The following is a 57,671-nucleotide window of genomic DNA, read 5'->3' on the forward strand; positions in this document are numbered from 1 at the left end:
GACCGTTTGAGGCGGTGTGCCGTGTCAGTGGTGGTGCATTATAGGGACCCCATTTTTTTGCGCAACCTTTTTTTCCCTTTTTTTTGAATTTGGTAAATCAAGCGCCTATTTATTGTTCATTAACTGTGAATTTGCTTCAATATTGTACAATACAGAGGCCGATTCCGGTATTTTGCCCTCCTGCTTAAGTTCACTATGAGAAGACTCTATACAGAACGGCTATTGGGTTCTAATTTTTAACGGGATATCGGATGACTCATGGTGAGGCTTCAGTTACCATAGCCGCCCTTTTCTTGACAAGTCACAATCATTCCCAGGAGTATTGCGTAAATGGTGTTTTCCCTCGGTCAGCGTTGGATCAGTGATTCAGAATCAGAACTTGGTTTAGGTACTGTTGTTGCTATAGAAAGTCGAATGGTAACGATATTATTCCCGGCTACCGGGGAGAATCGCCTGTATGCAATTGAGGAAGCCCCCGTCACGCGTGTCATATTCAATATAGGGGATGATATTATTCATGTTGACGACTGGCATATGACGGTCACCGACGTGAATGAGTCCGATGGACTGATTAATTATGTTGGCATCCGCCATGACACCCAAGAAAAAGCGACTATAAAGGAAGTTTTTCTAAGTCATTTTTTAAAATTCAACAAACCACAGGATCGACTATTTGCCGGTCAGATTGATCGCTTTGATCGGTTTGTCGTTCGCCATCAAGCTTTATGGCAACGCTATAATGCCCAATGCTCAAAGCTGCGCGGATTAATCGGTGGTAAAGTCAGCCTAATCGCTCACCAACTTTATATTGCTAAAGAAGTGGGACGTCGCTATGCCCCCCGAGTCATGCTGGCCGATGAGGTTGGTTTGGGGAAAACCATTGAAGCCGGTTTAATCATTCATCAGCAACTCATTGCTGGACTTGCTCAGCGCGTTTTAATTGTGGTTCCTGAGACACTGCAACATCAGTGGCTGGTTGAAATGCTACGACGTTTTAACTTTCCTTTTAGTTTATTTGATGAAGAACGCTGTGTTGAAGCATATGCTGATTCAGATAATCCATTTGATACCGCTCAACTCGTACTGTGCAGTCTCGATTTTTTACGCAGTAAACGACGCCGCTTTGAACAAGTTTGCGAAGCACAATGGGATCTATTGGTCGTCGATGAAGCCCACCATCTACAATGGGAAGACGGTAAACCCAGTCGCGCATTTCAGGTCGTTGAAGCACTCAGTGATGAAATCCCTGGCGTATTACTTCTGACCGCTACCCCAGATCAATTAGGTCATCACAGTCATTTTGCCCGACTGCGGTTACTCGATAAAGAACGTTTTCATGACTACGATACATTCTTGCAAGAAGAGCAACACTACCACCAGCTAGCAGAACTCGCGGCACCATTAATCGAGCAACAGCCACTAACATCAGAACAATTGCAACAGTTAACCTCTTTGAGTGGCATTCATCTACAGGCAGAGCTATCAGCAATTAACAGCGATAATTCAGACATCCGGCAACCGGCTCGCCAACAATTGTTTAATGAGTTGCTTGATTGTCACGGGACTGGCCGTGTCATGTTCCGGAATACACGAAATGCGGTTCCCGGGTTTAAAGCGCGCCGTCTGCACAGTTATCCACTTTCGCTCCCGGAACAATATAAAACGGCACTCAGAGTCCATCAGATGATGGGGGAAAGTCAAAATCTGGCACAACGCGCCCAGCAAGCGCTTTACCCCGAAGAACTGTATCAGTCACTCGAAGGGGGCGATAATATTCAATGGACCAAATACGATCCCCGCATTCAATGGTTAATCGATTTTCTATTAGCCAATAAGCAAGAAAAAGTTTTAGTCATCTGCGCTAATGCCACCACCGCACTTGCGATTGAAGAAGCCGCTCGTCTAGACGAAGGGATTCGAGGCACTGTTTTTCACGAAGGGATGAGCATTCTGGAACGCGATAAAGCGGGTGCCTATTTCGCACAAGAAGAAGCTGGAGCACAACTGATGGTTTGTTCTGAAATAGGCTCGGAAGGCCGGAACTTTCAGTTTTCCCATCATCTGGTTTTATTTGATCTGCCGATGAACCCCGATTTATTAGAGCAGCGAATTGGTCGTTTGGATCGAATTGGTCAACGCCATGAGGTTTCTATCCATATTCCTTATATTGAACATACGGCTCAGCAGCGCCTCATGAGCTGGTACCATCAGGGTTTGAATGCATTTGAATCACCCTGTGCAACCGGCAATGCCATCTATCAACAATTTGGCGATACACTGTTACAAGTCTTAGCTTCGGATGATGACGCACTACTGGAACAATTAATTACACAAACACAGGCCGTTCATCAACAATTAACAGCCGATATGGAAGCCGGTCGAGATCGTTTATTGGAAATGAACTCCAGCGGAGGACAACAGGCACTCGATTTGGTGACAGAAATAGCCGATCAAGAAAGCGATCCTTTATTCGTCAATCAAACTCTGCGGTTATTTGATGTTTTAGGAGTGCAACAAGATGATATTGGTGAACAAGTGATACTGCTCAAAGCCACCGAGCAAATGCTGGTTCCTTCGTTACCCGGACTGTCTAGTGAAGGCCAACTCATCACCTTTGACCGAGAACGAGCACTGCATCGTGATGAAGTCGCATTATTAACAGCGGATCATCCGCTATTTAACTCGGCATTAGATGCTATTTTAAGCTCAGAAACAGGGACGACGTCTGTAGCCCTGCTGAAAAATAATGCCCTGCCCGCTGGGAGCTTTTTCCTTGAAGGAATCTTCGTTATTGAAACATCTGCACCGCCACAATATCAGATAGGCCAATACCTCCCCGCAACCCCGGTTCGGGTCTTACTCGATAAAAATGGAAATAATCTTTCGGACAAAGTGAGTTTTGATACTTTTAATCAACAACTCAGTGCCATCAATCGACATATTGGCAGTAAGTTGGTGAATGCATCGCAAAATGCTATTCATCACCTACTCAGCCAAGCCACAACGATGGCTAAAACATCCATCGAAGCCATCGTGGAGCATGCCAAGCAACGCGCATCTCAACATCTAGGTCAAGAATTAAGTCGCCTTGAAGCACTTAAACAACGCAATCCAGCCATTCGTGAAGATGAACTCACCTTTTGGCACACTCAGGCGGTTGAAGTACAAAGCTATCTAGAAAAAGCGCAAATAAAATTAGATGCGCTGCGCTTTATCGTCGTTGCCCCTGCCCAATAACAGGATCCTGAGCCGGCCTTAAACCGGCTCACCACTAAACTATGACCGACTTTATTTATCAGCCACCTCAGCATCCTTATTTACCAATCATCTATCAAGATGATGATATTGCCGTTTTTAATAAACCCTCGGGACTACTCTCGGTTCCGGGACGAGAAAAAATCAACCGGGATAGCCTGGCCATCCGAGCCATGCGAGTATGGCCCGATATTCGGGTTGTCCACCGGCTAGACATGGCGACGTCCGGCTTAATCGTGATGGCGATGAATCGTGCAGCCCAAAGTCATCTCTCTCGACAGTTCCAGCAACGACAAACCCAAAAACGATATCTGGCGGAGGTCTGGGGTCTACTGTATCAAAAACAGGGTTCGGTTGATCTGCCGCTCCGATGTGACTGGCCCAACCGCCCACGACAGATGGTCGATCACCAATTGGGTAAAAAGGCGTTAACCCACTGGCAAGTCAAACAGTATCGAGAGTTAACCACAATTGTTGAGCTCAAACCCGTCACGGGGCGCTCCCATCAATTGCGCGTACATATGCAACAGTTAGGGCACCCCATTGTCGGTGATCAAATCTATGCCCCTAAAGATGTACTGGCATACACAAATCGATTACATTTACATGCGACTGAATTGGGCTTCTATCATCCACACACCAATGAATGGCTTGCATTCAAATGTGATGCGGCATTTGCCGAAGGTGTTTAATAAATTATAAAAATAGCCGACTATATAAATAAACATCTAGGGATCCTCTATGCACCGTATTTATCTGTCGGCTATTCTATTCATATTTTGCCTGAACCATCAGGCCGTAATGGCAGCCACATCCGAAGCCCATCCGTCATGGCCAGAATATACAGGTTATCGAGCGCTGGATGTAAATGGCAAAGTTCAGGATAGTCTGTGGCAAGAAGAACGTACTCCCCAAAAAACCGGAACGATCATATTACTTCCTAACTGGGGAGAGCGCCCAACCAATGCTGATTCAATGCAGCCATTACGTCAGACGTTACCCAACTGGGGCTGGCAAACCATCGCCATTGTCCCACCGGAGCCCCAACAACGTGCCTCCATACTCTCTGGACAAGATACTCAAGCGATCAGCACCTATCAACAACAGTTGTTGACCACACTTCAAGCGATTACTCAGGCTCAGGGTGAACCTTTCGGTTATCAGGTCGTCGTGGCGCAGGGAGTTATGGCCGCCTGGGTATTGCGGATCTACAATCAACAACAACTCCCCTTACCCAATGCTTTGGTTCTGATCAGCAGCTATTTTCCCAATCCATCCCTCAATGATCAGATTGCCCAACAGATTTCAGAATTAACCATACCGGTCTACGATATTTACTATCAACAAAGTAATCGCTGGAGTATTCAGGGCGCCCATGCTCGACTGATCGAAACCCAGCGTCGTCAAAAAAGTGATTACCGCCAAAGTGAGATTCTAAGTGCCCCCTATCTAGAAGATTCAGGACAATTGCTAGCCAAACAACTATATGGCTGGTTTAATGCGTTAGGTTGGTATTAATACAGGAGTGACATCATGGCCACAGTGGTCTGTTTAGAAAGAGACAGTTTAGGAGCACAATTTCAATTGCCTCCGCTATCGGCTCCTCATGAATGGCGGAATTATCCCACGACTCTTCCTGAACAAATCGTCGTTCGCTTACGCGATGCAGATATCGCCGTCGTCAATAAAATTATCTTAAATGAAAAAATATTAGCACAACTTCCAAAGTTAAAACTGATTGCAGTCTCCGCCACGGGTTTTAACAATATTGATGTTAGCGCAGCCAACCGCATGGGCATTCAAGTCTGTAATATTCAGAATTATGCGGGAATTGGCGTTGCAGAGCATATTTTTATGCTCATTTTAGCCTTAAGAAGGAACCTAATAAAATATCGCCAGAAAGTTCAAACTAATTACTGGCAACAATGTGGTCAGTTTTGCTTCACCGATTTTCCGATCGATAATTTACATGGGCAAACATTAGGCATCATCGGGGCAGGCGATCTGGGACAGCATGTGGCCAAACTAGCCCAAGCCTTCGGGATGAAGATCCAGTTTGCAGCCCGAGAAGGACAACCGGCTGACGGACATAAAGTGGAGTTTCAAAACGTTCTGCAAACTAGTGATATTCTTGTTGTCAGTTGCCCTCTGAACGAACAAACCCGTAATTTGATCGCCCGAGAACAATTTGCCCAAATGAAATCGAATGCATTACTCATTAATGCAGCCCGCGGAGGTATCGTCAATGAACAAGCCTTATTGGATGCCTTAACCGAACAGCAAATTGCTGGAGCCGGATTCGATGTCAGTGACAACGAGCCACCTAAAGAAGACTCGCCTCTGATGCAAGCGGCCCAACTAGATAATTGTATCCTGACGCCTCACATTGCCTGGGCGGCGACTGAAAGCCGTGAAACATTAATCGCCCAGCTTATCGAAAATATACAAGGATTTTTGGACGGACATCCTCGACACATCATTACGATCTAGGGGCTATGACTCGTTCATCATTAGATTTTGTTCAAATTAAACACATGTTGAACAAGATGCGCTCTGTGTCACTTCATGAGTGAAACGATAAGACACAATCAAGTTCAGCATGTTCTATATGAAAAGAATCATGGGGCACTTATCGCATCCCTCGTGCCTGCTTAATCATTTCATAGGCATGCTGAATTTCCTGTGCCTTCTGTTTAGCCACTTCTAACATTTCGGGAGGTAATCCTTTAGACATTAACTTATCTGGATGATGCTGATTCATCTGTCGGCGATATGCCTTTTTAACATCCTGATTGGATGCCGAAGCATTTATCTCCAACAGCTTATACGCATCATCTAAAGACTGATGCGCCGAACTTGAAGATGAGTTCTGGCGTTCGCCACCTGACCAATGACTTTGTGATTGACGCTGTTGCTGAAAACGATATTCGGCCTCCCAACGCGCAATCACCCGGTTCAGTTCTGACTGACTAAACCCAATAACAATCGCAATACGTTCCAGCATCTGCTGTTCTGCGACATCAATACGACCATCGGCAAAGACGCCATACATCTGCAACTCTAGGAACATTTGCAGTAAATCTTTACGTCCATGAACTAATGCAACCAAACGCCGTAACTCATCTTCTAAGGGATAATCCGCACGTTTTCCGTCTCGAAACGCATTCTGGGCCTGCTGTCGCGACTCCCCCTGTAACCCCATTCGATTCATCAGCTCAGAAGCGACCTGAATTTCAGATGAAGTCACCACACCTTTGGATTTTGCGATATGCCCCATCACGGCAAAGGTCGTTAAAAAGAATTGGTGATTCCCGCCAGCAGCAGTCGAACCAAATGAACCGAAACCGGTATTTTGTCCCAGAGCCTCGTCAATTTTATAACCAATTAATAACCCAATAATCGCGCCAAACCAGCCACCGAACATCAAACCGAGCAGGAAACCAATGACTTTTCCCCAAATACGCATTCAATTACCTTTAATTCTGTGTTTCTTGAGAGATGGGAACAGTGACCAATGGGTTATAGTGAACACCAAATGCACTTGACTATCCCACTTAGAGTGCAACAAATTGATTTAATTCACAACTCAAGGGACCAATTTATAGAATTATTGCTATAACCCCTGATCAGAAGATAGCCGCAGGCCTGAAATTCCAGTAAGATGAGAGTTAAAGTCCACGGTGATCCTGCCTAAGCGACCCAAACCTATAGACGGCAGTATGCCCATATTGAAGAGTATGATTCAAAGGATATGATTGATCACAAGTCCCTTTTCTTATGCTGTAGCACAGTTGCACTGTCATCGTTCAGCTTTACTGTACTAGCCGCTGATTCAGCCTCAGTCCCTTTATCGGTATTAGATGCTCGATGCTATGTCAAACCCCCAGCCCCGTTGGACACCCCTCCAACGGACAATAACAAACAGATTGCAGTCCGTTCTCAGCGAGCATCCGCGAAGCGAGGAGAGTCCGCTGAATTTGAACAGCAGGTGGCTGCCGCTCAGGGGAATCGACGCTTACATTCCGATAAGGCCGTTTTCAACCAGAAAGATCAGGTTTTCACCGCTGAAGGCCATGTCAAATACCAAGACCAGATCATGAATGTGCAAAGCCATCGCATTCAAGCCAATCTGAAATCAGATGCCACAACCATTGACGGGGCCAATTATCAATTTAACGGCCAAGCTGGGCGTGGGCAGGCTTCCAATCTGCATATGAATGCCGATCATTCAATGTCGATGAAGCATGCTTCATATACCGCATGTCCCCCTGGGGATGAAAGCTGGCGTATATCGGCCAGTAAAATTGATATAGATAAAAATCATGACTGGGCTGTGGCACACAATGCCATCTTCCGGGTTCATGAAGTCCCAGTATTGTATTTACCTTATTTTAGTTACCCTATTAGTGACAAACGTCAGACGGGGTTCTTATATCCCAGCGTGGGCTCTTCGTCCAATAAAGGGCTAGATATCAGTACTCCTTTTTATTGGAATATTGCCCCTAATTATGATCTGACTTTAACGCCGCGTTATATGGCCAAACGGGGACAAAAACTAAGTGGTAGTTTTCGGTATCTGGTTTTTGGACAGGAAGGCGAATTGGATTACGAAGATTTAGAAAATGATCAGCTCACCAACGAACGTCGCTATCTGTTTCACTGGCAAGACACCGGAGCCATCGGTGATCACTGGCGCATGAAAGGTGACTACACCCAAGTCAGTGATCCCAATTACTTTTCAGACGTCGGCAGTTTATATGGTCATGATGCTGACCAGTTGATCCAGCACGGTGAAGTCAACTATGAAGATCAGCACTGGAATGCCGGAATTATGGCCAATGATTATCAGATTTTAGGCAATACCGAAGATCCGCATAAAGTTTTGCCGGAACTGCATTTCGATGGTCGCTGGGATACCGGCCTAAGCACACTACAGTTTGCGATGAAAAGCCAACTAGTTCGCTTTACTCATAAAGATCCCAGTGAATATGTCGGTCAACGCTATCACTTTGAACCCAGTCTGATCCTACCTTTACGGGTCCCTGGTGGTTTTATCACCAGTCAGGTTTCGCTGATGCAAACCTATTATAATCAGGATACCAAAGGCTACACGCAGCTGAGCGACCATATCAACCGAACCCTCCCCAAATATCGAGTATTAGCCGGTCTTAATTTTGATCGAGAGCTGACGCTATTTGGAGATGACTACCTACAAACGGTTGAGCCTCGAGTCCAATATCTCTATATCCCGTATAAAAAACAAGATGATATTGGTATCTATGATACCACCGCATTAGAACAAGATTATTTTGGCATGTTCCGGGATAACCGTTATGGGGGACTGGATCGGATTGCCAATACTAGTCAGATCACGGCTGGGGCGACGACTCGTTTCTTAAATGCTCAAAATGAAGAAAAATTACGACTTTCCGTCGCTCAGATTTTTTACTTTAAGAAAAACCAAGTCAGCCTGAATAACAGCTACGATGACAATGAATTTGTGGATCAAAGTCGCTCTGCTTTAGCCGTTGAAGGTGATGTAAATATTTCTCATGACTGGTTCTTCCATTCCGGATTACAAGTCAGTAGTAGCGACAACCAGCTCAACAAAGCCAATGCCGCTTTAGAATGGAAGCCCGAAGAAAATAAACTGGCCCAGTTAAATTATCGTTATGGTGAACCCAATGGAACCTTACACGATAAAATCAATCAAATAGGTATGAAAATGAGCTGGCCATTGTTGCCTGCCGTTCATGTTGTCGGTAGTTATTATCGGGATCTATATCTAAGCCGCAGTATTGAATCGCTCTTAGGGTTTCAGTACGACTCATGCTGTTGGGCATTTCAGTTATCATTCCAACGGTCAATTTCAAGACATTATGATCGTTCAGGTGATATTGAAAGCGATGGACAAGTGGATAACTCCATTAACTTCCAGTTCCTGTTAAAAGGTATTGGTGCCACTGATAACACGGCTAATTATCGTAAAATGATGGATGCTGGACGCTTCCCCTATGGGCACCCATTTTATTTAAATGATTAATCGTAAGCTTTGCACCCCAGTGCAGGTAAAAACATTTAGGGATACAATGAAATTAATTTATCGGTTACGACTACTTCTGATTATATTGCTTTTCAGCCCATTAAGTTGGGCTAAACCGGTCTTGGTCGACCAAGCGATTGCGATTGTAAACAACGATATTATTACCCAAACCGATTATAATCGGCTTCTAGCCACTGTTAAAAAAAACGCAGCCGATAGCCACAACGCCCTTCCTGATGAAGCCACTATTCATCATCAACTCATGCAAAAATTGATTAATGATCAATTGGTGGTGCAGCAAGCCGAACGTTCGGGGGTTGAAATCAGTGATACTCAGTTAGAACAGACCATCGACAGTATTGTTCAAAGCTCAGGCAAATCTCGTGATGATTTTCTTCTGGGATTAAGGGGCGATAACTTAAGTTATGAGCAGTTCCGTCAGCAGGTCAAACGCCAACTCATCATTACTCAAACCATGCAAAGTGCAGTTCGACGTCGAGTCCATATTGATAAACCGACCATTGATGCTCTCGTCAAACGCATGGATAGCGAAACAGCCAAACGGATCCGCTATCACATCGGCCATATCATGATTAAGTTTGATGATCAGGAACCAGCCACTCAAACCCAGCAGAAAGTTGAACATATTTTTACTCAACTTCAGCAGGGGGCTGATTTTCAGAATTTAGCAATGGCTCAATCTCAAGGCCCTAAAGCGCTAACCGGTGGAGACTGGGGATGGATGACGCTTGATCAGATGCCGACTATTTTTGCCAAACAAATCCATGAACAAAACAAAGGCGTACTCATTGGACCATTCCGTTCTGATGCAGGTTACCATATTCTAAAAATCCTAGATGTTCAGGGATTACAAAAGGTTGAAACTCAGGAAGTCAAAGCTCGACATATTCTGATCAAAACTTCAATTATCACCAGTGATGCAAAAGCCAAGTCACTACTTGATAAAATCCGTCAAGATATTATCTCAGGTAAAGGGACCTTTGCTGATTATGCCCACCAATATTCACAAGATCCTGGTTCTGCGGTACAAGGTGGAGAGTTAGGATGGGCGGATCCAAGCACTTATGTTCCAGCCTTCAAAAAAGAAGTGTCTGAATTACCACTCCATCAGGTCAGTCAGCCTTTTCACAGCCAATATGGTTGGCACATTCTCGAAGTTGAGGATCGACGGACCACTAATATTACATCGCAGGCTAAACAACAGAAGGCATTTGAAGTTCTCTATCAACGGCAGTTTCAGGAACAATCCCAAAACTGGTTAGAGCAATTGAAACAACAGTCTTATATCCATATTGTTGCACCCAAATCTTAAGCAAAGATTATCTATAATGGTTTTCGGCTCGAACAGAGCCGAAAACCATATCCATCGAACCAACGCATTTGATTTCTAAATAAATTGATACGTTATCTCTTCTCTTAATCTATGAAATATTCTTGATGGCACAGAGAATAGATAGGTGATGGAATGTACATGGTATGGATGACTTAAATCAGTACAAAAGATAGATCAAAAATCGTAAACATGGAAAACAATGTATTTAAACCTACAATAAAGATCACCTTAAGATAACGGCTTCATGTACTATACCGTTCAGAATACAGACCTTGAAAGAATCACGCCATGCATGGTTTCCTAATAGGCCATGTATGAAATTATTTAAACACGTTAAGCATAGTGTCGAAAAACTATATGAGTCATAACTTTCATCAAGGGCACCAAGCCCGTAAACGTTTCGGTCAAAACTTCTTAAGTGATGATTATATTATCAGTCAAATCGTTTCAGCTATCTATCCTCAACCGGGAGAAACATTGGTTGAGATCGGTCCGGGGTTGGCTGCCCTCACTAAACCGGTGGCAGAACAATCTAGTCACCTAAACGTCATAGAATTAGATAGAGACCTAGCTGAACGCCTTCGTCAACGAACCGATCTGGCAGGAAAACTGACAATTTACGAAGCGGATGCGATGAAATTCGACTTCACTCAACTCCTTTCTGACAATGGCAAAAAATTGCGGGTATTTGGGAACCTTCCCTATAACATATCGACGCCCTTGATCTTTCATCTGCTGAGTTTTGCTGGACAAATTAGTGACATGCACTTTATGCTACAAAAAGAGGTTGTTCAACGCATGGCCGCCGGACCAGGAAGTAAAAGCTATGGGCGACTCAGTGTCATGACGCAATATCATTGTCAGGTCATCCCGGTTTTAGAAGTTCCCCCCGAATCATTTGAGCCCGCGCCCAAAGTCGATTCAGCCGTTGTTCGTCTGGAACCTTATGAACATGTACCTTATCCGGCTCACAATATTCAGGCTCTGGATAGAGTCTGCAAAGAGGCTTTTAACCGTCGTCGAAAAACAATTCGAAATGCGTTGGGTCAGTTATTTACGGCCGATCAATTAGAGCAGCTTGGTGTCGATGTGACCTTACGCCCCGAACAATTGTCTGTTGCCGATTATGTCAAATTAGCGAATGCATTTGAGCAACAAACGCTTCAGGGAGATCAGGAATGAGTTCTGCATCCACAACGATACAGATTGGTGTCGATACGGAATATTTAGAAGAACACTCATCCGATATGGATGACCAATATACCTTTGTATACACGATTACCATTACCAATCAGGGTGATACACCTCTCAAATTACTACGCCGACATTGGCTAATTACCGATGGCAATGGGCATCACAGTGAAGTTGAAGGCGAAGGCGTTGTGGGCAAGCAGCCAACCCTAAAACCTTACCAACCCTTTACCTATACCAGCAGCACGGTATTAAAAACGCCGGTTGGTATTATGGAAGGTCGCTATACGCTGGAAACTGAAGCCGGTGACCTTTTAAGCGCCCCTATCCCAGCCTTTCGGCTCGCTAAACCTAATAGTCTGCATTAATGATGAAACATTGTATTATTGGTGATGTACACGGTTGTTATGATGAACTCATGCAACTGATTGATATGGCTCAAGTAGATCTTTCTCATGAACAGCTCTGGTTTACGGGGGATCTCATTGGCCGAGGCAAACAACCTCTGGAAACGCTCCGCTTTATTCAGCATTTAGGCCATCGAGCCCAAGTCGTCCTCGGCAATCATGACCTTCACTTTCTAGCCGTTGCCAATGGTATCGCGCCAGTTAAAGCCAGAGACCATCTTGAGGCACTACTCAAAGCACCTGACCGAGAGGAATTATTTGAGTGGCTATGGCAACAACCGCTCCTCGCCCAGCTAGATACCGATACCGTGATGGTACATGCAGGTATTACCCCCCAATGGAGCCAAACCGAAGCCATTCTGCGAGCGCAGGAAATCAGTAACATTTTTGCTGATCGCCAAAATCGACACGAGTTATTAGCTCAAATGTATGGGGATACCCCTAATCGCTGGGATGAAACCCTAAGTGGCATGGATCGATATCGGTTTATTATTAATAGCTTTACCCGCATGCGTTGCTGTTATGCTGATCTAAGCCTAGATTTTCAATATAAAGAAGCGCCGGAACAGGCCCCCGATGGCTTAAAACCTTGGTTTGAGCTACGAAAAGACCGCGACAATATTATATTTGGCCACTGGGCTGCACTCATGGGGGCCGCTCCCCATGCCAACATCTATGCACTAGATACAGGCTGTATATGGGGAAATCAGCTGAGTTTGTTACGCTGGGAAACTAAAGAATTATGCCAAACGAGTTGTCCGGCTTATCGACGGTCTAACTGAACAAACTGATAGCGATAAGGATTTTGCTCATCTGGGAAACACTCCGTTTGTTGTGAGCAAATCCATAAATCCTCCTGATAGTCAGGAAAATAAGTATCGCCTGACACCTCCAGATCAATCAAAGTCAGATACAATCGCTGGGCTTTTAGCAAATAATGATGATAGAGTTGCCCGCCACCAATAATCATCAGCTCTGATGCCCCTTTCGCTTGCTCAAGTGCCAACACCTGATCGATATCACTCACAGCAACCGTTCCTGGAGCATTCCAAGTTAAATCGCGCGTCAGCACATAATTTCGCCGCTGGGGTAGCGGTCGGCCTATCGATTCGAAGGTTTTTCGGCCCATGAAAACCGGCTTATTCAAAGTAACCGATTTAAAATGTTTAAGATCAGCAGGAAGATGCCAAGGCATCTGATTTCCCTGGCCTATCACTCGGTGTTGTGCCATTGCGGCAATCATTGAAATCAACATGATTATTGGTTCCTTTTGAACGACAACGGCATAACAACTGCCCATGAGGTAAGTCACCACGACGATGACGCGAATGGACATGACCGATCACATCCGATTCCAAATCGAAAAATAAAATTAATTGACCCGGGATGCCGCCATATGCGCCAGTGCGATTAAGGCATCCTTATAAGGTCCAGCAGCTAAAGGCGTGAGTGCGGCAATGGCTTTATTCGCTTCTTCATCAGCGCGTTTACGACTATAAATTAAAGCTCCGGTCTGATGCATGAGCGATAACACCGCCGACAAATCACCTTGTCCATTGCCCTGTTCAATCGCATCACGAATTAACTGAGCATCATCACCAGAACTATGTCGCATGGCATACAATAATGGCAATGTGGCTTTACCCTCAGCGAGATCATCCCCAACATTTTTACCTGTTTGCGAACTATCTGCATCATAATCGAGGACATCATCCATAATTTGAAATGCAGTCCCCAAATATTTTCCATATTCAGCTAATGCAGATTCAATCACAGGCCCTTGCTCAGCCACTACGGCAGCCAAACGGGTTGTTGCTTCAAAAAGCTTCGCTGTTTTACTATAAATAACCGAAAAATAATCATCCTCAGTAATATCAGGATCATTACAATTCATCAGTTGTTGAACTTCACCTTCAGCAATCACATTCGTCGCTTCAGCCAGAATGCTCATGATCCTTAAACTTTCCAATTCGGTCATTAACTGAAAAGCCCGCGTATATAGGAAATCGCCAACCAATACACTAGCTGCATTTCCAAATCGCTCATTCGCGGTATCCTGACCGCGACGCTGTGCCGATTCATCCACAACATCATCATGCAAAAGGGTCGAGGTATGAATAAACTCAATAATCGCAGCAAGTTTAATATGTCGATCACCCTCATATCCTAACGCCCGACTCGCCAGAACAGCGAGCAACGGCCGCATCCGCTTACCACCGCTATTGACGATATACACAGCAATTTGGTTAATCAGTGCAACATCCGAACTCAACTGTTGATAAATCAATTGATTAACTGCGCTCATATCCTTCTTGGATAAAGCAAGAATAGCTTCTAGATCCATAAAATTCAGTCGTCATTAGTTATACGGCCAAACGGCCCATTTATAGTGCGAATCTTACACGAAAACCACTATTGACACAGCTTCCATAACATCTTTTTATTAGGGCTGAATATTTTTTAAACTTTTTAGAAGATTGGACTTGCCTGACGAGCGCAATTTGCGTAGAATTCGCGGCCATTGTTAAGATTTTAATGCACCTGTCGATTCAAATAAAAAATCAAGGTGCTAGCGGAGTTTGAATTATGTACGCGGTTATCCAAAGTGGTGGTAAACAGCACCGTGTTGCCGAAGGTCAAACCATTCGCCTGGAAAAGTTAGACGTAGAAACTGGCGCGACTGTCGAGTTTGATAACGTTTTAATGATTGCCAATGGCGATGATGTCAAAATCGGCGCGCCTTTCGTTGACGGCAGTAAAGTAACAGCTGAAGTTGTTTCTCATGGTCGTGGCGACAAAGTCAATATTGTGAAGTTTCGCCGTCGTAAACACTTTCGTAAACAAGCGGGTCACCGTCAATGGTTTACAGAAGTTCGTATTACCGGTATTAACGCTTAATCGAGGAGTTTAACTCATGGCACATAAAAAAGCTGGTGGTAGTACCCGTAACGGTCGCGACTCAGAAAGTAAACGCCTTGGCGTTAAACGTTTCGGTGGTGAATCTGTATTAGCGGGTAACATTATCGTTCGCCAACGTGGAACTCGTTTCCATGCGGGAAGCAACGTAGGTATCGGCAAAGATCACACTCTTTTCGCAACTGCGGAAGGTACAGTGAAATTTGAAGTGAAAGGTCCGCGTAACCGTAAATTCGTAAGCGTTGTGACTGAATAATCACTTAAATTGATTATCTAAAAAAGCCCCGCTCATTTAGCGGGGTTTTTTGTTTGTATACTATATATACAATATATAGATATCATTTCACAATAAAGCTAACCGTACTGGTGAATGAGAGAAACAGATGAAATTCGTAGATGAAGCAACAATTCGGGTTGAAGCTGGCGATGGTGGAAACGGCTGTATCAGTTTTCGCCGAGAAAAATATATCCCTAAGGGGGGACCAGACGGCGGTGACGGTGGCGATGGTGGCAGTGTATTTTTAGTCGCGGATGAAAACTTAAATACACTGATCGACTTTCGTTTTGAGCGCTTTCATCGGGCGACTCGAGGCGAAAATGGCCGTGGAGGTAACTGTACTGGTAAGCGAGGCACGGATCTGGAACTCAAAGTTCCGGTAGGAACCCGTGCAACCGACTCAGATACAGCAGAGGTCATTGGCGACCTCACTTCGCATGGGCAAAGGATTAAAGTCGCTCAGGGAGGGTTTCATGGCCTTGGGAACACTCGCTTTAAAAGTAGTGTCAACCGAGCACCTCGGAAAAAAACGGATGGAACTCCTGGAGAAATCCGTAGCCTCAATCTGGAGTTAATGCTATTAGCGGATGTAGGTTTACTAGGATTACCCAATGCCGGTAAATCAACGTTTATCCGAAGTGTCTCCGCTGCCAAACCCAAAGTAGCAGACTATCCATTTACGACACTCGTCCCTAATTTAGGTGTTGTTCGCCAATCCAGTCAACGAAGTTTTGTGATTGCTGATATTCCCGGGCTCATTGAAGGGGCTGCGGATGGTGCTGGACTGGGTATCCGTTTCTTGAAGCACTTAGAACGATGCCGGGTATTACTGCACTTTATCGACGTACTTCCAGCAGATGGTAGTGATCCTGCGGAAAACGCACAAACGATTATTGAAGAGCTCAGTGAATACAGCGAAAAATTAGCGAATAAACCTCGCTGGTTAATCTTCAACAAAACTGACCTGTTACTTGAAGATGAGCTAGAAGAAGTGATTCAAAAAGTAACGGCGGCTCTTGAACAAAGCGACCATGTTTTCTGTATTTCAGCAGTAAACCGAGAGGGGACTGCCGAGTTATGTCATCAATTGATGGACTTTATCGAATCACTCCCGGCAGACAAAACACAAGCTAAAGATAATCAACAAGTTGATTTTCAATGGGATGAGTACCATCAAGCAAAACTTGATGAAGCCAGATCCTATGAGGGTGAAGACGATGATGACTGGGATGACGATGATGATGATGGAACCGAAGTGATCTATGTCCGAGATTAGTCCAGCCATTAAATAAGTTATTTGTCACTGAGGAGCTTTAGCTCTTCAGTGCCTATCCTTCCCAGCTTTTCCATCAATGCTCAAAACTTTTATATCAAAGTCAATTTGATGAAAAATTATTTATCTTTTTATAAAGATTTAATTTTTCTTATTTCATAAAAGCTAAAAATAACTGTCATTATATTGAAACTTAATTCATAAAAATATATTTCATAAATAATAAATCTAAAATTTCCCTATCCCAATTATTCTAATTAAACACTCTAGCCAAATAAAATCACCTTTTTATATATTTAATTTAACTATTGCATGACACACATGATTTCATTAAAAAATAAAGCTAGTGTCATACTAAATTAATAAACCATTTCACTTCAATATTTCATATGAAATATTATTTAATCTTTTGTTTTTTATATTTTTTCTGTCACATAAATGACACAAGTAAATTTGATAATGCTTCCGTCTCCAGCCATGGTTACCCAACGACCATATTGGAGATTCATACAATAAATAAAGATGTATCAGAACGATATTAGGTCAAATTAATTGAATAGAAAATTCCAATAAAATTCTTATTGGATATTCATATCTAATAATGAGCCTAATACATCTTAAATCGGACTTTATGATGTGGCTAGAACAAGTGAAAAAGGAAAAATGATGGCCTTCAATAAACATGCTCTATCAGTACTCGTTGGTACCGTCTTAGGTATTTCAGCAATTCCATCTTATGCGGTTCAAATTAATACGCCTGAAGATATGCCAACAATTAATATTTACGGAAAAGTATTCGGAAATGTTCAAAGTGCTGATGACTCAGGTACCGATGGTGCTGAATCACAGATCAGTTCCGTTTCCAGCCGTTTTGGAGTCAAAGGAGATTACGGTTTAAACGATGATCTGAAACTGACCTATAAAATGGAATGGGGAGTTAACTTGGCTTCTCAGGACTCAGGCAGCAATAACAACATCACCGGCCGTAATCAGTATATTGGCGTCGCCGGTAATTTTGGTGAAGTCCGTATAGGTCGCCACGATACAGCCCTAAAAATGTCTCAAGGGAACGTCGATCAGTTTAATGATTTAGAAGGGGACATGAAATTTATGATGCGAGGTGAAAACCGCCTCGGAAACAACATCATGTACTTATCACCCAATGTCGCCGGTTTCCATTTAAATTTAAACATCGTCTCTGAGGATAACTCGGCACAGCAAGGCTATGATGGTACAGCCAGTGACCATAAAACAGGACTTAGCTCGGCAATCACCTGGGGCGACGAAGGGCTTAAAAAAACACCAGTTTATTTAGCTGCAGCTTATGACAACAAAGTTAACGGTTACGATGTATACCGTTTTACCGCTCAAACCAAACTCGGACCCGTTGTATTAGGCGGCGTTGTGAACAACCAAAAACATGTTGTTAAAACGGCCTCTAACTACGATGATAACTTTACATCCTATATGGTCAGCGCAGCCTACAATATTACTTCCGAATACGTTCTGAAAGCTCAGTATGAAGGTGGTAAGTATTCTAGCGATGATGTAAAACCCAAAATGTATAGCGTAGGTTTCGATTACAAATTCTCAAAACCCGCTAAATTATATCTGTATTATACGCATGCAGATTTAGACCAAACAACGACCAATATTGCCGGTAAAAATATTGATAATGCCAACTATTTCGGTGGTGGTTTGCAGGTTACTTTCTAATAGGCACATCTGTTATCGATACACCATTTTTCAACGCAGCCTCAGGGCTGCGTTTCTGCATGACACAACGACAAAAATAGCCTAAGAAGGCCTATCAAAACAGCAAAAGAAGAGGTGGAGTTGGCCGATAAGCCGGGTTTTGTCATGGACAATCATTCATCTAGGCTATCAGTCGCCCAATAGCTCAAGCAGCCTACCCGCCCCCAACGCGGGCCGCGCCGTACGGGGGCCTATTTGGCCTTGCTCCGGGTGGAGTTTACCGTGCCGTGAACAGTTACCTGCCACGCGGTGCGCTCTTACCGCACCCTTTCACCCTTACCTGTGCCTAACGGCCATCGGCGGTTTACTCTCTGTTGCACTAGTCGTGAACTCGCGCTCCCCAGGCGTTACCTGGCACCCTGCCCTATAGAGCCCGGACTTTCCTCCCCCTCGCCCGTCTGCCCGAAAGCACAACGACAAGGCAGCGATTGTCTGGCCAACTCCGCGGCGCAGCATAGGGGAAGCCAACCCCAGAGTCAAGTCTTCTTCAACTATAACCCCAATTCCAGCCCTAGTTTATACAAGATGTTTTTCTTTAGATGATAAATTTGAGCCGTCATCGCAGCTGCTTTTTTTAACGGCAATTCACTGCTGAGTAATTTCAGTGTTTCCATGGCTTCTGACGAAACCGCTTGTGGATCAGCTTGGTAACCTTGGATCATCAGCACCATTTCGCCTTTTTGCTGATTGGGATCGGCCAACATCCATTCTCGCATCTCTTGAGCTGGCAGAGCCGCAAACGTTTCAAAAGTTTTGGTCAGCTCCCGGGCCAACACCAAGTTTCGCTGAGCCCCCAATACTTCGATAATGTCATCCAAGGTATCCAGAATACGATGCGGCGATTCATAAAAGACTAGCGTGGCTGATTCATCCTGCAATTGTGAGAGCAACTGTTGTCGGGCCACCTTTTTAGGCGGGAAAAAACCTTCATAATGAAAGCGATCTGTGGGCAACCCGGCGGCGCTCAGAGCCGTAATCGCCGCACAAGCCCCCGGAACAGGGACCACCTGAATGTGAGCTTCCCGACACAGATGAACTAAACGATAGCCCGGATCATTAATCAGTGGTGTACCGGCATCCGAAACCAAAGCTAAATCCATACCAGATTGCAATTTTTCCAGCATGGATGCGGCTTTTTGCTGCTCATTATGATCATGAAATGCAACTGTCGCCGTAGCGATGTTATAATGACGCAATAAGCGCCCAGTATTTCGAGTATCTTCAGCACAGATTAAATCTACATTCTGTAAGACTTCGACTGCACGATAGGTCATATCGAATAAATTACCAATCGGAGTCGCGACAATATATAAAACACCTGATGAACTCATGAACTATTTACCTATAATTAACTTGCGCCCACTGTAATCAAAACAACCGATTGAAACAACGATTCCGCTCATGCGCTGGATTATTTATCCACACACTTTTAAAATATAAGTTTACGATTTATCAGTTATTTTAGGTAAGCTCAGGGACTCTTCATGAAAAAAACATTTTTAAGGCACTCGATTTATCTTGCATTAAGCCTGATATTACTGAGCGCTTGTAGCTCAAAGAGCCCGGCACCAACCCCCGTACCAGAGCATCCGCCACTTTTAACACAGTTCACGCAACACCCCCCAGCGGATTATCTGAAGCAAGCCTCAATGGCTCATAATGATACCCGTTTTGACTGGCAACTTTTAGCCGCCAAAGCTTATTTGCAGGGAGGACAGCTCAATGCAGGCCTACAATTGCTGCAAGAGCTGCAACCTCAGGCCCAAAAACCTTATCAACAAGCTGGATGGCAGCTAGTCCGTGCTTATGCATCGCAACTAGGCCAACATCCGGAACAAGCGTTGCAACAACTAAATTTTGACTCCCAGTGGACCCTTTCAGATCCCTATTGGAAAAATTATTACCAATTACGTGTCGATCTCGAAACCCAACTGAATCGCCCCATTGCTGCCGCAACCGATCGAGTTCAATTAGATCCTTTTTTAGATAGCTCACAAAAAGCCATAAACCAGCGAACTATATGGAAGCTACTCAAACCCATAGACAGCTTGCAACTACGCAGCTACCAACAACCAGGAAACGAACTACTGAATGGTTACTTGGAACTGGCAGCTATTAGCAATGAACCGGTTGCGACCCCTCAACAGTTATTAGCAAAACTCAATCAATGGCAGCTCAGCTACCCGAATCATCCTGCCATACAGTTTATCAAAGGGAAATTAAGCGGCGCGCTCAAAGCACCGCTCTACCATCCAGAGCGTATTGCGGTCTTGTTGCCACTATCAGGCCATTTTGCACAGAGTGGCCAAATGCTACGCGATGGAATATTAGCCGCCTATAATGATCAAGTAGCACAGGGACAAAGTATTCCTCAAATCACCTTCATCGATACCATGCAAAATTCGATGGCTGATATTGCCGCCCAGCTAACAACCTTGAAAAGTGAATTCATCATCGGTCCCCTACTTAAAACTAACATTGAGGCATTTAGTCAGTTAAAACAACCTCAACCTTGGTTAGCCTTAAACAATATTAATGATGGCCAAATTGCATCCGATCTCATGCAACCCGCCGCAGCCGTTGGCTCCTCCGAGCCAACAACAACCATTGAACCTCACTATAGTCTCTCCCTCGAACCCGAAACAGAAGCTCAACAAGCAGCGTTCGAACTCACTAAACAAGGCGAACATCATCCGCTATTATTACTACCCGACAACGAGCTGGGCCGACGTATCGCCAAGAGCTTCAGCGTTCAGTGGCAATCAACCCATGATGATACTCCAGATATCACTTACTATAAAAACCGAGATAGCCTTCAAGACGCAGTTCAACAAATGTTAAAAACCGATCAAAGCCAACAGCGGATCCGACAAATGAAGCAACTCTTGGGGCAAGATCTGGAAACAGAAGTTCGCTCTCGACGTGACGCCAATGCGGTGTATATCATTGCCGACAATATTACCAGTAAGCTCTTAATTCCATTTATTAATGTCACCATAAGTCCATTTGCGGAACCTTTAAAAATATTCGGAAGTTCTCGAACGCATCAGGTCGGGGTCAGTAACCAAGAATTAAATGGTATGATCATTAGCGAAATTCCATGGTTATTGGATCATACCAGTGCTAACGCCAAGCGCTTTCAAGATCTCTGGCCTCACGCGAGTGATTCCGATAAACGACTCTATGCATTGGGATATGATGCCTACCATATTATGCCAACATTAGCGCAAATGCGGGGATTCAGTGAGTATCATATTCAAGGATTAACGGGAATATTAAGTGTTGATGCGGATGGACAGGTTCAACGACAACTAGTCTGGAGTGAATATCGAGATGGCCAACTGGAGCCTATTTTCGAACAAACAGGCGACTAAGTCAGCCCCAAGCCGGCGAGAGATAGGCAATCTGGCTGAAACACAAGCCTGTCACTTTTTAAAAAAGAAAGGGATTCACATCATCGAGCGTAATTATTGCTGCCGGGGTGGCGAACTGGACATCATTGCGAAAGAGCAGGAAACCCTGATTTTCGTGGAAGTCCGGATGCGGAAAAACCGACAATACGGCGGAGCACTTATCAGTGTCACGCCCCAAAAACAACGCCACTTATATCATGCAGCCCAATGTTATTTACAACAAAAACAACTTAATCCCGCTCGATTATCCATTCGATTTGATATTATAGCGATTGAACATGACCCAGAGCAGATCCAATGGGTTAAAAACGCATTTGGGGAACCGCATGCAAGAGCGAATTAAAGAAATTTTTCGAGAAAGTATTCAGACTAAAATTGCCGCGGCAGAAGCGCTACCAGATAGTATCGAAAAGGGTGCCACTGTCATCGCCCACAGTCTGCTCAACGGTCATAAAATTCTGGCCTGTGGTAATGGCATTGCGGCCAGCCTGACTCATATACTGAGTTGCCAACTGGTCAACCGTTATGAGACCGAACGACCCAGTTTGCCCGCTATCTCGCTTTGCAGTGATATGCCGCTCATTAGTGCCATTGCGGATGACGGGGCACTGGATGATGTCTATGCCAAGCAGATTCGCGCTTTAGGTCAACAAGGTGATGTGCTGGTTGCCATTACCGACGATGGTAATGCCCGAAATCTCATTAAAGCTTTAGAAGCCGCCGTCAACCGAGATATGACCATTATTGTCTTATCGGGTAAAGATGGGGGAGAAATGGCTGGACTACTCAGCCAACAAGACGTTGAAATCAGAGTTCCATCGGATCAAAGTATCCGGATCTATGAAGTCCATTACCTGACTTTAAATAGCTTATGTGATCTTGTTGATCGTTTGTTATTTCCTCGTCAGGATAACTAAAAGGTAAACATCGATGCGTAAAAATTTAATGGCCGTTATTGTTTCGGCTTTGCTATTGCAAGGATGCGCAGCGGGTGTTGTCGCTGTAGGTGCTGGAGTCACGGCTGATACGGCCACAGATAACCGAACTCTCGGAACTCAACTTGATGATCAAACGTTAGATCTAAGGGTTACCCGAGCATTGGATGAAAATAAGGATATCTGGAAAGCCAGTAGTCTATCCGTCGTTGCTCAAGAAGGACAAGTGCTAATTATTGGTCAAACTCCAACCCCTGAAATGCGCCAACAAATCACCATGATTGCCAAAGGGGTTAAAGGTGCACAAAAAATACTTAATGAAGTGCGGTTAGGTCAGCCGGTTTCACTCACGACACGGAGTCAGGATAGTTGGATCACCACCAAAATTAAAACTCAGATCTATACTGACAAAACCATCCTGCCAGGCAAAATCAAAGTCATCACTGAAAATAGCGAAGTGTTTTTGATTGGCGTGGTCAATGCGAAACAGGCTAAATCAGCAGTGGATATTGCCCGCAAAACATCTGGGGTCACCCGAGTCGTTAAATTTTTCCGAATCGTGCCCAAATCAGATGCATAAACCCAAACAATATTCATCGAAAACATCATTAAAAACGGCTCATTCTTGAGCCGTTTTAATTGGGGCTATTTAATAACCCTCAGTGAAGGCTTACCTTTAGTCGGCGGGTTCTTCGGAGGCGTTGTATCCCCATCATCCGAATCATCTTCTCGCACGGATCGTAGCGCAGGCTCAGATGATGATAGATCCTGAGACTTATCATCATCATAATAAGGCTCTGGTTCAAACATCGTACCAGCACCATTTTCTCGCGCATAAATTGCTAATACCGCAGACATCGGCACATAGACCTGATGAGGAACGCCACTAAAACGGGCATTAAAGCTCACATCGTCCATTCCCATCTGAAACTGACCTACCGCAGTAGGCGAAATATTCAAGACAATTTGACCATTTTGCACAAACTGCTGCGGAACTTCTACATCAGGTCGCGTTGCATCAACAACTAAATGAGGCGTGAGCTGATTATCAAGTAACCAATCATAAAATGCCCGCAACAGATAGGGTCTATTGGGAGTCATATCACTCATATCAATTCAAAGGACCTGTTCGTAGTTCACGTTCAGCTTCAGTCAACGAAGCCTGGAAAGAATCACGTTCAAAGATACGTAACATATACGCTTTAATCGACTTCGAACCACTACCAGACAATTCAATACCCAGTTCAGGTAAACGCCATAATAACGGAGCCATATAGCAATCAACCAAACTAAATTCTTCGCTCATAAAATAAGGATATTCAGCGAAAACGGGGCCTAAAGCCAACAGACTCTCTTTAAGTTCCTGACGCGCTTCATCCACTCGATCACCTTCAGCAATCCGTTTTGCCAAAGAATACCAATCGTTTTCAATTCGATACATCATTAACCGGCTCTGACCACGAGAAACCGGATAGACCGGCATCAGTGGGGGATGCGGAAAACGCTCGTCCAGATATTCCATAATAATCTGAGCCTGATATAACACCAGTTCCCTATCCACCAAAGTAGGCACACTGTTATAAGGGTTCAGTTCAATTAAATCTTCAGGCAGAAAATCAGGTGTTACCTGATGAATTTCAACGCTAACCCCCTTCTCAGCCAAAACAATACGAACTTGGTGGCTATATAGATCATTAGCACCTGAAAACAGTGTCATCACTGAGCGCTTGTTGGCAGCAACAGCCATTGAACCCTCCAAAACCTTCAAAACGAATTGTAAAATGAATCACGAACACCTTGCGATCCTGATCTCTAAACTTCATCAAAATATAGCATATGCCGCGACTAATAAATCAGCCCGAGATTGTATCAAATTTAGCAAGGCTTGTGGATAATTGATGCGATAAACCTATCAGATCAGATGAAAGATACTGATCTTAGAGGACAAAAATAAAAATAGCGCATAAAAAAGCCCGGATCTCCGGGCTTTTGAAATAACCAACGATAAGAAAATCTTAACGTTTTGAGTATTGTGGACGTTTACGGGCTTTGTGCAGACCGACTTTTTTACGTTCCACTTTACGAGCATCACGAGTCACATAACCAGCACGACGCAGTTCACCACGTAAACTTTCATCATACTGCATTAATGCACGAGTAATACCGTGACGGATAGCACCCGCTTGACCAGTGATACCACCACCACTTACAGTGATGTTTAAATCAACTTTTTCTAACAACTCAGTTAATTCTAAAGGTTGACGAACAACCATCCGAGCTGTTTCACGTCCAAAATAAGTTTCCAGTGAACGTTTGTTGATAGCAATATTGCCGCTGCCTGCTTTTAAGAAAACGCGAGCAGTTGAGCTTTTGCGACGGCCTGTGCCGTAGTATTGATTCTCTGCCATGATCTGATTCCGTAACTTAAATGTCTAAAACCTGTGGTTGCTGAGCTGCATGTGTGTGCTCAGGACCGGCGAATACTTTCAGTTTACGGAACATTGCACGGCCAAGAGGACCTTTAGGCAACATACCTTTCACTGCAGACTGAATAACGCGTTCAGGCGCTTTATCAATCAGTTTTTCAAAAGTGATTGATTTCAGACCACCTGGATAACCAGTGTGCGAGTGATAGACTTTGTCTTTCACTTTATTACCGGTTACAGCAACTTTCTCTGCATTGATAACGATGATGTAATCACCAGTATCGACATGAGGAGTATATTCCGGCTTATGTTTGCCACGCAGACGAGTCGCAATTTCTGTGGCGATACGACCCAAAGTTTTACCTTCTGCGTCGACAACGAACCATTCACGTTTGACCGATTCTGGTTTTGCTACAAAAGTTTTCATTTGTATATAGAACCCAAAAAAGCTGTTACAAGACCGCTTATTATAAAGTAATAAGCATAAAATAGCACTCCTTTACCCCTTCGAGTAAGGCTGCTGATAAAATTACGCTGCCTGATTGGCAGCTGGTAACGTGGGCAGTGGTCATTATAGGCAAAGCGAATTTAAAAATCATCTCCAATTTGCAGAAATTTTCACCATTTTGAGTTGATGAAACAGATCACGGTAGCGGGCAATACTGCTGGGAACGCAATTGCTGCAGCCTCGAAGAACAACGTTCAAAATCAAAAGCCAAACGTTTGCCTTGATAAATATGCATCGGGTCCTGCTCCGCCATAATAATCAGGGCCACATGTTGCTCATAGCATTCATCGATCAACATCAACAGCCGCCGGGCCGCATCATTATCATCATCCGTCAGACAAGGCATATGCTCAATAATCACAACCTTAAATCGTTGGGCTAATTCAATGTAATCCTGACTACTTCGAGCACTCCGGCACAACTGGTTAAAATGAATATAAAGCACGTCCCCGACACAGCCTTCCACTTCCACAAAATGTGCATTTAATGCGAGAGATTGCCGACTAGGTTCAGCCCCGGCCGTCAACCGCTCAAACCAGCGCAGTAACATCGCTCGATTCGACTCATTAACCGGCCAGTAATAGCGTTCTTTCAAGTCACTGGCTTGCTGTCGATAATCTCGTTTTCCATCCACATTAATAATCTGACAATGCTTTTCAATCAATGCGATCGCCGGTAAAAAACGACTCCGTTGTAATCCATTATGATACAGATCGTGAGGTGGAATATTGGATGTAGCCACTAAGCCAACCCCCTCAGCAAACAGGGCTTCAAATAAGGTCCCAAGCAACATCGCATCCGTAATATCAATAACAAAAAATTCATCAAAACAAATCAGCCGGGTTTGCTTGGCAAACTCCCGAGCAATATGCTGCAACGGATTCACCGTTCCCTGTAATTGGGTCAGGCGATGATGGATCTGTTGCATAAAATGATAAAAATGTAACCGAGTCACCTGTTCCGTGGGTAAACAGGACACCAATAAATCCATCAGATAGGTTTTTCCCCGCCCGACACCGCCCCACAGATAGAGGCCATAAAGAGGTGCCATGACGGCGGCATCCCGTTTTTTCCAAAAATGCCATTGGGGGGACGTAGAAGGAACCGCTGCTGAATGCTCCAGACATTGCTGATACACCCGTTCCAGAGCATTGACGGCGATAGCCTGGGCCGAATCGGCAACAATCCGATCCGCTGACAGATCCTGCTGGTAACATTGCAATGGGGTCATAATCGAAACTTCGGGTTGATGTCAAAACCGGGATCCTGATCCACTTATCATCTCCTCACAATTCATAGACTGCATAGCGACATGCTATAGAATATCAGTTATATTAATTTAATGTTAACTGCCGTAACAATAGGTTGATTTATGAGTATTATCAATAGTCTAATCTTGATCGCCATTGGCCTGATATTCGGTGTCATTATCGGCCGTTTACTCACGCGCTCCCGCCATCCAGAAACATCACAATTACAAACAGAACTTCAGCAAAGCCGAGAGGAATTAGCATTGTATCGCCAACAGGTCAGTGAACACTTCCAGAACAGTGCTCAACTGCTCGAATCGTTAGCGCTGCAATATCAAAAAGTCTATGACCATATGGCTCAACAGTCAGAACTCCTGATGGACAACAGCATCGAAAAACCTGAATTATTTAAACAGCACCTGCAAGTCGTCCCTCCGGAAGTTCCCCAAATAGAAGAAGATCATGATGCGGGTTCCACACCACCTAAAGATTATTCTTGTTCTTCATCTGGATTATTGAACAATCAGACCTCATCTTCTTAAGAGATCAGCCATGATGGCCTGAAGAAATCGACTGGAACTAATCGTTTTTTTTCGGGTCACATAGCTATGTGCCTTAAAAGCGCATTCGTCCTTACTCTTACTATGATATTAATCAGAGGAGCTTTATAACCATGAAGAAGTTGACCATGCGTCTTGCCCCGATTGCCCTCGCCCTGACTCTCGGCATGACCGCCACTCCAACTTTTGCTCAATTGCCTACCGCTGTGGCCGGTCAGGAAATGCCGAGTCTGGCCCCTATTGTTGCTAAGGTAACGCCTGCGGTTGTGAGTATTTCCGTTGCCGGTGAAAAAGTCACTCAGCAACAGGCCCCTGAGCTATTCCAATTTTTCTTCGGACCTCAAGCTCAGCAACAGGGACCACAAAAAAGACCATTCAGAGGATTAGGCTCCGGCGTGATCATCAATGCCGCCAAAGGCTATGTTGTCACGAACTATCACGTCATTAGTGATGCGGATAAAATTGAAGTCACCTTGCAGGATGGCCGTCAATACAAGGCGAAAATCTTAGGATCGGATCAGATGTCTGATATCGCTTTATTACAAATTAAAGCGGATCACCTTAGCCAAATTGATATCGCCGATTCTGATAACCTGCGAGTTGGTGATTTCACTATTGCGATCGGCAACCCATTTGGTCTAGGACAAACCGTAACTTCAGGGATAGTAAGTGCTTTAGGACGAAGCGGCTTAAATATCGAGAATTATGAAAACTTCATTCAAACTGATGCTGCGATTAACAGTGGAAACTCAGGTGGGGCATTAGTTAACCTGAAAGGGCAGTTAATCGGAATCAATACCGCTATTTTGGCTCCCGGCGGCGGTAACATCGGAATTGGATTTGCAATTCCCTCTGACATGGTCCAGAGCCTGACCCAACAGATCCTCAAATATGGTGAAGTCCGCCGCGGTGTTCTTGGAGTCACGGGAGGTGAATTAACGCCAGATTTAGCGAAAACATTCGGCAGTAACATTCAGCATGGTGCCTTTATCAATCAAGTCATGCCGGGTTCTGCAGCAGATAAAGCCGGACTCAAACCCGGAGATATCATTGTTTCACTCAATGGCAAAACGGTCACTAGTTTCTCTGAACTCAGAGCCCGCATAGCCACCCAAGGTGCGGGAACGACTGTTGAATTGGGAATTATTCGTAATGGTGAACATACAACCGTGAGTGCTACGCTGAAACGCGCGTCGATGCAGAAGATTTCAGCCAACGATATTGACACCAAGCTCGATGGGGCCACTCTGGAAAATACCAATGATCCCATTCCGGGCGTGAAAGTAACGGCGGTCAAAGCCAACTCTCCAGCGGATCAAGCCACATTACAAAAAGGGGATATTATCATCGGTCTGAACCGAACCCGAGTTCATAATGTGGATGAACTGAAACGACAGTTAGCCGGGAAACCCAGTGTGTTAGCGTTGAACATCCAGCGGGGTGATTCTTCACTCTATCTGGTCTTACGCTAAAGATCACAATCAAAGTACAAAAAAGGCCACTGTCGTGGCCTTTTTCAATCGAATTCATAGCGTTAATTTAACATCACATGCTATGCTATGCGCGCATGGATGACTAGCAGGCCCAATTTTTAATGATCAAATATGTCTTGAAAGCAGTTGGCTTAGGTTTAGCATTTGCGGTAGTTTTTCTACTCATTTTCCCGAGCCTGCAATCCGGGCATTCACTTATACCTCTTCGAACATCCGAGAATTCTAAGTTAATTAGTTTTGCTGAGGCCGCTCGGCGAGCGTCTCCGGCTGTCGTGAATATTTATACCCGAAGTTTTAGTAGCAGCCATCTCAATGAAAGTCGTCCGACAGTCACCAGTGAAGGATTGGGATCCGGGGTGATCATGAATCCCCAAGGCTATATCCTGACTAATATGCATGTGATTGCCGATGCCGATCAGATCGTCGTCGCACTACAAGATGGCCGAGTCTTTAGCGCCGAACTCATCGGTAGCGATCTCATCACTGACTTGGCAGTATTAAAAATCGAAGCACAGGATCCATTACCGGTGATCCCTCAGGATAATCATCTGCAAACACGGGTTGGGGATGTGGTCTTAGCCATCGGGAATCCCTATAACGTGGGACAAACTGTCACACAAGGCATTATTTCAGCCACGGGGCGTAGTGGGATGAGTGCGACAGGCCGACAAGATTTTATCCAGACGGATGCCGCCATTAACCGAGGAAACTCTGGTGGCGCTTTGGTGAACTCACTAGGAGAACTGGTTGGGATCAACACCGCCTCTTATCATCTAGGGCAAAATAGCGAAACATATGGTATTAGCTTTGCTATTCCTTATACGTTAGCGCAGCGGATCATGAAAAGTTTGATCCGTTATGGACGAGTCATTCGGGGTTACATGGGGGTAGAAGCGACGGATATCACCCCACAACTCGCACAACATGCCGGATTAGGTGTGGATCACGGGCTTCGTGTAGACAAAGTGGATCCTCAAGGGCCTGCATCCGCAGCGGGTCTTCAAGCTCATGATATTATTCTAAAAATCAATGGGAAATCAGTAAATTCGATTCGTTCAACGATGGATTTAGTGGCCGAAACGGCCCCGGGGACAAAAGTTGATGTTGATATTCTAAGAGCCGGGAAACCTCAGGTACTACACATGACCGTTGGGGAATTAAAAATAAGACGGCCTCGCTAGGCCGCCTTAAAGATATCCATTAACCCGCGATACGTTCGATATGAGCACCTAATTTTGCCAATTTTTGCTCAATATGTTCGTAACCTCGGTCAATATGGTAAATTCGATCGACAATCGTCTCATGCTCAGCGACGAGTCCAGCGATCACCAAACTGGCGGATGCGCGTAAATCAGTCGCCATAACTTGAGCCCCACTTAAATGAGCACAGGGATGACAAATCGCAGTATTACCTTCCAGATCAATTGATGCGCCCATCCGGATGAGTTCAGGTACATGCATAAAGCGATTTTCAAAAATCGTTTCAGTCACCTGCCCCATGCCTTCACCCACCACATTGAGCAGAGTAAATTGAGCCTGCATATCCGTCGGAAACGCTGGATGAGGCGCTGTTTTGATATTGACAGCTTTTAACGTGCGCCCATGCATATCAAGCTCAATCCAATTGGAACCTGTTGTCACCTGAGCCCCGGCCTCCCGAAGCTTCAAAATAACCGCTTCCAAACCGCTGGGATCGGCATGCACACAACGAACTTTCCCACCCGTCACCGCCGCAGCCACTAGAAAGGTTCCTGTCTCAATCCGATCCGGCAGTACTCGGTGTTCGCCACCATGCAGCGCCTCAACGCCTTGGATCACAAGGGTATCGGTACCAGCACCTTGAACATTCGCCCCTAAACTATTTAAGAAATGCGCCAAGTCGACAATTTCAGGTTCACGCGCCGCATTTTCAATGACGGTTTCACCTTCAGCTAGAGTGGCAGCCATCATCAGGTTTTCAGTCCCAGTGACACTGACCATATCCATCAGAATATGCGCCCCTTGCAATCGACCATTCACTCGGGCGTTGATATAACCATCCTCAACCTGAATTTCCGCGCCCATCTGGGTTAAACCTTGAATGTGCAGATTCACCGGACGGGCCCCGATAGCACAGCCACCCGGTAAAGATACTCGAGCCTGGCCATAACGAGCCAACAATGGGCCTAGAGCCAAAATAGAAGCTCGCATCGTTTTAACCAAGTCATAGGGGGCTTCATATAGGTTGGCCGCACCAGCTTCAACAATGAGGCAATTCTTCTCAAAACTCAGTTGACGCCCAGTCACTTTTAAAATTTCACAGCTTGTGCAGATATCTTTAAGCTCAGGGACATTACTCACCACAACCCGTGCTTCACTCAGCAAAGTTGCAAATACAATAGGCAATGCCGCATTTTTGGCGCCGGAAATGACAACCTCGCCATTAAGCTGGCAACCACCCTGAATAACAAATTTTTCCATCGAATACCTCGGAGATTACAAGGGCTGACCAAACATCTTGGCTTTTTCCCACTCCATTGGGGTATAGGCCTTAATCGAAAGTGCATGGATGGTATTATCAGCAATGTATTCAGATAACGGACCGTAAATCACCTGCTGTTTTTTCACACGTGAAAGATCACTAAATATGTCACTAACCGCAACCACTTCAAAGTGACTGTCTTCACCTTTGACATAAATTTCATCAAGTGCCAAGGCAGTGGCTAATATCTGTTTGATCTGTTCCGGTTGCATAATTGCCTCATATTTCTACCGTTTTACCGGTTAATCGTCCTCCACGATATGGGGATCAAGTCCATATAGTGCAAGCAAGGGTTGAATTGACTGTGGACAATGGCGGATATGAAGCGCCGTTGTCCCATTTTTTATAACTAAGGCGGTGATAATAGCGGCTAATCCAGCAGAGTCAATTTGTGTCACCTGAGAAAGATCAATACACCGGATCTCAGGCTGTCGAATCAGTTCCTTCCACTGAGCATTCACCGTTGGGGCTCGCCACTCACCCAATAGTGCAATCACCCCTTTCGACAGACTTTCAAATGCCTTGGCCATCATCTTAACTCGACTGCTTTTTATCATTTAAAGGAGCGGCTTTAATCTGCCTAGTCTCAAGCATTTTTGAGACTTCATCGATCCCTTTATTCTGAATTAACCCACCCACTTCAGACTGATTGGTAGCCAACAGACTGACCCCTTCGGCAATTAAGTCAAAAGCAAGCCACTTATTATTTTTCAGACGACGAAATTTAAATAACAAATGAATAGGAGGCCGCCCAGTTTCATTGATTTCAGCAGGAACGGTCATCACTCGCAACCCATCATAAGGCCGCGGTTTTTCGATAGTAATGGTCTGCTCATCATACTGACTAAGCGCATTTGAATAAGTGGTCACTAGATAATGATAAAAAGCAGCCACAAAGCGATCCCGCTGTTCTCGGGTCGTTTTCGGTAAACTGCGCCCCATCACCATATACGCCGCATAATGATAATCAATATAAGGCATGACTTTCTCAGTAATGATCTTCTGAGCCACTTCTGGAGTTAACTGATCATCCTTACGGAGCTTCTGTAATTGTGGGAAAGTGGTATCCACTACGGTTTGCATCGCCTGATAGGGATCTTCAACAGGCGTATTTTCAACCGGGGCCGCCCAGACCGTAGTACAACTCAAAAAGGCAAAAATAACGAATACACGATTTAATAATTTACTCATTGCTTTTTCCTGAAGCTGAATATAAGAATTGACCAATCAAATCCTCTAAAATGATTGCAGATTTAGTATCATCAATACTGTCTCCATCCTTCAGATTATCCGCCGGTTCATCAGGCATATTAAATCCGGGAGTCAAACCAATATACTGTTCCCCCAGCAATCCGGACGTTAAAATACGCGCCGAACTATTGGCTGGAAATTCACCAAATTTTTTATCTAAACGTAACGTCACCCGAGGGACAAACGTTTTGGGATTCAGATCAATGGCTTCAACCCGCCCAATAACGACGCCCCCGACTTTCACTGGAGAACGAATTTTTAATCCTCCAATATTATCGAAGTTTGCATAAATGCGATAGGTATCCCCTTCGCTAACAAAATCATGATCCGCAATACGTAATGCCAGCACCAAAATAGCCAGCAACCCAAGTAGTAAAAAAATGCCTACGCCAAACTCTGTTTTATCTACTTTCATTTTTTAATTCCCGAACATTAGCGCTGTTAGCACAAAATCCAAACCAAGCACCACTAATGATGCATGCACGACACTACGTGTTGTGGCCTGACTAATTCCCCGTGAAGTCGGAATGGCATCGTAACCATTAAATAAGGCAATCCAGGTCACGGCAATCGCAAAAACCACACTTTTCACAAAACCGTTACCGATGTCATTCAACAAATCGACATTCGCCTGCATAATCGACCAAAAACTGCCATCATCGACTCCGAGCCAGCGAACACCAACCAGATATCCCCCCCAGATCCCGACTAAATTAAACAGCATTGCAAGCAAGGGCATACTAATCACACCAGCCCAAAACCGAGGCGCGATAATTCGTTTCAAAGGATCAACCGCCATCATTTCCAGACTGCTCAACTGTTCAGTCGCTTTCATTAGCCCAATTTCAGCAGTCAACGCAGAACCGGCCCGCCCGGCAAACAATAGCCCCGTCACCACCGGCCCAAGCTCGCGCAATAGCGATAGAGCCACCAGCGGCCCCAGACTGGTTTCAGCACCAAACCGCACTAAAATATGGTATCCCTGCAGCGCCAAAACCATTCCGATGAATAATCCAGAGACAAGGATAATAATCAGAGACTGCACCCCAACCGGATAAATCTGCCGCCAGCTATTGCGCCATAATTGGCGTTCCGGTTTCACAAAAATAGCGAACGCCAGCATAATGGCCGCGCGCCCCATGCCTGCCAGACGGGCAATCACATTCGCCCCAAACCTGGTAATTGCTTGACTCATCATGGTTTTAATGACTCCAGATAGGGTTTAGCCGGATAATGAAATGCAGCAGGACCATCCGCTAACCCTTGCAAAAACTGCTGTAGATGAGGTTCAGTATTCGCTCGAACCGATGCCACATCCCCTTCGGCAACCACTTGGCCTTGATCGAGAACATAGACGTAATCGGCGATACTCAATACCTCTTCAACATCATGAGAAACCACAATGGAGGTTAATTCCAAGGCCTGATTCAAATTGCTGATCAACTTAATCAGAACCCCCATCGTAATCGGATCCTGCCCGACAAAGGGCTCATCATACATAATGACTTCAGGCTCCAGCGCAATCGCTCGCGCTAAAGCCACCCGACGCGCCATCCCTCCCGACAAATCAGAAGGCATTAAATCCGCAGCCCCCCGTAATCCGACCGCTTCTAATTTCATCAACACTAAATTACGTAAAACAGGGGCAGGTAAAGGACAATGTTCCTTTAAAGGAAAGGCCACATTGTCGAAAACATTTAAATCAGTAAACAGCGCACCACTTTGAAACAACATACCCATGCGTTTACGGACCTGATACAGGTCAGCACGATTCAGTCGATGAATCGGTTGTCCGTCAAACAGAACCTCTCCGGCCTGGGGCTTTAACTGTCCCCCCAGTAACTTCAACAATGTGGTCTTACCGGTACCACTAGGTCCCATAACTGCAGTGACTTTCCCGCGAGGGAAACTCAAATTGATTGAATCAAAAATACGCCGAGAACCTCGAGAAAAAGTCAACCCTCTGACTTCAATGATATTTTCGGCCATAAATCATACCCACGGGGTTAAATGAAGAGTGTTATTTTATGGGTTCCCCTTCATCGACTCAAGCTTACTCTTCCCTTTTCCTGCTAAAATGCCGACAATGCGCCTTTTCATGGCCAAAATTTACGATAAGCGATCTTTTTTATGCTCATTGATTTAGTTGTACTGATCCTCAGTTTTGTGGCTCTGGTCTGGAGTGCCGACCGTTTTGTGTTCGGTGCGGCGGCCATTGCTCGAAATCTAGGAATTTCACCGATGGTTATCGGACTTACGGTCATCGCAATGGGCTCATCAGCACCTGAAATCATGGTTTCAGCCACGGCATCATTAAGCCATAGATTAGATACGGCCATCGGCAATGCTATCGGTTCAAATATTACCAACATTACACTGGTTTTAGGCGTAACCGCCTTACTCAAACCCATTTTAGTCGCCAGTTCTACCCTACGCCGTGAAATTCCACTCATGCTGTTGGCAACCGTGCTGACGGGTTTTTTATTAAGCGATAATCAATTAAGTTTTATGGACGGCATTATTCTGATCAGCTTGTTCATCATCGTGATGGCTTATCTCATCTGGTATTCACAACGCCAGCACCGCCATCAACAAGCCATGAAAGATGACGCGAAGGATGAGATGATCAGCCAATATGAAGCCGAAATTCCCAAACAGGTCAAAACCAGTTATGCCCTGTTTTGGTTATTAGTCGGTCTTATCATTCTCCCGTTAAGTGCTGATTATCTCGTCAATGCAGCCAGCAATATCGCACGTTATTTTGGGATCAGTGAACTGGTCATCGGCCTCACCATTATTGCGATTGGTACCAGTCTCCCGGAACTAGCGGCCAGTATTGCCAGTATTATCAAAAAAGAAAATGATATCGCGCTAGGAAATATCATCGGCTCCAACATCTTTAACTTACTAGTGGTATTATCTGTCTGTGGTATTTTAGCGCCTGGGAAAATTGATCCGGCTGCATTTGCCCGTGATTACTGGTGGATGTTAGCGACCAGTGCCGCCGTTTTAGGGTTTTCACTGCTCACCCGCCCGCGAAGAATTACCCGATTAGCAGGGGCCTTGTTTCTGGTCACCTTTATTGGATACCAACTCATGTTATTTTTATAATATTAAATCATTCTTATAGTTAGGCCAGATTGTGACATTTGATTATATAAAAGCGGCGCAAAAAGTCATTACACTCGAAGCGCAAGCCGTCGAAAACTTATTCTCGCATCTTAATGACGCATTTACCGATGTCTGCCAGGCTCTCGAACATTGTCGGGGAAAAATTATCGTCACCGGAATGGGCAAGTCAGGACATATCGGACGAAAAATAGCGGCAACGTTGGCCTCGACAGGTTCACCGGCGTTTTTTGTTCATCCCGGCGAAGCCAGTCATGGGGATTTAGGCATGATTAGTCAGGGAGACATCGTTCTGGCATTATCCAATTCTGGAGAATCCAGCGAGATTTTGGCACTGTACCCGGTACTGCATCGACAAAACATTCAAATTATTGCTCTGACCAGTAATCCCGGATCAGCTATGGCTCGGGGAGCAACCATTCATTTAAATATCAATGTTAAGCGGGAAGCCTGTCCTCTTGGGTTAGCCCCAACCGCCAGCACAACCGCCGCATTAGTCATGGGTGATGCGATCGCGGTGGCCTTACTAGAATCTAGAGGTTTTACCGCTACCGATTTTGCACTTTCACATCCTGGAGGCGCACTGGGGAAAAAATTACTGCTGAGTGTTCCCGATATCATGGTGAGTGGCGAGGAGATCCCGTTAGTCGGTACGCATCAGACCATTCGAGAAGCCCTATTGGTCATGACTGAAAAAGGACTGGGCATGACGGGGATCATCGATGGCGATGGTCGACTCGTCGGTATATTTACCGATGGCGATTTACGCCGAGTTCTGGATTTAAAAGCCGACATTCATCAAACTCCAATTACCGAAGTGATGATACGAAATCCCAAGGTCGTCAGTCCAGACTGGCTAGCATTTGATGCTCTTAAATATATGAAAGAGAAATCAATTAATGGCCTTTTCGTCACGGAACAAGATAAACCCGTTGGGGCTTTTAACATGCATTCCCTATTACAGGCCGGAGTTTATTAATGACAACACAGAGCATTGAAACGCTTTATGGCTCAATGCCAACAGCGCTTTACCAAAAGATAGCGTCCACACAACTATTGATATGTGATGTTGATGGGGTGTTTTCTGATGGCCGGATCTACCTCGGGAATCAGGGTGAAGAGCTCAAGGCATTTCATACTCGTGATGGCTTTGGTATAAAGGCGATCATCCGTAATGGTATCGATGTAGCCGTGATTACCGGACGTCGTTCACAACTGGTACAAAAGCGCATGGAAAGCTTAAATGTCCGTTACATCTATCAGGGACAAGAAGATAAACAGCAGGCGTTTGCCGATTTACTCGCCCAAACCCAGCTTTCAGCTCAACAATGTGCTTATATCGGTGATGACGTTCCGGATCTGGCGATCATGAACCAGGTCAACTTGGCCATAGCCGTCGCCGATGCCCACCCGCTGGTCAAAACCAAAGCGCATTATGTCACTCAAAATCGAGGGGGATTTGGTGCGGTGCGTGAATGTTGTGATCTGCTGCTACAGTCTCGTGGACAACTCGCGGACTTTACCGGAGCCAGTCAATGAACGGCCAAAACATCATCATTGCTTTGCTGCTGATTATCGCGGGACTGGTCTGGGGATGGAGAAATCTGCATGATCAGGGCACTGAAGAACCAACCGTCATGCAACAAACCCCTGATTTTACGGCAAGTGATCTATACACAGTCACTTATAATAAGTTAGGCTTAGTGCGGTATCGTATTTATGCAGATGGCATGAAATACTATGAACGTAATCAAACGACTGATTTTGACTCACCTCGGATCCTGATCTACCCAGGTCCCGATAAACCAGTTTGGCAAATTGTGTCTCGTCAAGCTCAAGCGTTGCGTCAAGATAAAGTCACGTTCAAAGAAGATGTTGTGGTAAAAAACTTGAGTAATGATGGCTACATTCAAGACTTGTTGACACCATTGCTGCATGTAAACTTAACAAACCAGACCATGCAGACTGATAAACAGGTGACTGTAAACGGTCCGCAGTATGATCAAAATGGAATTGGCATGAACGGGAGTTTGGTTACCGAAGAGGTTCGACTCCATCAGGACATTAACGCGGTATATCATAATGAAGAAAATTAATTGGTTGGCCCTAGCGCTGTTGTCATTTAGCCTGGCGAGTCACGCTTTAGAATCAGATTACACCCAAAAAATTGTGGTCAACGCCGACCAACAAAAAGTGAACATTAAAAATAATACCGTGACTTTTTATCAGAATGTCACCGTATCTCAAGGATCGATTCATCTTACTGCAGATCGGGTTACGGTCTATGGCTCAGGTGAAAAAGGAAGTGAAGTCATGGTCGCGACGGGCAAGCCTGCGCGTTTCCAACAGAAAATGGATGATGGACGGGTATTAAAAGGTCATGCAGATACAGTTCGTTATGAACTGAAGTCACGCATCGTGACCTTAACCGAAGATGCACAGCTACAGCAGGCGGAAAGTCTGGTGAAAGGAAACAGCATCCGTTATAACATTCAGAGTCAGGAAATGGTGGCTGATGGTGGCAAACAAGGCCATGTCACAACAATTTTCCAGCCGCAACAACTCCAGAACAATAAGTAGTAGAATAAATATATGGCATTGCTAAAAGCAGAAAATCTGGCAAAAAGTTATAAAAAAAGACAAGTTGTAAAAAATGTCAGTCTACAAGTTGAAACAGGTCAGATTGTAGGTCTGCTGGGGCCTAATGGTGCGGGTAAAACCACGACCTTTTATATGGTCGTGGGGTTGGTTCCCCGGGATGAAGGAACCATCATGATCGATGATCAAGATATTACCCTCAAAGCAATGCATTCCAGAGCCCGAATGGGCATTGGTTATCTCCCTCAGGAAGCCTCTATTTTTCGTCGGCTTTCTGTAGAAGATAATATTATGGCTGTATTAGAAACTCGGAATGATTTAGATCGCGGTGCTCGTCAATTAGTGCTCGACGAATTGCTGGATGAGTTTCATATTGGACATATTCGAAAGAGCTTAGGTCAGGCCCTTTCAGGGGGGGAACGCCGCCGGGCTGAGATTGCCAGAGCACTTGCGGCTTCACCAAAATTCATTTTGCTAGACGAACCGTTTGCGGGTGTCGATCCTATTTCAGTGATTGATATTAAAAAAATTATCGAACATTTACGGGATCGGGGGCTTGGCGTCCTCATCACCGACCATAATGTTCGAGAAACATTGGATGTGTGTGAACATGCTTATATTGTCAACCAGGGCGAATTAATCGCTTCCGGGGCACCCGAGCAAGTTCTAAAAAATGACCATGTAAAACGCGTCTATCTTGGTGAGCAATTCAAACTATAGTGAAGACATAATCGTAACCGAATAATTCGGTCAGAATACAAAAGGGATCCGATTTATTAATGAAAGCCGCTTTGCAGTTACGTCTTGGTCAACAGTTGACCATGACTCCTCAGTTACAACAAGCCATACGGCTGCTTCAGCTATCTACTCTCGATCTGCAGCAAGAGATCCAGGAGGCTCTCGACGCAAATCCCCTGTTGGAAGCGGAAGACAATCTGCAAGACAGCTCACCTCAGGATCCAGATCAAATCAGTGATGATGATAGCATCACGGCTTCAGACAGTAGTCAGTTAGAAACAACCGAAGCCATTAGTAACGAAACCATGGGTGATGATCTGCCGGTTGATTCCACTTGGGATGATCTCTACAGTGCTTCTTCAGCCCCTGCTGCGCCGATGCCCGATGATAATGAGCATATCTATCAAGGTGAAACCACCGAATCACTTCAAGATCATCTGCTCTGGCAAATGCGTTTAACTCCATTTAGTGAAACGGATCAAGGGATTGCACTGGCTATTATTGACGCAGTTGACGAATCCGGCTATTTGACTCAAACCACCGAGCAGTTACTGGAAGGGCTCAATGGCGACGATTTAGAGATCACACTCGAAGAAGTTGAAGCCGTTTTAAAACGAATTCAACATTTTGATCCACTTGGGGTGGCCTCAAGAAACCTTCAGGAATGCCTGTTACTACAACTCAACCAATTTGATCCACAAACTCAGTGGTTAGATGCCGCCAAACTGATTGTCCGGGAACACTTGGAACTCTTAGGAAACCGGGATTACCGGACCCTATCTCGTAAAACCAAGCTCAAAGAAACACAGCTGTCCGAAGTGATGAAACTCATTCACTCCCTCGATCCTCGCCCGGGCAATAGTATTGCAGCCAGTCAGGCCGAATATGTGATTCCGGATGTTTCCGTGACTAAAAAAAATGGCCGCTGGGTGGTTGAACTCAATCCAGATGCCGTTCCAAAAATTAAAGTGAATGCCCAATATGCAGCGCTCAGTCGTCAATCTCGTAATAGTAGTGATAGTCAATTTATCCGCTCTCACTTACAAGAGGCCAAATGGTTCATTAAAAGCTTAGAAAGTCGAAATGAAACCCTGCTCAAAGTGGCTAAATGCATTGTCAGCCACCAGCAAGCATTCTTCGAGTATGGTGATGAAGCCATGAAGCCCATGGTGTTGAACGACGTGGCCGAAGCGGTTGAGATGCATGAATCAACTATTTCTCGGGTTACGACCCAAAAATATATGCATACCCCTAGAGGAATTTTTGAACTAAAATACTTCTTTTCAAGTCATGTCAGTACCGAAGGTGGAGGTGAATGCTCATCCACTGCCATTCGGGCCTTGATTAAAAAGTTGGTTGCTGCTGAAAACTCAGCTAAGCCATTGAGTGATAGCAAGATAGCTGAAGTATTAGCAGAGCAAGGGATCAAAGTCGCACGCCGGACGATTGCAAAATATCGAGAATCTCTTTCGATCCCACCTTCCAATCAACGTAAGAGCCTGATATAAAGGCCGGCAGTTATAAAGGGATAAGGTTTATGCGGATCATCACTTTGATCAATCACGCTGTCGTGATGCAATGGTTGTTCAATCTATCAGGGCAAAATATATCTGCTTCAGATCAGCCCCAAGAGTCACAGCCAACTGCCATTATTCCGACGGAAAGACAATCCAGACGGATGATTCAAGGGCCATTATATCTTCGGATGTTTCACACTGGACTCTCAGCCTATCGGCTGTTGAGTTCATTACAATGCCGATTCATCCAATCCCCAAAATATAGTCAACAAGCTCTAATCTTATGCAACTAATCCAAGTATTGAGTGAAGATTGCACTAAAAGTGCAGTCGATTGCCAATCGAAAAAACGAGCGCTGGAAATTATCAGTGAACTAGCAGCCGAGAAATTGGCAATTTCCGATAAAGAAATTTTTGACAGTTTGTTTGCGCGGGAAAAATTAGGAAGCACCGGAATCGGTCAGGGAATTGCCATTCCTCACGGCCGGATATCCAATGAGTGCCCCCCTACGGCTGTATTTATTCGCTGCCAACAACCGATCAGTTTTGATGCAATTGATAAGCAGCCAGTTGATTTGCTTTTCGCCTTATTAGTTCCGGAAGAGGAAACCAAACAGTATCTTAAAATTCTGGCGGCTGTTGCCGAAAAATTACATGATAAAACCGTATGTAAACAGTTGCGGCAGGCAACCAGTGATGATGAAATGTATCAAATCATGACTTCTTAACTGAGTATAGGGCCTCTCAATGGAATTTTTTATTGTTAGTGGCCGTTCAGGATCCGGCAAGACCGTTGCCCTCAGAGTTCTTGAAGATCTGGGCTATTACTGTGTCGACAATCTGCCTCTAGAATTACTTCCTCAACTTCCTGATACGTTAGCCAAACGGGATCTCAAAGTCGCCGTCAGCATCGATGTTCGTAACTTACCGAGTGATCCGGAGCAGTTACAAGTTGTCATCAATCAACTGCGACAAAAAGTCGACCTCACCAGTTTATTTGTCGATGCCGATGACCAAACCCTGATTCATCGTTATAGCGAAACCCGGCGGCTCCACCCGCTAAATCGAGAACACTACTCACTTAGCGAAGCAATTAAAGCCGAACAAACGATATTAGAGCCTATCTCCAGTCGCGCCGATCTTCGCATCGATACCTCTCAGTTATCCATTCATGAGCTTAAAGAACGAATTACAGAGCGCGTGTTAGGCAAACCTAACCAAGAACTTGTGCTTATCTTTGAATCTTTTGGCTTTAAAAACGGTGTTCCTCATGATGCGGATTATGTCTTCGATGTGCGTTTTTTACCGAATCCACATTGGCACCCTGAACTACGGCCATTTACCGGGCTGGATAAACCGGTGCAGCAATTCTTTCAACAACAACCCTTAGTTCATGAACTGATCTGGCAGCTTGAAAGTCTGCTCAACAGCTGGCTTCCGCATCTGGAACGCAATAGCCGGGCTTATGTCACGGTAGCAATCGGTTGTACCGGAGGAAAACACCGCTCCGTCTATGTGGCCCAACAACTCAGCGAAGCATTCGCCGAACACTATAATGTACAGGTCCATCACTTAAATCTGCCCAAAACAGAGTTAATCACCCCTTATGACGCTTGAAGAACAGTTAACCATTAAAAATAAATTAGGATTACATGCCAGAGCTGCGATAAAATTAGTCGAGCTGGCAGCCCGATATAATGCAGAAGTGATGATCATCACGGAAGAAAAACAAGCATCTGCTGCTAGTGTGCTAGGACTATTGCTCTTGGAACGAGCACAAGGACAACAGATCACTGTACGTTGTGAAGGGCCTGATGCAAAACCGGCATTGAGGGCCGTAAAAGCCTTAGTTGAGGCTCGTTTCGATGAACAAGAATAGTGAATTAAAGATTCATCCCGACGCTACAGTCGTCATAAAACCTGATTATACTGCCCTTTCGGGGTAGTACTGCATTTTTTGAGGGCCAATTATGCCAGAGCTGGAGCAGCATCACCATCATAGTCAACACCAACGGATTCTCGAACTCAATCGAGCGCTGAATGATGGGATGTTTGTTCATGTCAGACGAATGCTTCAGCAAATGCCCGCTTGTGATGTGGCCCTGCTTTTACAATCCACGCCGGCCGCTGGTCGTGAAATTCTCTGGCAACTCACCGATCCCGAACAGCAAGGGGAGATCCTCGAAGAACTCAATGAAGATGCCATGGAAAGCATCCTCAAAATGATGGATCCCGAGAATCTGGCCGCGGCCACCGAAGGGATGGATATCGATGATTTAACCTATGTTCTGCGGAGCCTGCCGGATGAAGTCTATCAACAAGTCCTCCAACAGATGGAGCCACAGGAGCGCCATCGGGTCGAAATAGCACTCGCCTATCCGGAAGATACGGCCGGGAGCTTAATGAACAACGATACCATCGCACTACGGCCTGATGTGTCGGTGGATGTGGTATTACGTTACCTGCGTTTGCGAGGCGAGCTTCCGGAAGCAACTGATGCCCTCTTCGTTGTCGATAAGGAAGATAAATATCTAGGTGATGTCCCCTTATCACGACTGTTAACGGTCGATCCCAGCGTTGAAGTCGAATCGATTATGGGGACCCGACCCGAACGGATCATTCCAGTAGCGATGAATGATTCCCGGGTGGCTCAACTATTCGAGCGTCATGACTGGATTTCAGCACCGGTCGTTGATGATGAAGGGAAACTAGTGGGACGTATTACCATTGATGATGTCGTCGATATCATCCGTGAAGATGCTGAGCACTCAATGATGGGGATGGCCGGGGTTGATGATGACGAAGATACCTTCGCCCCAATTTTAAAAAGTACCCGAGGTCGGACACTGTGGTTGGGGATCAATCTACTAACCGCTCTCTTTGCCGCATCCATCAGCAATATGTTTGAATCCACTCTGGCGCAGATGGCGACGCTTGCAGTCCTCATGACCATTGTGCCCAGTCAGGGGGGGATTGCCGGCACTCAAACCCTGGCGGTAGTTATCCGCGGGATTGCAGTAGGCCATATCGGCGAAAGTAACTTTCGCTGGCTGATTATCAAAGAAATGGCCATTGGTGCTTTAAATGGTCTCATCTGGGCCGTGGTGATTGCATTAGTGGTAGTGGTCTGGAAAGACAGTCTGGAACTGGGGCTGATTAGTGCTACCGCCATGTTTGCCGACATGTTTATGGCCGGTCTAGCGGGCGTTTGTATCCCCCTGGCGATGAAAAAGATGAAAATCGATCCGGCACTAGCGGGCGGGATGGTCTTAACAACCGTCACCGATTCAGTGGGGCTCTTTTCATTTCTTGGGATCGCAACCCTACTTCTGCATTAATAATTGAAGCTTCCCATTACAGCTCCGGGAATGTTTGTGAAAGCCTGATAAGGCCTTGATCATGCATCAAGGCCACTCACAACAGATGATTTAATTCCCAGCAATTTTCATTGAATTAATCAAAATTGAGCCAGTACTAATCGCATGGTTTGGATCGCGATCTGAACCAATTGCAACGATGTTCTGATACATCTCTTTCAGATTCCCTGCAATAGTAATTTCATGAACCGGGAAAGCTATTTCCCCATTTTCAACCCAAAAACCGGCAGCACCACGCGAATAATCACCGGTGACAATGTTCACGCCTTGCCCCATCAACTCAGTGACCAGCAATCCGCTTCCCATCGATTTGAGTAACTCATCCTGGCTTTGACCACTATCACTCACCAGCCAATTATGAATGCCACCCGCATGTCCGGTACTCTGCATTCCCATTTTCCGAGCCGCATAACTAGTTAAGAGGTAGGTCTCCAGCATTCCCGCTTTGACAATATCCCGCGGCTGGGTCTGTACCCCTTCGTTATCAAACGGACTACTCCCCAAGCCCTTTTTCAACCACGGATCTTCATGGACCGTTAACCAATCCGGAAACACCTGCTGACCCAGAGCATCCAATAAGAATGACGAGCGTCGATACAAATTGCCGCCACTAATCGCCATCACAAAATGCCCCAACAAACCACCAGCCACATCTTTATCGAACAATACCGGAACCTGGCAAGTATTAATTTTACGGCTATCTAACCGACTCAATGTTTTTAGCGCGGCCTCATCGGCAATCTCTTTAATCGCTCGTAAATCATTAAAATCGACGGCAACACTATAGGCATAATCACGTTGCATCTGTTCTTCACCAGCAATCAGAATACAGCTAATACTATGCCGACTGGTCGGATACCCCTCGATAAACCCATGACTATTACCATAAACCCGAACCCCATAGTGGCTATTCACACTCGCCCCATCACTGGCTTTAATGCCTTGATGGGTCAGTGCATGGCGCTCACAGTCACTGGCAATTTCAATAAAATGATCGGCATCCAACGGTGCAGGATGACACAAGTCTAAATCCTTAATATCAGTTGCCATGAGTTCTGCCGGGGCTAACCCTGCGGCGGGATCGACTGAAGTCACATCACTGATATCCACCGCAGCCTGTACTGCCCGGGTGATGGCTTCACGCGAGAGATCCGATGTGGAAGCATTCCCTTTCTGCTGGCCCTTATACACAGCAATCCCTAAGGCACCATCCCGGTTAAACTCAAGCGTCTCAACTTCGCATTGGCGTGTTGAAACGGAAATACCGGTCTGTTTAGAAATAGAAACCTCTGCATCACTACTCCCCAGACGCTTTGCTTCATCCAGAGCAAATTGCACGGCTTCTTTGAGTTGATTTAATTCTTGTGATATCGATTGCTGCACTGCCGACATATACGACCTTCTTTCAAACGCATGAATTTAGTTAGCATACCAAATCTCGCCGAGCGACCCCAGCAAATAACTGGTAATATACTACCAATTGTAAAACACAGATGAGTCGTTATGAGCGAAACCCCTAATAACTGGCAAGATGATGATGATGATTGGATCAGCAAAAGCCAGCTAAAACGAGAAGCCCAGCAGCTCAAAGTCCTTGGCCAAGAAATCTGCCAACTGAATGCTGAACGTCTGGCCACCATCCCGTTAAGTGAAGCCATGTTGGATGCGGTAGCCCTAGCTAAACGCATTAGCAATAAGCGAGAAGCACTGCGCCGCCACATGAACTATATTGGCAAATTGATGCGGGAAGAAGATCTTGAAGCTATAGAAGCGGCTCTGGATAAAATCAGAAACCGCCATCTTTATGAAAATCAACGCCAGCACAAGTTGGAGATGCTTCGGGATAAACTGATCCAGAGCCAAGACAGCGAAGCGCAAATCCAGTCGCTACTCGATGCGCATCCATTTTTAGAACGACAGAAACTCAGGCAACTGATCCGTCAGGCTAAAAAAGAGCTTGCTGAAAACACTCCCCCAAAATCATCCCGGGAGCTATTTCGTTACTTACGGGAAAACATCCATGAGGCGGACGATTAATCCGCCCCTAGATTATTACGCCGTCCCACCTACGGTCAGCTCGTCCAGTTTTAAGGTCGGCTGACCGACCCCGACTGGGACACTCTGTCCATCTTTGCCACAAACACCAACACCTGCGTCCAACTGTAGATCATTGCCCACCATCGAAACTTGTGACATTGCTTCAGGGCCATTACCAATCAAAGTTGCGCCTTTAATCGGTGCTGTGATTTTACCATCTTCAATCAAATAAGCTTCCGAAGCGGAAAACACAAATTTACCAGAGGTGATATCCACCTGCCCACCGCCGAAGTTAGGCGCATAAATTCCCCGTTTCACCGACGCAATCATTTCTTCAGGATCACTTTCACCCGCCAGCATATAAGTATTGGTCATTCGCGGCATGGGGACATTGGCATAAGATTCCCGACGGCCATTCCCGGTTGGAGCAACCCCCATTAACCGAGCATTCAGTTTATCCTGCATGTATCCGCGCAAGATACCTTTCTCAATCAGCACATTGTACTGCGTTGGCGTGCCTTCATCGTCGACGCTCAGCGAACCACGGCGGTTAGCCAGCGTCCCGTCATCGACAATCGTACACAGATCAGAAGCAACTTTTTGGCCGATTCGACCACTAAATGCCGAAGAGCCTTTACGATTAAAGTCCCCTTCCAAGCCGTGACCAACCGCTTCATGCAATAGAACCCCAGGCCAACCGGCCCCGAGTACCACTGGCATCATTCCAGCCGGAGCATCCACCGCGTCCAGATTCACCAGCGCCTGTCGTACCGCTTCGCGGACATAACCCATCGCCCGCATTTCGCCCTCATGTTGTTCCATAAAGGCTGTATAATCAAAACGGCCACCGCCACCGGCACTTCCGCGTTCACGACGGCCTTTTCGTTCCGCCAGCACGCTACAATTAAATCGTACTAAGGGCCGGATATCCGCGGTTAATGTACCATCCAAACCGGCGATCAAAACCTGCTCATAGACCGCACTCAAACTAACAATCACCTGGGTGATAGCCGGATCCAGACTACGAGCAAATCGATCGGCCTGTTCAAGCAAAGCGATTTTCTGTTGCTTATCCAAGCTCTGAATCGGATTTTCACCACTATATAGCGCTTGAATCTGCTGTGGCGTCGCGATCTTAACTTGGCCTTCCCCTTGGCTACGACTGATACTCCGCGCGGCCTGACAAGCCTCTAACAAGGCTTTCTGATTAATATCATCAGAATAGGCAAACCCGGTCTTTTCACCTGCAATCGAGCGAACACCGACGCCTTGTTCGATATTAAAACTGCCATCTTTCACAATGCCATCTTCTAAAACCCATGACTCATGGCGGCTATGTTGAAAATAGAGATCGGCTTGATCGATATCCGAGCCACTTAAAACACTTAACGCTTGCTGTAATGACGATAATTCAATTCCGGCTGGTGCCAGTAATGATTGATGAACCTGTTCAAAAGACATTGTAGTTAGTTACTCCAGCTGATCTGCAGATGGGAATTCGCTTGCAAAGGCATACGCTGCCGCAGTGATCGTATAAGTTTACCATCAAACGTACCATAACAGATCCCGGGTTGCTGCTCTAATCCACTTACAACCTTTCCCCAAGGATCAATAATACAAGAATGACCCCACGTAACTCGCCCATGGCCATGATCGCCAACCTGTGCAGCCGCCACGATATAACACTGCTGTTCAATAGCCCGAGCTTTAAGGAGTGTCAACCAATGCGCCTGACCGGTGTGCTCCGTAAAAGCGGCTGGGACCAACAAGATTTGGCAGCCCTGTGCTCGCAGCCAGTGATACAGATAACTAAAGCGCAGGTCAAAACAGATGGACATACCAACGCGAATCGACTGATGGGTAAACCACTTTGGCTCTGTTCCTGCAATAAATTTAGCCGATTCCTGATAGTGACCAATTGGATCGCTCACTTCTACGTCAAACAAATGCAATTTATGATAATGGCCGCACAATTGCCCCTGTGCATCAAAAGCAACACTCGTGGCCCGACACCGAGTCTCTCCAGTGACCCAGGTAGGTAAACTCCCACCCACCAATGTAATCTGATACTTTTGGGCTAGCTGCATCAAGCGCTGCTGAATCACGCCCTCTCCCGGTTTTTCAGCAATCTTCCGATAATCACACCCCGGGCCCAACGCCGCAAAATTTTCGGGCAGTAGTATCAAATCTCCCGGCTCAGGCGGAGTATCCGCTAAAATTTGCTCAATCTGGTCCAAGTTAGCTGCAACATGCTCCCCAGAGGTCATCTGCAACGCCCCTAATCGCCATTGGCCATCACTCATTTATGCTTCCCTTGTCGAAGATTTTTGGGGATCTTGATTTTTTTCTTCTCACGACCTTCTTCAACCAGCTCTGGATGATCGAAAGAGCCTTTAATATGAAAATCGACCTGAGAGATCACCTCAATCGCAGGCTCCAGCAATTTAGACAATGCCAACACGGCCACGCCAGTGACTGGCGTCACGGCAAAAGCCGTCAGCACCGGTAAGCTAGATGTCAATTTCGGAGCAAAACTAACATTATAATCGAGCTGCTCCGTATTCAAATTAGCTTGGCCGTGCCCTTTAATATTCCCGGCCACACCATCCATCACAAAATCATCGTTATTGATCACGCCATTATGAATCGTTACTTTCGCCTGAGCTGAATTAAAATAGAGGCCTTTGTCAAAGATATCCCGAAAATCCAGCATCAAACGACGCCGAATCGTATCCAGACTGGCCAACGTAAAGAGCCGGGTTCCCTTATCGCTCAATTCAGTTAAAACACCCTCACCCGCTTTCCAGGAGATGTTGCCACTCAAGCTGGATTTATCGAAATGATAAATCGCATCATGCCAGTTTAACTGGAAAGCACCTTTGAGCGGACTCTGTTCCACCGAGCTCCCAAAACCCAGTGATTTTAAAAGATCGCCGGTATTTTTAGTCGAAAACGTCCCGGTGGTCGCCGATAGTCCTGGTTGTCCCGGTTGATTCCAATTCAACTGTGAATCAAATTTAAAATCACCGGCCCCCCGGATGCGAATATAACCATCATGAAGTTGGTGCGATTCAAAAGGAAACCATGCACTGAGCGAACCGATCTGGAACCGCCCCAGAGTACAGGATTGACAATCGATCTGGAGCGCGGGTATATCAGTTCCTCCCGCGGCATTGCCTTTCGCTACAGATGAACTTGATTTAGGGGATTCTGGATAAAACTCCAAAAAAGTTTGTTTAAGCGCATCTAAATCCAATTTGGGCAAATCCGCCCGTTGCACATTCAGCTTCCAGGGACTCTGAAGACTTACTTTCGAAGGCTGAACAAATTGTCCCTGTAACTGCGGGCTACTCGCCTGCCAGATATGACCAACCGAACGGTAACTTAATTTAAGCTGATCGATCGGCTGCTGGTATGCCATGAGCCGATTGACATTCAAATCCACACTATCCAACTTCAACATTGGTAATGACAACGCAGGACTCGCAGACGACTTAACGGCAACGGATGGAGAAACCCAAGTCAGCGCTTGCTTCAGCCACGGTTGCAGTTCTAGATCCGGCAAATCGACCCCTACGGATAATCCGCTACTGGGCAACTGCCGAGCTAAATTACGCAGCGATGTTGCATCTCCGATGTTCAACCGCATCGACTGAAAGGCAAACTGGTGCTGCGTTGAATACTGGAAGCGATCAAACACCCGATCCTGGATCCCAACAAATCCATCCCCTTGAGTGGCATTTCCACTCACATAAAGCCGGGTCGGCCAAGCCTGATCTCCAGATTTAGCCAGCGGTTTTGGTAAATTCACATTCAGTTGTTTTAAATTAGACTCAAATTTAGCGTTATAACTAAACTGATCCGCTTCCTGAAGTTTAATGTTAATCCGACCTTGCCAATTCAGTTGCCCATCAACCGGATCTAACCAACGCGGCTGACCCAATGATTTTCGAAGCTGACGCATATTCCATAAACCATTCAGATCGATCCCAACCTGATAATGATCCGGAAGCTGCTGCGTTTCAAAGCTGAATGCAATCGGGTGCCCTTTCCAATACCCTTGTAATCCCCATGCAGTTAGCTCTGCCTGACGAAATGCAAGTTGGCCCGTCACCTGATCGAGCTGTAATCCAATGGCAGGCATCCGAACCTGATTTTGCTCAAAATTAACCCGACCATTGACAGCCACCGCCTCACCATTCAGCGGGATATTAAGATACAATCGGCCGGACAATGTTCCCTGAGAGATCGGCAACGTTTTCATCGTATTCGCCAGCCCAGAGATAGGAGTCCCCTCCAAATATTGATGGACAGCTCCAGCAGGCGATTTGATCGTGGCATCAACCGTTAGCGGACGGCGGCCATTTAACTGTGCAATATCAGCCTGAATATTTGCAACCGGCGCATCCCCTAAATAAGCCTGATGACTCTGCATATGCAGCGAATCATTCTGAAACAACAGATCCAATTGCATATCATGTAACGCAGACCAATCCGGCTGGAATTTAAACGTGGTTTTCGTTAATGGCACATAAGCCTGAAAAATTCCATCATGCTGGCGATAAGGGTATTGATGTAACGCCCCATACCACAAGATCTTGGCATTTTTAGCCTGACCGCCTTGAATTGCTTGTTTCAAATAATCAGCCACTTTATCGGGCATCACAGGATGTGGGTAAAAACGATAGGCATTCCCGGCATCCGGCAACTGAACTTCACCGTACAGACTTAACCACGGCAGCGATTGCTGAGCCAACCAGTCTAAGCGAGCCTGAGCATTCACCTGTAACAACGGACTATCCATCCGGAACTGATCAAATCCAATAGACAGTTGCGATTGCCAATCCACATGTCCCTGAGCCGTTAGTAAATCCACCGGCCAATTTTTCTCAAATGTACCATCAAATCGAACTTCGCCCTGCTGCATCTGCAAGGAAAAATCTAAACCCTGCTGATCACCGCTAATTTTAGCATCGAGGCCATCCACCCCCGGAATAGCTCCTGTGGCGGTAGAGACTAAATGATGTAACGATGCCTGATAATCAAATCGGGGTTGATCAAGACGATAATGGAACTGGATATCTTGCAAACTGCCTTGCTGCACAACGGGTAAACGGTGCTGTTCCAGCGTGGGTAACAGCGACAATAGCGGCAAACTCTGAGCTAAAGGAAGTTGATTTAGGTATCCAGATAACTGATCATTTTGCAACACGCCCTGAAGCTGAATCGCTCCCCAAGAGTGATGATCGGTCACCAGACTTAATTGATCACTATCCAGCTGATAATAATCGGCATGCTGACGGAGGATCAGAGCACCTTGCTCAATTTTGAGCTGATGGACATGATCCTGAGTATCGGACCAATCTAACTGGCTTGGCTGCCAGTAAAGTTGCCAGAGAGAAGAACGATGGCCGCCAAAATCCCCCCAGACCTGAAAATTAAGATCCGTTTTTAATTTTTTAAGGACAGGGGAATGGACAACATCACCAACATGGGACAACTCCAGATGTTCTGCTGATGCATAAAATTGTCCGGGCATGTTCAATAAATCAACGCGATTACGATCACCTTGAAACTGAATCGCGAAATGAATCCGACTTCTCTCAGCGCCAGCAATCGGCAGGTAAGCGGTGCCTTCTCCTCGATGCGTCAACACCTGATTACTCCAACGCATCGAATCAATATAAACCGTATGTTGTTTCTTTCGGGGCAACAAAAAGTGGATCTGTGCCTGTTGAATTTGAAAATGATCCAGTTTTTTTAAGAATAACTCACTGAAAATTTGCGGAATTTGCTGGGATGCAACACTGGACGTATCCGTTTTGACCGGTGTCATCCAAGGAATCGTCAAATCGACGCCTTCGAGCTGAACATCCTGAAACACCAGCGTCCATCGCTTAATAGAATCCCACAGATCCAATCCGACAAGCACAGATTCACTGCGTAACCGAAAAGATTCATTGCCTTTCGGCTGATACTGGACTTGTTTTAATACCAGAACCGGTCGAAAGTTAACGAGTCTGGCACTGAGGCCATTAATATGAACTTGAGAGGCAGAACTGCCCAAGATCCATTGGGTCAGCGGATTTCGATAATCATTGGCATAAATAAAAGCGCCCCGAATCACACTAATAGCGATGGCTACCAAAATGACAACAGCGGCAATAGTAAGCCAACAGTGGTGTGCTAATCGCCGGAAAAGATGCACCATATTACATCAGTACCACATCAAACTGTTCCTGGTTATACATCATCTCAGTCTGAACTTTCACCGGTTTACCCATAAACACTTCTAATTCAGCTAAGCTATGCGATTCATCGCCCATTAGCATTTCAGCCACTGCTGGCGACGCATATACGATAAAATTATCAGCATCATAAGCCCGGTTCACACGCATAATCTCTCTCAAAATTTCAAAACAAACCGTTTCTACGGTTTTTACTGTTCCTCGCCCTAAACAAGTTGGACAAGTTCCACATAGAATATGTTCAATACTTTCACGTGTTCTTTTCCGGGTCATCTCCACTAAACCAAGTTGAGAAAATCCACTAATATTAGTTTTGGCTCGATCACTGGACAGAGCTTGTTCCAAACTTTGCAAAACGCGCAACCGATGCTCTTGGTGCAACATATCAATAAAATCAATAATAATAATGCCGCCTAAGTTTCGCAGTCGAAGCTGACGCGCTATCGCCTGAGTCGCTTCAATATTGGTATTAAAAATAGTTTCTTCCAGATTCCGATGCCCGACAAAAGCCCCGGTATTAATATCGATGGTGGTCATCGCCTCGGTTTGATCAATAATCAGATAGCCACCTGATTTCAAATCGACCCGCCGCTGCAAAGCCCGCTGGATTTCATTTTCAATATCATGCAGATCAAAAATAGGACGATCCGCCGAGTAATATTCGAGAATTTCAGCAAACTCAGGCACAAATTCCTGACAAAAAGAACGCATCTCATCAAAGGTATAGCGAGAATCAACTCGGATCCGATCCAATTTGGTTCCCACAAAATCACGAACTGTACGCAATGCCAGTGACAAATCTTCATACAGCATACTGCAGCTCGTATATTTTTCTTTTCGTTGCAGTACCTTACGCCAGACTCGTTTTAGAAATTCAGCATCTTGACGCAATTCCTCTTCACCGACGACTTCTGCGGCGGTGCGGATAATAAATCCACCTAATTCATCAATATAGTCACTGGCGATATTCTTCAGCCGTTCACGGGCCTCTTCATCTTCGATCCGTTGAGAAACGCCAACATGTGCGCTGCCCGGCATAAACACCAGATAGCGGGATGGCAAGGTGATATCCGTGGTCAATCGAGCCCCTTTGGTTCCAATCGGATCCTTCACGACCTGCACCATAATATCTTGGCCTTGCCGAACCAGTGAGGCGATATTACCCGCCTGAAAATTAGCCTGTTCCTGAATATCCACACATTCGGTATGCGGCACAATATCAGAGGCATGCAAAAAAGCGGCTTTATCTAATCCGATATCCACAAAGGCTGCCTGCATTCCTGGAAGCACTCGGCTTACTTTTCCTTTATAAATATTACCGACAATGCCCCGTTTGGCTTCTCGCTCAATGTGGATTTCCTGCAAGATCCCGGTCTCGACCAACGCGATTCGAGTTTCTGTAGGGGTAACATTGATCAATAACTCTGCCGGCATTTTCACTCCTCAAGCTCCGCGTGGCTTATAAAAACCGTTTCAGTAATGACTCACTCTCAACGAGCGGCAAGCCAACCACCGAGCTATAACTTCCATGAATTGATGTTATAAATTTACCACCAATCCCCTGAATCGCATAACTGCCAGCTTTATCAACCGGCTCCCCGCTGTTCCAGTAATCTTTCATTTCAGCAGTTGAAATCGTTCGCATTGTGACATCCGTCGTGACTAAACACTGCTGCTGAATTCCCCCGCAAACCACCGCAACAGCGGTCAGTACCTGATGGGTCTGTCCACTTAGCAAACTCAACATTCGGATACTGTCAACCTCATCTTTCGGTTTGCCTAAAATACTTCCACAATAGCTGATGGTCGTATCCGCACCTAAAACCGGTAATGATTCCGGAGCATTTTGCTGTCCGGCGATGGCTTTTTCCAAAGCCATCCGCTGCACATACGCGACCGCGTCTTCTTCGGGATGTACTGACTCATCGATCTGCCCGTTCACCTGACAAAACTGATAATCCAGTAGAGAAAGCAATTGAAACCGTCGAGGAGAGGCTGATGCCAAATAAAAATCCATCTAGTTACTCCAACTTGAAATAACAACGGATTTTTCGCAGCAACAGATAAATCCAGGGCCAGATCACCATGGTGGTCAATGCGGGATAAAAATATCCCGTCGGAAATTCAACCCCTTTCAGCACATATTCAATCCAAAACACAGCAGACTTGCAGATAACCACGAGCACACCCACCACAACCGCTTGCTGCCACAACGACAAATTACGCATGCGAACATAATTCACCACCGTCACATATGCAATCAACGATAAAGCCAAGGCTCGAACCCCTAGAGTCGAGCCTAGTAATAAATCGAGGAGTAACCCACAGATAAATGCAGTCCCGATGCTAAAACGATGGGGGAGCGCCATACACCAGTATATCAATACGGCAACCACCCAATCAGGACGAAAAGCCGCCACTTGCTCCGGAAGCGGTAATATTTGCAAAATCAGAGCAAAAATAAAACTGAGGATCCCCATCAAGAATCCAATCGAACGACTCACTTTGAATTCTCCTGTGGCGTGACCGTATGTGTCTGAGTATCCTGATCTGGCCATAACAACAACAGATAACGTAATCGGTCTAAATTCACGATCGGTTTAGCACTGATCGTGGCAAACGGTTTACCCTCCTGATAATCAAACTGGGTTACAACCGCGACCGGATACCCTTCAGGAAAACGCCCACCTAATCCGGAGGTTACCAGCTCATCTCCGATCTGAATATCCGTACTACGGGGAACATTCGGTACCTGCAGCCGGTCGACCTCACCATCCCCTTCAGCAATCGCCCGAATGTCATTTCTAACCACCCGAACCGGAATAGCACTAGAACTGTCACTAATTAAGAGCACCCGACTGCTATTTCGAGCCACATGCAGGATCAAGCCAACAATTCCCCGATCATTAATCACGGGTTGCCCTTCATAGACCCCATCCTGACTGCCTTTATTAATCACAACCTGCTGAGAAAACGGATCAGAATCAACGGCCAAAATCTCGGTGACCATCCGCCGACCGAAGTGGCGCACCGGCGAATCCAACAATGCCCGCAACTGAGCATTCTCTTTACGCAGGTGATCAAGGATCAACAACTGCGCCTGCTGCTCACGCAACCGCTGACGCAACTGCATATTTTCAGAAAGCAAGGCTCTAGAAGAAACCCATTGCTGAGAGACGGTATCCATTATTTCTCGAGGTAAATTCGCTGCAAACTGCAGCGGACTTACGATCGAAGCTAAATAAGGACGAACTTTGGCGAAATAAAGTAATTTCGTATCGGCAGAAATTAAAGCCACCGCAACAATAAATGCCAGTAATAACCGCAATTGTAACGATGGCCCTTTACCAAACATTGGCTTCATGGGGATTACACCTTCTCCGATTGAAGCCGGAGCTTATTCATACTGGAACAGATCACCACCATGCATATCGATCATTTCCAATGCCTTACCTCCGCCACGCGCGACACAGGTTAACGGATCATCAGCAATAACGACCGGAATTCCAGTTTCTTCCATCAACAGGCGATCCAGATCTTTAACCAAAGCGCCCCCTCCGGTCAAAACCATTCCTCGTTCTGAAATATCCGAAGCCAGCTCTGGTGGCGACTGTTCAAGCGCGACCATCACGGCACTGACAATACCTGAAAGCGGCTCTTGCAACGCTTCTAAGATCTCGTTGGAATTAAGAGTGAAACTCCGTGGAACCCCTTCGGCCAGGTTACGACCACGCACCTCGATCTCTTTAACTTCATCGCCTGGATAAGCCGAACCAATCACGTGTTTAATCCGCTCAGCTGTGGCTTCACCAATCAAACTTCCGTAATTGCGGCGAACATAGTTAATGATCGCATCGTCAAATTTATCCCCACCAATACGCACCGATGACGAATAAACAACTCCATTTAACGAAATGATAGCGACTTCAGTTGTTCCACCACCGATATCGACCACCATTGATCCGGTGGCTTCAGAGACCGGGAGTCCGGCACCAATCGCAGCAGCCATCGGTTCATCGATCAAATAAACTTCCCGGGCACCAGCCCCTAACGCAGATTCCCGAATGGCCCGGCGTTCAACCTGGGTTGATCCACATGGGACACACACCAAAACCCGCGGGCTAGGTCGCAAAAAGTTATTTTCATGAACCTGCTTAATAAAATACTGCAACATCTTTTCGGTGACATAAAAGTCGGCAATCACACCATCTTTCATCGGACGAATCGCAGATATGTTTCCCGGAGTTCGCCCCAGCATCTGTTTGGCTGCATGACCGACCGCCGCCACACTTTTGGGGCTTCCTGCGCGTTCCTGGCGAATAGCGACTACGGAAGGTTCATTGAGGACGATGCCCTGATCTTTTACATAAATAAGGGTGTTGGCCGTTCCCAAATCGATTGATAAATCATTAGAGAAAATGCCTCTTAGCTTTTTAAACATTGCTAGATAAAATCCTGAAACTGTTGGGAATGGAATATATATGAATGCGCATAACTTTACCAACGCTCAAAGCATAGGGCAAGCGCCACTTGACAACAATGGAAAGTGATGAACATTTCTGTTTAATCCCTTTGAAATGATTAGTTCCTATCTCAAGTCTACTCTATTATTAAAGCGGACAATCCCTAACAAGCAGTTAAAAAATAATACTTCTTCGACCGACCCGAAAATAAAAGGTTCCGGAACAGATCAAGAAGCCTGATAAGGTGCAGGCGCTGCAAACCAAAGCCCTTGTCCCGCACTCACGCCTAATCGCTGTAACACCCGCCAATCCTGAGCGGATTCAACCCCAACCGCGACCACTTTGGCTTTTCCTTCAGCACTGGCCAAAATACTACTAATCGCCAAACGATTAACCTGCCGCTGATATAATTCACGAACCAAGCTAGGATGTAATTTGACATATGCCGGCCGCAGGTCATTAATATATTGCGTATTAAGCACACTTTGTCCGGCCCGGTCAATGGCGATCAAAATGCCTTTATCCCGAAGAGCATTAATACGCGCTTGTTGTCGACTCCCTAAAAAAGCCACCTGCTGCTCTTTTAATTCAATAATTAGGCGACTGGCCTGACGTGGATTAGTTTCCATCGCCCAATAAACGAGTCGCCGAATCACCGCACGATCCTGCAATGTCGAGACATCCAGATTAATACTCACCGCCAGACGACTGGTTTCCAGGCGCTCTAAGGCTCGATC

The 57,671-nt window shown here is 45.6% G+C and carries 58 protein-coding genes and 1 other RNA gene (1 of these 59 running past the window's edge); 32 read left to right on the forward strand and 27 right to left on the reverse strand.

Annotated elements, in window-relative coordinates; all coding sequences use genetic code 11:
- Positions 1-330: 330 nt before the first annotated feature.
- Genes rapA through ABUE20_RS16330 form a run of 4 tightly spaced genes read left to right on the forward strand, consistent with a single transcriptional unit; the run spans position 331 to position 5,745 of the window.
- Positions 331-3,237, forward strand: coding sequence for an RNA polymerase-associated protein RapA (gene rapA, locus ABUE20_RS16315; protein ID WP_408621015.1), 2,907 nt, complete (start codon positions 331-333; stop codon positions 3,235-3,237).
- 41 nt (positions 3,238-3,278) lie between these two features.
- Complete coding sequence (locus tag ABUE20_RS16320) at positions 3,279-3,947, forward strand: RluA family pseudouridine synthase (protein WP_408621016.1); 669 nt, start codon at positions 3,279-3,281, stop codon at positions 3,945-3,947.
- Between the two features lie 49 nt (positions 3,948-3,996).
- Positions 3,997-4,773, forward strand: a complete 777-nt coding sequence (locus ABUE20_RS16325; protein WP_408621017.1) for a DUF3530 family protein — start codon at positions 3,997-3,999, stop codon at positions 4,771-4,773.
- 15 nt (positions 4,774-4,788) lie between these two features.
- Positions 4,789-5,745 carry a D-2-hydroxyacid dehydrogenase gene (locus tag ABUE20_RS16330; protein WP_408621018.1) on the forward strand — a complete coding sequence of 319 codons (957 nt, stop codon included), beginning with the start codon at positions 4,789-4,791 and terminating at the stop codon, positions 5,743-5,745.
- A gap of 139 nt (positions 5,746-5,884) precedes the next feature.
- Here ABUE20_RS16330 and djlA read toward each other — a convergent pair whose 3' ends face one another.
- Complete coding sequence (djlA, locus tag ABUE20_RS16335) at positions 5,885-6,721, reverse strand: co-chaperone DjlA (protein WP_408621019.1); 837 nt, start codon at positions 6,719-6,721, stop codon at positions 5,885-5,887.
- 285 nt (positions 6,722-7,006) lie between these two features.
- On the opposite strand from djlA, the gene lptD reads away from it, so the two are divergent.
- The 5 genes from lptD (at position 7,007) to ABUE20_RS16360 (ending at position 13,032) form a co-directional block, all read left to right on the forward strand.
- Entirely contained in the window at positions 7,007-9,298 is a 2,292-nt protein-coding gene (lptD, locus tag ABUE20_RS16340) for an LPS assembly protein LptD (RefSeq protein ID WP_408621020.1), read from the forward strand.
- Positions 9,291-10,631 carry a peptidylprolyl isomerase gene (locus tag ABUE20_RS16345; RefSeq protein ID WP_408621021.1) on the forward strand — a complete coding sequence of 447 codons (1,341 nt, stop codon included), beginning with the start codon at positions 9,291-9,293 and terminating at the stop codon, positions 10,629-10,631. The genes lptD and ABUE20_RS16345 overlap by 8 nt, the downstream gene beginning before the upstream one ends.
- Before the next feature lie 378 nt (positions 10,632-11,009).
- On the forward strand, positions 11,010-11,834 hold the full coding sequence (rsmA, locus tag ABUE20_RS16350) for a 16S rRNA (adenine(1518)-N(6)/adenine(1519)-N(6))-dimethyltransferase RsmA (protein WP_408621022.1): 825 nt from the start codon (positions 11,010-11,012) through the stop codon (positions 11,832-11,834).
- A complete protein-coding gene (apaG, locus tag ABUE20_RS16355) occupies positions 11,831-12,211 on the forward strand; it encodes a Co2+/Mg2+ efflux facilitator ApaG/CorD (RefSeq protein ID WP_408621023.1) in 381 nt (126 codons plus the stop codon). Before rsmA ends, apaG begins: the two co-directional genes overlap by 4 nt.
- A 2-nt stretch (positions 12,212-12,213) precedes the next feature.
- On the forward strand, positions 12,214-13,032 hold the full coding sequence (locus tag ABUE20_RS16360; protein WP_408621108.1) for a symmetrical bis(5'-nucleosyl)-tetraphosphatase: 819 nt from the start codon (positions 12,214-12,216) through the stop codon (positions 13,030-13,032).
- Here the strand turns inward: ABUE20_RS16360 and folA are convergent.
- Both folA and ispB read right to left on the reverse strand, forming a co-directional pair.
- Complete coding sequence (gene folA / locus ABUE20_RS16365) at positions 13,014-13,505, reverse strand: type 3 dihydrofolate reductase (RefSeq protein ID WP_408621024.1); 492 nt, start codon at positions 13,503-13,505, stop codon at positions 13,014-13,016. The two genes, ABUE20_RS16360 and folA, sit on opposite strands and share 19 nt — an antisense overlap.
- 117 nt (positions 13,506-13,622) lie before the next feature.
- Positions 13,623-14,594, reverse strand: a complete 972-nt coding sequence (ispB, locus tag ABUE20_RS16370; protein WP_408621025.1) for an octaprenyl diphosphate synthase — start codon at positions 14,592-14,594, stop codon at positions 13,623-13,625.
- A gap of 242 nt (positions 14,595-14,836) precedes the next feature.
- On the opposite strand from ispB, the gene rplU reads away from it, so the two are divergent.
- The 4 genes from rplU (at position 14,837) to ABUE20_RS16390 (ending at position 18,432) form a co-directional block, all read left to right on the forward strand.
- Positions 14,837-15,148 (forward strand): 50S ribosomal protein L21, encoded by a 312-nt coding sequence (rplU, locus tag ABUE20_RS16375; protein WP_408621026.1) that lies wholly within the window; start codon positions 14,837-14,839, stop codon positions 15,146-15,148.
- A 16-nt stretch (positions 15,149-15,164) separates the two neighbouring features.
- Positions 15,165-15,422, forward strand: coding sequence for a 50S ribosomal protein L27 (rpmA, locus tag ABUE20_RS16380; protein WP_408621027.1), 258 nt, complete (start codon positions 15,165-15,167; stop codon positions 15,420-15,422).
- 127 nt (positions 15,423-15,549) lie between these two features.
- The gene (gene cgtA, locus ABUE20_RS16385; protein WP_408621028.1) at positions 15,550-16,719 is read left to right on the forward strand and encodes an Obg family GTPase CgtA; all 1,170 of its coding nucleotides are present in this window, start codon (positions 15,550-15,552) and stop codon (positions 16,717-16,719) included.
- Positions 16,720-17,352: 633 nt separating this feature from the next.
- Positions 17,353-18,432, forward strand: a complete 1,080-nt coding sequence (locus tag ABUE20_RS16390; RefSeq protein ID WP_408621029.1) for a porin — start codon at positions 17,353-17,355, stop codon at positions 18,430-18,432.
- A gap of 112 nt (positions 18,433-18,544) precedes the next feature.
- On the opposite strand, the gene rnpB is transcribed toward ABUE20_RS16390, so the two are convergent.
- Both rnpB and rsmI read right to left on the reverse strand, forming a co-directional pair.
- Positions 18,545-18,915: RNase P RNA component class A (gene rnpB, locus ABUE20_RS16395), an RNA gene on the reverse strand.
- A gap of 47 nt (positions 18,916-18,962) precedes the next feature.
- Positions 18,963-19,802: a 16S rRNA (cytidine(1402)-2'-O)-methyltransferase gene (rsmI, locus tag ABUE20_RS16400; protein WP_408621030.1), complete on the reverse strand. Its 840-nt coding sequence runs from the start codon at positions 19,800-19,802 to the stop codon at positions 18,963-18,965.
- A 153-nt stretch (positions 19,803-19,955) separates the two neighbouring features.
- On the opposite strand from rsmI, the gene ABUE20_RS16405 reads away from it, so the two are divergent.
- Genes ABUE20_RS16405 through dolP form a run of 4 tightly spaced genes read left to right on the forward strand, consistent with a single transcriptional unit; the run spans position 19,956 to position 23,399 of the window.
- On the forward strand, positions 19,956-21,845 hold the full coding sequence (locus tag ABUE20_RS16405) for a penicillin-binding protein activator (RefSeq protein WP_408621031.1): 1,890 nt from the start codon (positions 19,956-19,958) through the stop codon (positions 21,843-21,845).
- Positions 21,805-22,227 (forward strand): YraN family protein, encoded by a 423-nt coding sequence (locus ABUE20_RS16410; RefSeq protein WP_408621032.1) that lies wholly within the window; start codon positions 21,805-21,807, stop codon positions 22,225-22,227. The genes ABUE20_RS16405 and ABUE20_RS16410 overlap by 41 nt, the downstream gene beginning before the upstream one ends.
- A complete protein-coding gene (locus ABUE20_RS16415) occupies positions 22,211-22,801 on the forward strand; it encodes an SIS domain-containing protein (protein ID WP_408621033.1) in 591 nt (196 codons plus the stop codon). The genes ABUE20_RS16410 and ABUE20_RS16415 overlap by 17 nt, the downstream gene beginning before the upstream one ends.
- 13 nt (positions 22,802-22,814) lie before the next feature.
- Positions 22,815-23,399: a division/outer membrane stress-associated lipid-binding lipoprotein gene (gene dolP / locus ABUE20_RS16420; protein ID WP_408621034.1), complete on the forward strand. Its 585-nt coding sequence runs from the start codon at positions 22,815-22,817 to the stop codon at positions 23,397-23,399.
- A 65-nt stretch (positions 23,400-23,464) separates the two neighbouring features.
- Here the strand turns inward: dolP and sspB are convergent, their stop codons facing one another.
- The 5 genes from sspB to zapE all read right to left on the reverse strand — a co-directional run bounded on the left by sspB (position 23,465) and on the right by zapE (position 26,984).
- Positions 23,465-23,935: a ClpXP protease specificity-enhancing factor gene (gene sspB, locus ABUE20_RS16425; protein WP_408621109.1), complete on the reverse strand. Its 471-nt coding sequence runs from the start codon at positions 23,933-23,935 to the stop codon at positions 23,465-23,467.
- A complete protein-coding gene (gene sspA / locus ABUE20_RS16430; RefSeq protein WP_408621035.1) occupies positions 23,931-24,566 on the reverse strand; it encodes a stringent starvation protein SspA in 636 nt (211 codons plus the stop codon). Before sspA ends, sspB begins: the two co-directional genes overlap by 5 nt.
- Positions 24,567-24,834: 268 nt before the next feature.
- Positions 24,835-25,227: a 30S ribosomal protein S9 gene (gene rpsI / locus ABUE20_RS16435; protein ID WP_408621036.1), complete on the reverse strand. Its 393-nt coding sequence runs from the start codon at positions 25,225-25,227 to the stop codon at positions 24,835-24,837.
- Positions 25,228-25,243: 16 nt separating this feature from the next.
- Positions 25,244-25,672 carry a 50S ribosomal protein L13 gene (gene rplM, locus ABUE20_RS16440; RefSeq protein ID WP_408621037.1) on the reverse strand — a complete coding sequence of 143 codons (429 nt, stop codon included), beginning with the start codon at positions 25,670-25,672 and terminating at the stop codon, positions 25,244-25,246.
- Between the two features lie 217 nt (positions 25,673-25,889).
- The gene (zapE, locus tag ABUE20_RS16445) at positions 25,890-26,984 is read right to left on the reverse strand and encodes a cell division protein ZapE (RefSeq protein WP_408621038.1); all 1,095 of its coding nucleotides are present in this window, start codon (positions 26,982-26,984) and stop codon (positions 25,890-25,892) included.
- A gap of 141 nt (positions 26,985-27,125) precedes the next feature.
- Between zapE and ABUE20_RS16450 the strand changes: the two genes are divergently transcribed.
- From ABUE20_RS16450 to degS, 3 genes are all read left to right on the forward strand, one after another.
- Positions 27,126-27,545, forward strand: coding sequence for a Z-ring associated ZapG family protein (locus tag ABUE20_RS16450; RefSeq protein WP_408621039.1), 420 nt, complete (start codon positions 27,126-27,128; stop codon positions 27,543-27,545).
- A gap of 131 nt (positions 27,546-27,676) precedes the next feature.
- The gene (locus ABUE20_RS16455) at positions 27,677-29,035 is read left to right on the forward strand and encodes a Do family serine endopeptidase (protein WP_408621040.1); all 1,359 of its coding nucleotides are present in this window, start codon (positions 27,677-27,679) and stop codon (positions 29,033-29,035) included.
- Positions 29,036-29,157: 122 nt separating this feature from the next.
- Complete coding sequence (gene degS / locus ABUE20_RS16460) at positions 29,158-30,237, forward strand: outer membrane-stress sensor serine endopeptidase DegS (RefSeq protein WP_408621041.1); 1,080 nt, start codon at positions 29,158-29,160, stop codon at positions 30,235-30,237.
- A 19-nt stretch (positions 30,238-30,256) separates the two neighbouring features.
- Here the strand turns inward: degS and murA are convergent, their stop codons facing one another.
- The 7 genes from murA to ABUE20_RS16495 are packed head-to-tail and all read right to left on the reverse strand — an operon-like array spanning position 30,257 to position 34,817.
- Positions 30,257-31,516 (reverse strand): UDP-N-acetylglucosamine 1-carboxyvinyltransferase, encoded by a 1,260-nt coding sequence (gene murA, locus ABUE20_RS16465; RefSeq protein ID WP_408621042.1) that lies wholly within the window; start codon positions 31,514-31,516, stop codon positions 30,257-30,259.
- A gap of 15 nt (positions 31,517-31,531) precedes the next feature.
- Positions 31,532-31,789 carry a BolA family protein gene (locus ABUE20_RS16470; RefSeq protein WP_408621043.1) on the reverse strand — a complete coding sequence of 86 codons (258 nt, stop codon included), beginning with the start codon at positions 31,787-31,789 and terminating at the stop codon, positions 31,532-31,534.
- Positions 31,790-31,819: 30 nt separating this feature from the next.
- A complete protein-coding gene (locus ABUE20_RS16475; protein WP_408621044.1) occupies positions 31,820-32,110 on the reverse strand; it encodes an STAS domain-containing protein in 291 nt (96 codons plus the stop codon).
- Position 32,111: 1 nt separating this feature from the next.
- On the reverse strand, positions 32,112-32,768 hold the full coding sequence (locus ABUE20_RS16480) for an MlaC/ttg2D family ABC transporter substrate-binding protein (protein ID WP_408621045.1): 657 nt from the start codon (positions 32,766-32,768) through the stop codon (positions 32,112-32,114).
- Positions 32,761-33,243 (reverse strand): outer membrane lipid asymmetry maintenance protein MlaD, encoded by a 483-nt coding sequence (gene mlaD / locus ABUE20_RS16485; protein ID WP_408621046.1) that lies wholly within the window; start codon positions 33,241-33,243, stop codon positions 32,761-32,763. The genes ABUE20_RS16480 and mlaD overlap by 8 nt, the downstream gene beginning before the upstream one ends.
- Before the next feature lie 3 nt (positions 33,244-33,246).
- The gene (mlaE, locus tag ABUE20_RS16490; RefSeq protein ID WP_408621047.1) at positions 33,247-34,026 is read right to left on the reverse strand and encodes a lipid asymmetry maintenance ABC transporter permease subunit MlaE; all 780 of its coding nucleotides are present in this window, start codon (positions 34,024-34,026) and stop codon (positions 33,247-33,249) included.
- Positions 34,023-34,817 (reverse strand): ATP-binding cassette domain-containing protein, encoded by a 795-nt coding sequence (locus tag ABUE20_RS16495; RefSeq protein ID WP_408621048.1) that lies wholly within the window; start codon positions 34,815-34,817, stop codon positions 34,023-34,025. The genes mlaE and ABUE20_RS16495 overlap by 4 nt, the downstream gene beginning before the upstream one ends.
- Positions 34,818-34,958: 141 nt before the next feature.
- Here ABUE20_RS16495 and ABUE20_RS16500 point away from each other — a divergent pair, with 141 nt between their 5' ends.
- From ABUE20_RS16500 to mgtE, 11 genes are all read left to right on the forward strand, one after another.
- A complete protein-coding gene (locus ABUE20_RS16500; protein ID WP_408621049.1) occupies positions 34,959-35,939 on the forward strand; it encodes a calcium/sodium antiporter in 981 nt (326 codons plus the stop codon).
- 28 nt (positions 35,940-35,967) lie between these two features.
- Positions 35,968-36,936, forward strand: a complete 969-nt coding sequence (locus ABUE20_RS16505; protein WP_408621110.1) for a KpsF/GutQ family sugar-phosphate isomerase — start codon at positions 35,968-35,970, stop codon at positions 36,934-36,936.
- A complete protein-coding gene (kdsC, locus tag ABUE20_RS16510) occupies positions 36,936-37,496 on the forward strand; it encodes a 3-deoxy-manno-octulosonate-8-phosphatase KdsC (RefSeq protein WP_408621050.1) in 561 nt (186 codons plus the stop codon). The genes ABUE20_RS16505 and kdsC overlap by 1 nt, the downstream gene beginning before the upstream one ends.
- On the forward strand, positions 37,493-38,053 hold the full coding sequence (gene lptC, locus ABUE20_RS16515) for an LPS export ABC transporter periplasmic protein LptC (RefSeq protein ID WP_408621051.1): 561 nt from the start codon (positions 37,493-37,495) through the stop codon (positions 38,051-38,053). The genes kdsC and lptC overlap by 4 nt, the downstream gene beginning before the upstream one ends.
- Positions 38,040-38,537, forward strand: a complete 498-nt coding sequence (gene lptA, locus ABUE20_RS16520; RefSeq protein ID WP_408621052.1) for a lipopolysaccharide transport periplasmic protein LptA — start codon at positions 38,040-38,042, stop codon at positions 38,535-38,537. The genes lptC and lptA overlap by 14 nt, the downstream gene beginning before the upstream one ends.
- Before the next feature lie 12 nt (positions 38,538-38,549).
- Positions 38,550-39,275, forward strand: a complete 726-nt coding sequence (gene lptB / locus ABUE20_RS16525; protein WP_408621053.1) for an LPS export ABC transporter ATP-binding protein — start codon at positions 38,550-38,552, stop codon at positions 39,273-39,275.
- Positions 39,276-39,334: 59 nt separating this feature from the next.
- Positions 39,335-40,801 carry an RNA polymerase factor sigma-54 gene (locus ABUE20_RS16530; protein ID WP_408621054.1) on the forward strand — a complete coding sequence of 489 codons (1,467 nt, stop codon included), beginning with the start codon at positions 39,335-39,337 and terminating at the stop codon, positions 40,799-40,801.
- Positions 40,802-41,093: 292 nt separating this feature from the next.
- On the forward strand, positions 41,094-41,537 hold the full coding sequence (ptsN, locus tag ABUE20_RS16535; RefSeq protein ID WP_408621055.1) for a PTS IIA-like nitrogen regulatory protein PtsN: 444 nt from the start codon (positions 41,094-41,096) through the stop codon (positions 41,535-41,537).
- A 19-nt stretch (positions 41,538-41,556) separates the two neighbouring features.
- A complete protein-coding gene (rapZ, locus tag ABUE20_RS16540) occupies positions 41,557-42,426 on the forward strand; it encodes an RNase adapter RapZ (RefSeq protein ID WP_408621056.1) in 870 nt (289 codons plus the stop codon).
- Positions 42,416-42,688, forward strand: coding sequence for an HPr family phosphocarrier protein (locus ABUE20_RS16545; protein WP_408621057.1), 273 nt, complete (start codon positions 42,416-42,418; stop codon positions 42,686-42,688). The genes rapZ and ABUE20_RS16545 overlap by 11 nt, the downstream gene beginning before the upstream one ends.
- A 91-nt stretch (positions 42,689-42,779) precedes the next feature.
- Positions 42,780-44,147, forward strand: coding sequence for a magnesium transporter (gene mgtE, locus ABUE20_RS16550; RefSeq protein WP_408621058.1), 1,368 nt, complete (start codon positions 42,780-42,782; stop codon positions 44,145-44,147).
- A gap of 90 nt (positions 44,148-44,237) precedes the next feature.
- On the opposite strand, the gene pmbA is transcribed toward mgtE, so the two are convergent.
- Entirely contained in the window at positions 44,238-45,578 is a 1,341-nt protein-coding gene (gene pmbA / locus ABUE20_RS16555; RefSeq protein WP_408621059.1) for a metalloprotease PmbA, read from the reverse strand.
- Positions 45,579-45,689: 111 nt separating this feature from the next.
- Between pmbA and yjgA the strand changes: the two genes are divergently transcribed.
- Positions 45,690-46,223: a ribosome biogenesis factor YjgA gene (gene yjgA, locus ABUE20_RS16560; RefSeq protein ID WP_408621060.1), complete on the forward strand. Its 534-nt coding sequence runs from the start codon at positions 45,690-45,692 to the stop codon at positions 46,221-46,223.
- Positions 46,224-46,238: 15 nt separating this feature from the next.
- Here yjgA and tldD read toward each other — a convergent pair whose 3' ends face one another.
- The 9 genes from tldD to ABUE20_RS16605 form a co-directional block, all read right to left on the reverse strand.
- On the reverse strand, positions 46,239-47,684 hold the full coding sequence (tldD, locus tag ABUE20_RS16565; protein ID WP_408621061.1) for a metalloprotease TldD: 1,446 nt from the start codon (positions 47,682-47,684) through the stop codon (positions 46,239-46,241).
- Positions 47,685-47,689: 5 nt separating this feature from the next.
- Complete coding sequence (locus ABUE20_RS16570; protein ID WP_408621062.1) at positions 47,690-48,526, reverse strand: carbon-nitrogen hydrolase family protein; 837 nt, start codon at positions 48,524-48,526, stop codon at positions 47,690-47,692.
- The gene (locus ABUE20_RS16575; RefSeq protein WP_408621063.1) at positions 48,523-52,434 is read right to left on the reverse strand and encodes a YhdP family protein; all 3,912 of its coding nucleotides are present in this window, start codon (positions 52,432-52,434) and stop codon (positions 48,523-48,525) included. The genes ABUE20_RS16570 and ABUE20_RS16575 overlap by 4 nt, the downstream gene beginning before the upstream one ends.
- A 1-nt stretch (position 52,435) precedes the next feature.
- Positions 52,436-53,905, reverse strand: a complete 1,470-nt coding sequence (gene rng, locus ABUE20_RS16580) for a ribonuclease G (protein WP_408621064.1) — start codon at positions 53,903-53,905, stop codon at positions 52,436-52,438.
- A gap of 25 nt (positions 53,906-53,930) precedes the next feature.
- Positions 53,931-54,488 (reverse strand): Maf family protein, encoded by a 558-nt coding sequence (locus ABUE20_RS16585; RefSeq protein WP_408621065.1) that lies wholly within the window; start codon positions 54,486-54,488, stop codon positions 53,931-53,933.
- 4 nt (positions 54,489-54,492) lie between these two features.
- On the reverse strand, positions 54,493-54,951 hold the full coding sequence (mreD, locus tag ABUE20_RS16590; protein ID WP_408621111.1) for a rod shape-determining protein MreD: 459 nt from the start codon (positions 54,949-54,951) through the stop codon (positions 54,493-54,495).
- Positions 54,952-54,971: 20 nt separating this feature from the next.
- Positions 54,972-55,835 (reverse strand): rod shape-determining protein MreC, encoded by an 864-nt coding sequence (mreC, locus tag ABUE20_RS16595; protein WP_408621066.1) that lies wholly within the window; start codon positions 55,833-55,835, stop codon positions 54,972-54,974.
- 33 nt (positions 55,836-55,868) lie between these two features.
- The gene (locus ABUE20_RS16600) at positions 55,869-56,912 is read right to left on the reverse strand and encodes a rod shape-determining protein (protein WP_408621067.1); all 1,044 of its coding nucleotides are present in this window, start codon (positions 56,910-56,912) and stop codon (positions 55,869-55,871) included.
- Positions 56,913-57,161: 249 nt separating this feature from the next.
- A protein-coding gene (locus tag ABUE20_RS16605; RefSeq protein ID WP_408621068.1) for an EAL domain-containing protein crosses the window boundary here: on the reverse strand, positions 57,162-57,671 show its 3' end. It continues 1,392 nt past the right edge of the window; the window shows 510 of its 1,902 coding nt (coding positions 1,393-1,902); the start codon falls outside the window, past its right edge — the gene reads right to left on this strand; its stop codon occupies positions 57,162-57,164.

Source organism: Celerinatantimonas marina, assembly GCF_046054165.1.
Taxonomy (GTDB): domain Bacteria; phylum Pseudomonadota; class Gammaproteobacteria; order Enterobacterales; family Celerinatantimonadaceae; genus Celerinatantimonas.

Bases quoted from the DNA above. Each gene is read 5' to 3' on its own strand.
- rpmA (WP_408621027.1), top strand. From the start codon at position 15,165: ATGGCACATAAAAAAGCTGGTGGTAGTACCCGTAACGGTCGCGACTCA.
- ABUE20_RS16330 (WP_408621018.1), top strand. From the start codon at position 4,789: ATGGCCACAGTGGTCTGTTTAGAAAGAGACAGTTTAGGAGCACAATTT.
- kdsC (WP_408621050.1), top strand. From the start codon at position 36,936: ATGACAACACAGAGCATTGAAACGCTTTATGGCTCAATGCCAACAGCG.
- rplU (WP_408621026.1), top strand. From the start codon at position 14,837: ATGTACGCGGTTATCCAAAGTGGTGGTAAACAGCACCGTGTTGCCGAA.
- zapE (WP_408621038.1), bottom strand. From the start codon at position 26,984: ATGACCCCATTGCAATGTTACCAGCAGGATCTGTCAGCGGATCGGATT.
- mreC (WP_408621066.1), bottom strand. From the start codon at position 55,835: ATGAAGCCAATGTTTGGTAAAGGGCCATCGTTACAATTGCGGTTATTA.
- apaG (WP_408621023.1), top strand. From the start codon at position 11,831: ATGAGTTCTGCATCCACAACGATACAGATTGGTGTCGATACGGAATAT.
- ABUE20_RS16455 (WP_408621040.1), top strand. From the start codon at position 27,677: ATGAAGAAGTTGACCATGCGTCTTGCCCCGATTGCCCTCGCCCTGACT.
- ABUE20_RS16320 (WP_408621016.1), top strand. From the start codon at position 3,279: ATGACCGACTTTATTTATCAGCCACCTCAGCATCCTTATTTACCAATC.
- rsmI (WP_408621030.1), bottom strand. From the start codon at position 19,802: ATGAGTTCATCAGGTGTTTTATATATTGTCGCGACTCCGATTGGTAAT.
- ABUE20_RS16495 (WP_408621048.1), bottom strand. From the start codon at position 34,817: ATGGCCGAAAATATCATTGAAGTCAGAGGGTTGACTTTTTCTCGAGGT.
- murA (WP_408621042.1), bottom strand. From the start codon at position 31,516: ATGGAAAAATTTGTTATTCAGGGTGGTTGCCAGCTTAATGGCGAGGTT.
- mlaE (WP_408621047.1), bottom strand. From the start codon at position 34,026: ATGATGAGTCAAGCAATTACCAGGTTTGGGGCGAATGTGATTGCCCGT.
- lptD (WP_408621020.1), top strand. From the start codon at position 7,007: ATGATTGATCACAAGTCCCTTTTCTTATGCTGTAGCACAGTTGCACTG.
- mgtE (WP_408621058.1), top strand. From the start codon at position 42,780: ATGCCAGAGCTGGAGCAGCATCACCATCATAGTCAACACCAACGGATT.
- rsmA (WP_408621022.1), top strand. From the start codon at position 11,010: ATGAGTCATAACTTTCATCAAGGGCACCAAGCCCGTAAACGTTTCGGT.
- yjgA (WP_408621060.1), top strand. From the start codon at position 45,690: ATGAGCGAAACCCCTAATAACTGGCAAGATGATGATGATGATTGGATC.
- ABUE20_RS16600 (WP_408621067.1), bottom strand. From the start codon at position 56,912: ATGTTTAAAAAGCTAAGAGGCATTTTCTCTAATGATTTATCAATCGAT.
- ABUE20_RS16530 (WP_408621054.1), top strand. From the start codon at position 39,335: ATGAAAGCCGCTTTGCAGTTACGTCTTGGTCAACAGTTGACCATGACT.
- ABUE20_RS16450 (WP_408621039.1), top strand. From the start codon at position 27,126: ATGAGTATTATCAATAGTCTAATCTTGATCGCCATTGGCCTGATATTC.
- ABUE20_RS16405 (WP_408621031.1), top strand. From the start codon at position 19,956: ATGAAAAAAACATTTTTAAGGCACTCGATTTATCTTGCATTAAGCCTG.
- rpsI (WP_408621036.1), bottom strand. From the start codon at position 25,227: ATGGCAGAGAATCAATACTACGGCACAGGCCGTCGCAAAAGCTCAACT.
- lptA (WP_408621052.1), top strand. From the start codon at position 38,040: ATGAAGAAAATTAATTGGTTGGCCCTAGCGCTGTTGTCATTTAGCCTG.
- lptB (WP_408621053.1), top strand. From the start codon at position 38,550: ATGGCATTGCTAAAAGCAGAAAATCTGGCAAAAAGTTATAAAAAAAGA.
- ABUE20_RS16415 (WP_408621033.1), top strand. From the start codon at position 22,211: ATGCAAGAGCGAATTAAAGAAATTTTTCGAGAAAGTATTCAGACTAAA.
- ABUE20_RS16545 (WP_408621057.1), top strand. From the start codon at position 42,416: ATGACGCTTGAAGAACAGTTAACCATTAAAAATAAATTAGGATTACAT.
- ptsN (WP_408621055.1), top strand. From the start codon at position 41,094: ATGCAACTAATCCAAGTATTGAGTGAAGATTGCACTAAAAGTGCAGTC.
- ABUE20_RS16480 (WP_408621045.1), bottom strand. From the start codon at position 32,768: ATGAGTAAATTATTAAATCGTGTATTCGTTATTTTTGCCTTTTTGAGT.
- cgtA (WP_408621028.1), top strand. From the start codon at position 15,550: ATGAAATTCGTAGATGAAGCAACAATTCGGGTTGAAGCTGGCGATGGT.
- ABUE20_RS16475 (WP_408621044.1), bottom strand. From the start codon at position 32,110: ATGATGGCCAAGGCATTTGAAAGTCTGTCGAAAGGGGTGATTGCACTA.
- rapA (WP_408621015.1), top strand. From the start codon at position 331: ATGGTGTTTTCCCTCGGTCAGCGTTGGATCAGTGATTCAGAATCAGAA.
- mreD (WP_408621111.1), bottom strand. From the start codon at position 54,951: ATGGGGATCCTCAGTTTTATTTTTGCTCTGATTTTGCAAATATTACCG.
- folA (WP_408621024.1), bottom strand. From the start codon at position 13,505: ATGTTGATTTCAATGATTGCCGCAATGGCACAACACCGAGTGATAGGC.
- djlA (WP_408621019.1), bottom strand. From the start codon at position 6,721: ATGCGTATTTGGGGAAAAGTCATTGGTTTCCTGCTCGGTTTGATGTTC.
- ABUE20_RS16325 (WP_408621017.1), top strand. From the start codon at position 3,997: ATGCACCGTATTTATCTGTCGGCTATTCTATTCATATTTTGCCTGAAC.
- rapZ (WP_408621056.1), top strand. From the start codon at position 41,557: ATGGAATTTTTTATTGTTAGTGGCCGTTCAGGATCCGGCAAGACCGTT.
- ABUE20_RS16360 (WP_408621108.1), top strand. From the start codon at position 12,214: ATGAAACATTGTATTATTGGTGATGTACACGGTTGTTATGATGAACTC.
- tldD (WP_408621061.1), bottom strand. From the start codon at position 47,684: ATGTCTTTTGAACAGGTTCATCAATCATTACTGGCACCAGCCGGAATT.
- ABUE20_RS16570 (WP_408621062.1), bottom strand. From the start codon at position 48,526: ATGAGTGATGGCCAATGGCGATTAGGGGCGTTGCAGATGACCTCTGGG.
- dolP (WP_408621034.1), top strand. From the start codon at position 22,815: ATGCGTAAAAATTTAATGGCCGTTATTGTTTCGGCTTTGCTATTGCAA.
- ABUE20_RS16585 (WP_408621065.1), bottom strand. From the start codon at position 54,488: ATGGATTTTTATTTGGCATCAGCCTCTCCTCGACGGTTTCAATTGCTT.
- ABUE20_RS16345 (WP_408621021.1), top strand. From the start codon at position 9,291: ATGATTAATCGTAAGCTTTGCACCCCAGTGCAGGTAAAAACATTTAGG.
- ispB (WP_408621025.1), bottom strand. From the start codon at position 14,594: ATGGATCTAGAAGCTATTCTTGCTTTATCCAAGAAGGATATGAGCGCA.
- rplM (WP_408621037.1), bottom strand. From the start codon at position 25,672: ATGAAAACTTTTGTAGCAAAACCAGAATCGGTCAAACGTGAATGGTTC.
- ABUE20_RS16500 (WP_408621049.1), top strand. From the start codon at position 34,959: ATGCTCATTGATTTAGTTGTACTGATCCTCAGTTTTGTGGCTCTGGTC.
- ABUE20_RS16410 (WP_408621032.1), top strand. From the start codon at position 21,805: ATGGCCAACTGGAGCCTATTTTCGAACAAACAGGCGACTAAGTCAGCC.
- pmbA (WP_408621059.1), bottom strand. From the start codon at position 45,578: ATGTCGGCAGTGCAGCAATCGATATCACAAGAATTAAATCAACTCAAA.
- sspA (WP_408621035.1), bottom strand. From the start codon at position 24,566: ATGGCTGTTGCTGCCAACAAGCGCTCAGTGATGACACTGTTTTCAGGT.
- lptC (WP_408621051.1), top strand. From the start codon at position 37,493: ATGAACGGCCAAAACATCATCATTGCTTTGCTGCTGATTATCGCGGGA.
- mlaD (WP_408621046.1), bottom strand. From the start codon at position 33,243: ATGAAAGTAGATAAAACAGAGTTTGGCGTAGGCATTTTTTTACTACTT.
- ABUE20_RS16470 (WP_408621043.1), bottom strand. From the start codon at position 31,789: ATGCAACCGGAACAGATCAAACAGATATTAGCCACTGCCTTGGCACTT.
- rng (WP_408621064.1), bottom strand. From the start codon at position 53,905: ATGCCGGCAGAGTTATTGATCAATGTTACCCCTACAGAAACTCGAATC.
- degS (WP_408621041.1), top strand. From the start codon at position 29,158: ATGATCAAATATGTCTTGAAAGCAGTTGGCTTAGGTTTAGCATTTGCG.
- ABUE20_RS16575 (WP_408621063.1), bottom strand. From the start codon at position 52,434: ATGGTGCATCTTTTCCGGCGATTAGCACACCACTGTTGGCTTACTATT.